We start from the raw sequence: 57,671 nt of genomic DNA, 5'->3' as shown, positions 1-57,671 counted from the left end.
ATGGCGTTTCGTAAAGTGTATAACGTAAAAGCTTCGATGAATGGGATAAAAGCTATATTTCTATCTTTACTGAAAAAAAAGATGCTTGGAGGGCACATACTCTTTGTCAGTTTAAAATATTACGACAGTTTTTACCTTTGAAAAGGAGGATAAAAGCTATTTTTTCTCTCTTCACGTGTTTTTATTTATACGCTCATCCTGCTTATAATGTGCAAGCGAATAGTTTTGATTGATTCAATATCAACAGATTTGAAATGAGAAAAGATATTTTGGTTTCTCATTATGTATGAATAATAAATTATTATTATAAATTAATAATTCTATACTTAGGGAAGCGTTTTTTTAAGGAGTTTTTTTGTTCGTTTTTAAGAATGTGCGTGTTTTAGATAAAAAACTGTATCAACGCAGTTATTGTTAGAATTAAAGTTTTTATGAGAAAAATGAGCATTGTGGAATGATAAGCTTTTGATATAAAGCGTTTTAGAATTTTGCACAACTTAACGATAACTTATTTATTTTATCATTTCTTATGATTGCTATAAGCGATGCAAAGTTGGAATATGGTTTGAGAAAGCAGATGACACAAGTATTATCTTTCGGTAAGTAGTTTTGAAATAAAAGACAGCTTTAAATGATAAATAAAGATAGGTGCACCATGAATGAACTTACCCATATTGAGACTATTATAACGCATTATGATGCTGTTTTTTGTGATGTGTGGGGTGTTGTGCATAACGGTGTACATGCATTTGAACCAGCGTTGAAAGCATTGTATAAAATTCGACAAATGGGAAAAAGTGTTATTTTATTAACCAATTCTCCTCGGCTACGGGAAGATGTTGCTGCTCAATTACAAAGCATGAATGTTCATCGTGACTATTATGATGCCATTATCACTTCAGGGGATGTAACGCGCGATCTCATTCGGACTGCTCCGCGTAAAGTTTTTTTTATTGGTTCACAACGTGATTTGGTGCTGTTTGAAGGGTTAGAGTGTGAATTTGTTGAAGAATGGGAGGCTTCTGTTGTCGTCTGTAGCGGTTTTCTTGAAGATTTTGACGAAGAACCCTCTGCTTATGAGGAGATGTTTCTTCGCATGCGGGCGCGGAATTTACCTTTTATTTGTGCTAATCCTGATGTGATTGTCCATTATGGAAATAAAGAATTTTGGTGCGCTGGTGCATTGGCGCGTCTTTATCAACAATTAGGGGGGGAAGTACGCATTGCTGGAAAACCTCACGCGCCTATTTATGAGTGTGCCTTTGAAAAACTTCAAAACATTCGTGGAATTGTGGAAAAAAGTCAAGTTTTAGCTATCGGTGATGGTCTTTTGACAGATATTAAGGGGGCAGCTCATTTTGGTCTTGATGCCCTTTATATTATGGGGGGGATTCATCATTATGATTATGCGCAAAATGGTGTGGTGGATAAGCAAGCTTTGCATTCTTTTCTTGAACGTCATGGTTATAAACCACAAGCAATCATGTGGGCACTTCAGTAATGGCTAATTTTTTGCGTTTTCAGGGGACTCACATGTTTCCCTCGGCTTGGCGGGGAGCCGTGTTGGCACTTGGAAATTTTGATGGTGTTCATTGCGGACATCAGATGGTGTTGCAAAAAGCGCTTGATTTCGCGCAGATAAAAAAGAAACCAGCAGTTGTTTTAACCTTTGAACCACATCCAAGAAGTTTTTTTCAACGTTCAGCTCCTGTCTATCGTTTGACAGAGGCAGCTGAAAAAGCTGAAATTTTTAAAGTCCTTGGCTTTAATGGCGTGATTGAACAGCCCTTTGATGCGCACTTTGCCACGCTTTCAGCGGATGAATTTATCAAATCGATTTTAAAACAGGTTTTTGATGTTTCAGTTGTGGTGACAGGGGAAAATTTTCAATTTGGTCATCAGAAAAGTGGAAATTCACATCTTCTTTGCCAAAGGGGAAAAAAATATGGATTTGAGGTTGTGCAAGTTCCTTGTGTTTCTCGTCTTCAAGATTCAAAACAGTTGATTATTTCCTCTAGTTTTATTCGACAGCTTCTCTCACAAGGGAACGTAGAAAAAGCGGCTCATTTGTTAGGGTATCACTATCGGGTATGCTCCAATATTATTCAAGGCGATAAACTTGGACGTCTTTTGGGATTTCCTACCGCTAATCAAATGTTGCCTTCCCAAGTTCGCTTGGCTCATGGTGTTTATGCGGTGCGTTTACGTCGTGCGAACGGTGTTTTGTATGATGGTGTTGCAAGCTTTGGTTGTCGTCCAACGGTTGTTAAAGATGGCGCGCCACTTTTGGAAACCTATTTGTTTGACTTTAATGACGACCTTTATGGGGAAAGCTGTACCGTTTCTTTTTTGCAGTTTTTGCGAGGACAAGAAAAATTTGATGGGCTTGAACCCTTGATTGCACAAATGCACCGTGATGAAAAAAAAGCAAAAGAAATTCTAAAGACAGCACAACCATTATCAAAGTTGGATAGGCTGCTTACTTTTAAAAATATGCCCTAAACTTATCTGAAAAAGAGAGAAGAGCCGTAAAAATAGCACTTAAAGTGATTATAATCACAAAGATATATTCCAAAACATCGTGGAATATATGTTTTTTCCGTTGTTGAGAGGAAGAATCGAATATCTGAATATCTGATTTTGGCATTATCTTTTTCAAAATTCATTTTATGGCTTTTCTTGTCATTCAAAAGTTTACTGCTTGTTTCTTTCTGATCGGTTAAAACCCATCATAAAAGATGCAGTAAAGAATAAGCCCCAGCCTATTTGGCAATAATAGACGTGAAGAGGGAGAAAGGCTGTTTTTTAAATTTCTTGCGATTTTAAGCTTATAGTTTGATAAAATTTAATCGATGACTCTTTTATAATGATATTGGGCTTATCTAAAACCTTACGTATGTGATGTTTGATATCATATGATGAATATTTAAAAAAGTTCGTTTGTTGAGTCTTGTGAAGTAGAGCGGTGGACAGCAGCTGTTTTGTGCTAACCAATTACGTAAATGAGAATGAAGCTGATGTAAAATGCTTTAAGTCTTGTTTCTCTCGTATGTTGTGACAGGAAATTCACATTAAGGAGACTACGATTGATTGCAGATAAAAAGAAATCATTGCGAGAAAGCAGGTGTACTTGTTTCAAAATTTCTAATGCTTTTGATGATAAAGGTACAACTTTGTTGTCCTAATACGTAAATGTTTCAAATTCTCAAGCAACGAATTGTCCATATATCTCCTTTGTCTTTCACAAATATAACACCTATAATGTAGCGGGAAGGCAGTCTTGTAAGGATATGAAAACGCAACGCCAATAATGTATTGTTGTTTTTTGAATAGGATCAAGCCCCATAGGTAAAATAAAATGCTGGAATATACTTGTTTTGCTAATTTACGCGCTTGTTTTAAAGAAATATCTCTCAACGCTTCCATATCCATTTTCACGATGGCACTCATGAATGGTATCTTGCAAGCGCCGTTGAGCGCTATCATCTTTATGCCTAATAAAATAGCAATCCGGTATCATCCGTTAATTGACAAGCCTTCAGTGTTGTACAGCCTTGGCTATTTGAAAGCGTTTATGAGAGGGATTTTTTCTTAACTCGTTTTATTTCACACGAACTCTTCCTGCTTGTGACATACAAGAAATACGCTTTTGATTGATTCACTATAAATAGACTTAAAATGAGATAATCTTACGGTATTAGGGTTTCTCACTCAACGTGAAAAATAATTAATTGTTATAAATCAATGTGTTGAAATTAACCATAGATTATAGCTTACAGCTTTTTTATAAAATATTCTGCATGCCTTTTATACGGAATATGGGGGTTTTCTTAGTGGTTTTACTGTTGTTTTAGGTGTCTGTGGCGTACGAATGAGCTCGTACTGGTAAAGGAAGAGACAAAGAAGGTGAAGCAGTGATAAAAGGTGAGGTGAAAATAAATTTCCTTGATCATCATATGAATTTTCATGCATTTTTGTGGCTTCAGGTGTGCATGCTTGTTGTATATTTAATAGCAAAGTTTGCTTGTAGAGCTTTATGAAGTGGGAATCCTGAGTGGAAAGTGCAAGACAAAGATTATTGACAGATTATTTTTACAGATCGATGTGTATTTAAGATTCTTCATCTTTTAAGGCGATGAGGAAGTGTATGAAACCTATGTTTAAAGACGTGCCAAACGATAAAGATGCAGCGAGCGTGCTCCGTGATGGCAATAGGCAAGAAGAGGGAGGGGGGCTGTTTTTAAAATTGTTTGCATGGCTTCAACAGCTGACTTTTCTATAGTTGGAGGAGAAATGGGAATGTGATAGGCTTTTATGCCATATTCATTTGCGACCGTTTTAATGCTAGAAAAGTCAGTTTGATGAAGTTCCTCGTGATCGGGGCGGTTACAGATAATTGTTTTAAAACCAGCTTGTGCCAATGTTTTGATATTTTCTATGCTAATTTGGGCGCTGATAAAAATATCAGGTTCAATTTGTTGTAAATTCATTTTTTATTCTCAATTGCACGATCTTCACGATACCCTCTGGTCTGGTATATAAAAGAACATAATGAAGGTAAGTTTTTCAATGGCATCTTAACAAAAATATTCTTTTTGTCGAGAAAATCTATTTGGGGAAAATGAGTTGTAAGATGCAACATATCTCACTTCGCAACATGTTCGTTATTCAACCTTATGCAAGACGGCTGTTTGGTTTTTATGGATGATCCATTGTGTTTACCCAGCATAGACATTCCATTGTGTTGCTTGTTCACACGCTTGCTATAGAGGTATCTTTATTTCTCTTAAGCCCATTTTACCCTGTTGAGCGTAAAGAGTATAAAATTCATGGATCACCACCCTCTTTACGCTTATGAAGAAGTAAGCTGGCACCATTTTTATATTTGCCAGCCCCCAATGTTATACTAAAGTCCTTGGCTATTGAGACGGTTCATAAGAAGCATTTTAAATCCTTTCTTGTATAGTTTTTACTCACACGCCAGCCCTGCTTGTAACGTACAAGAAATATGATGTTGATTGATTTAATATAAGAGGGCATGGAATGAGAGAATCTTCCTGATTTCGGCTCTCTCATTCAACGTGCAAGACAACGAATGCTCCTTATAGTTTGTTGTATATTCAGAGTGGAGTTCATTTGTAGCGTTGCATTAAGTGGACTGCATGAAGGGAGAAGCTCAAAAGGCAGGCGCGAGATAATAAGCTGGATCATTTACAGAGCATTGTTTACAGATTGATATGGATTTAAGAATCTTCGTTTTAGGGTGGGGGAAGAAGAGCGTGTCTCTTGTTTAAATTTATTTTTATTATTCTCAAGAGCATCATCTTCATAATGTTTTTGCTCATGCTAAAAGAATATTATAAAGACAAAATTGCGGGCTGTCATTTTATCCTAAAAATAGGAGAAATGGTTATTTTTCACGTATTGGATGCTTGCTTCTTTTATTACTTTCTGTATAATCGTAAAAACGATAATGCTGAAAGGCGTAATAAATGATCATTGGATTTTTGAATCAAAAGGGAGGCGTAGGAAAAACTACGTTGAGTGTTAATCTTGCGGCCAGTTTTGCGCGTACCGGTGCACGGGTATTGCTTATTGACGTTGATCCACAGGGGAGCGCATTGGATTGGGCTGCTGCGCGTGAAGATGCACCTTTGTTTTCGGTTATTGGTTTACCACGTGCAACGGTTCACAAAGAGATTACACAGATTGGTCATGGTTATGATCATATTATTATCGATGGTCCTCCGCGTGTGACTGATCTTGCTCGTAGTGCTCTTATGGCTTCGGATTTGGTGCTTATACCTGTTTTGCCTAGTCCCTATGATATTTGGGCAGCAGATGGAATTGTAAAGCTGATTGACGAAGCACGTGTTTATAAAGAAAATCTTAAATCTGCTTTTGTTATCAATCGTAAAATAGTCAATACAGCGATAGGGCGTGATGTGAACGAAGCTCTTGGCATATACCCCGTGCATGTTCTTTCTTCTAGCGTTGCGCAGCGCGTGATTTTTGCAGAAGCAGCAGCACAGGGGAAGGCGGTTTATGAAGTTGATAAGCAAGGACCAGCAACAGCAGAGATTGAAGCTGTTGCAGCGGAAATCAAGGAGTTAGCGCGATGAATAAAAAAATTAAAATCGGCACGAAACCAACGAATAAATCAATTCCTTTAACGGCGGATGCATGGGTAGGAAGCCCCAAAGGGAGCATGAGTGGAGGTATGAAGCGCCTCACGATTGATATACCAGAAAGTTTGCATCGATTGATTAAGGTAAGTTGTGCAAGTCGTGGAACTAAAATAGCCGATGAGGTGCGCGAATTGCTTTCACAAAAATACGGAAAAGTGTAAAAAATGATATATGATAATAAGTTTTCGTTGGTTTGAATGCTTTTTCTAGAGATGATATCGGTTGTTTTTATACGAAGTTAATAATATAAGCGCCTTTCTTTTTTCACGAGGGCTGCTTCATTTAAGTTGTTTTTCATAAGGTTCTGTATCATCTCATGAAAGAGCGATGCGTTTGCGAAAAAATCTCCGTTTCAAAATTTTCCCTATAAATGTGATAATCATCATACTTCTTGTGATCTTATCTGTTAGATGAATAGATAAGTGTACTCTTCTAAAAAGATTGTCTTGATAATGATTTTAAACGTCAGATTATTTTTTTGTTTATTTTACTTAATACATGCGTAAATAATGTAATTAAGAGTAGCGTTGATTATTTTTTTTTGTTATGCAGCGATTCATTTTATTAAATTATATTCATGTTTATAAAGGGGGATAAAAAAATACATAAAATTTACTGATATTGGCGCGCTATAATTTATTCCTAATAAACACAAGAAGTCATTGAGCATATTATAGACAGTATTTCTTACATTTATATGATTTTATAGTCTTAAATAGTTAATGCCAGTCGTAATGGTACGCAAGGAAATAGGCTTTTTTGCTTCAATTGATAATGTATAAGATCGCTTTTTTAGCATTTCTATTGGCATTTAAAAAGTGCAGGGGGACTTAAAGTTTTCTTTCTTTTCCGGTGGTCTAAGAAATGATAAGAGCGCAATCAGTTGGTTAAAAGGTGTATTCTTTCGTTTGCAGGGAATTTGCAATGGATATAGGCATTACGAATTTTTGATAAGATTTTGTGCGACTTCTCATGATGAAGTGGTTTTTGAAAAATGCCAAGATATCAAAATTACTGCTGAAGTTTAAATACTTCAAATACAAAGAGCAGCCGTGCAGATAATGCTACAAATGCAAGCCTGATAAATAAAAGCAGTTTTCATGATTTAACATGTTTGCGTTGCAAGTGTGCGTATTTGCAAAGGAAAGTTAGACGCAAGGTCACAATATAGGAGGGGATGTGAATCCAAAGATATTGTTAATAAAATATAAAACAAAGAGAGGGGTTAAATCATGAACAAGATCATTATAACAGCGCTGTTGCTTTGCACGGGGCTTGTTACTGTTGGTTCACGAAAAAAACTACAGTGTTGAGGAATTTAAGAAAGATAAAAAATTGATGCAAGAATGGGGAAAGAAATGCGATAAAATGGGAGGATCTGCTTTTGCAACCAAGAGTTGTCAAAATGTCATGCAAGCCGATATGGAACTTTTTCAAGAGCATTATAGAAATCTTGCAAAGCAACTTCGTGAAAGTGGCAAAAAGGGGAATGAAACTGAAAAAAAGCAGGACAACAATTAAATCATAAAAATATATTGATAGCGGTGTTTTTCTTTGTACGCGATTTATCATCATAGGTTGGAAAAAATTGCGTACAGAAGTTGATTTTAAAATTTTTGAAAATGCACAATGAACTGCATGTCAAATTTAATGGGTCCCTAAATTGTGTCCTAAACTTTGTAAATTTGAAAAAAGGGGAATTTATTGATGAATAAAGCCATTATTACAACAGTGCTGCTTTGTGCTGGACTTGCTGTTGCTGGATGCGAGAAAAACTATAGCGTAGCAGATTTTAAGAAAGATCCTAAATTACTCAATCAGTGGTTAGAGAAATGTTTTATTGCAGGGAGTTTTGATTCTCAAAATTGTAAAAACGCAGAAAAAGCTGAATTAGAAACTCGTAAAAAATGGGGAGTTTTCGGCTCTGGAAAGGACGACCAAGAAAAAACTGAAGATAAAAAGGAAGGGAATTAAATCATGAATAAAGTCATTATTACAGCAGTGCTGCTTTGTACTGGACTTGCTGTTACTGGTTGTGAAAAAACTTATAGCGTAAAAGAATTCAAAACAAATGAAAAATTATACGAGGAATGGGCAAAGAAATGCGAGAAGGACGATTCACCGCTCAAAACCTCTCAAAATTGTAAAAACCTTCGACAAGCATATATAGAACTTTTTTTGAGACCCTAATTTGTGTCCAAATTTTATCAATCTAAAAGAAGGGGAATTTATTGATGAATAAAGCGATTATTGTAGCATTGCTGGTTTGGATTGGATTTGTCGTTGCTGGTTGTGAAAAAACTTATAGCGTAGCAGAGTTTAAGAAAGATCCTAAATTACTCGAGCAATGGGCAATGAAATGTATGATATCAGGGAGTTTAGATTCTCAAAATTGTAAGAACGCAGATAAAGCGTATCGTGAAGTTCATGCCCGTGATTAGCCTGGTGCGAGCTTTGTACACGATGACGAGAAAAAAACTGAAGATAAAAAGGAGGGAAATTAAATCATGAATAAAATTATTATCACAGCATTGCTGGTTTGTACTGGACTTGTCGTTGCTGGTTGCGAAAAAAATTACAGCGTAGCGGAATTCAAGAAAGATAATACATTACTCGAAGAGTGGGCAAAAAAATGTGAAAAGATGGATCGATCGTCTATAGAGAAATCTAAAAATTGTCAACATGCCAGACAAGCCTATATGGAACTTATGTTTGGCATTAATTAAAAACTTAAAATTCAATAAATTACTCTATCAATAAGGAATTTGCTAGTTATTGATTCTATTTTGTTTTTTAGATTCTCTCTAACTTTTAGAGAGTCTTTTTATGGCTTCAAGAATTAGTCGTTTACGATCTGTACTCTTTATGTAAACGGATGCTATACTGTCATTTGTCTAGCCAAAAAGTGCTTTTAATTGTGATAGTATTGCATCCGAATGAGTTGCTACGTGTTACTGCTAATTTTTCAAATTATGCGCTGATTGTTTAATGTCTTGGTTGCATGTATTTAAAACATGAGATTAAATTTACCTTTGGGGTGTTTTGCTGACTTTATCACAAATAAATGTTTCATCACACTAAGACCGGCTTTAAGCGTTGCGGCTAATTTCGAAAAAAATTGGGAGGAAACATCTGTTTTGAATTTACTTTTCTCTATTTTAATAAAGAGAAAAACATTCTGAATGGAATTATTATCGTTTTATATTCAAATGTTTTTCTCAAACTATTTTTAAAAAATTGCTTTTGATTTGAGAATATTATAACATTAGTTAAGACGTGAGGCAGTTTTTCTAGGACGGTTTTGCTGGATGTGTGAGGAATTGAGCGCTCTTCCCACCGTTTCATTTTTTCCCTCTCTTTTCTGAGTTTGCAAGGTTTTCCCTTGTTATTTTTTTATCTTAATTGTGTTGTAATATTATCATGTTGAGCGGTGGAGCTTATGTAAAACTTTATGTATGAGTTTTTTTTGTTCTCGAGTGTGTGATGAATGTTTTTTGAATAATACTTTGATTTATAAAAATAATTTAATTATTTTATGTTGAATAAGGATCTCGTCAAAATCTGTTCTAGGTTGAATCAATTAAAATCATCTACTTGCACGTTACAAGCATGGAGGGTCCGTGTGGATAAAAACTGTTGAAGAAAGAAGTAAAAATGATTTTTTGAACTATCTCAAGTACTAAAGGTTTTGTTTGCAACATTTGGTGCTGGAAAAGTGTGTGATGGTGCTGGTTTATTCCCTCGCAAGTGTATGATGATGGTGTTCAATGGATTTATCAAAAGTTTCTTGAAATATTCCTTTAGAATTGTGATATGCCCTGAAGGGAAGAAGCAAGAGGAACTTACTCAATGAGGAGACAAATTATTTACAGATCGGATTTGGTAGAAAATTTAGTTCTTTAAGGCGGGAATGAAGTTGAGATTCAAGTAGCATGAAAAGACGGAAACTGATGGTTAAAAATGCATACAAAAAGCAGAGTTAACATTTAAATAGTTGCAAGCGATGTTTGAAATTGGGTGTGTGATTTATCTGTAGAATTAAAATTTTGCTTTGATCTTATGTAAAATTAAGATGATCGTTTGAGCAAATTATAAAAAGCCAAGAGAATATGCTTAGTATATTTCTATTACGAGAACTAAAATAACAACAAAAGCATTCATGGTGATAATCAAGGTTAAATAAAGCACAGCGGCTTTTACGAGATCAGCCATAAAAACCTCTTTCTGTTCTTTTTGAGGTGATTTTATGAATAACAATATGTTATAATCTGTAGTATATGTTGATATAAGTAGTATATGTTGATATAATATATTAGGCAAGCTTAGAATCTTTCCTTTTTTATAAAGGCTTGAGGAATTGGAGCACTGTAAATCCTAAAAAAGAAAGTTTTAAAGAGAATATTAATTGATTTCGTAGGTTTATTTATTGAGCCTTTCGTTTAAGTGAATCACATGAGTGGAAAGTCAAGAGAAGATCGCTTGACAAAAATTCAGACTGCGTACAGAGCAGATTGAGTTAAGATCTTGGTGCTTTAAGGTGCGCGGAAGAAGACAAAAATGTTTTCTGATCGTTTATTTCATAGCAAGATTGGTTAATGTTGCTCTAATGGGCATGTTTTGCACAAAAGAAAAGAACGTTCCAAACAAAATATACTTATGTTGTATATTAATATATTTGTATTGTACATTTATGTACGTGTAAAAAAATATCTCTCAATGCACACGACAAATATTTTACGATGACACTCGTAGATGGTATAACAGTAAAGTTCTCGTGAAATAATATAAAATCTATAGAATGCTCCCATCTTTACACTTATGAAAGAGCAAGTCACTGTCATCTCGTACGCTTGCTTTCAATGTTTACTATAGCCCTTGGCATTTGAGAAGGTTCATAAGACGCATTTTTCTTTTAGTGTATTTTATCAACACATCAGGGTGTTTTTTGTGATGTGCAAGCAAGTGATTTTAATTTATTCAACATGGAATAGATTTGAGATGGGATGATTATGAAAGAGAAGAGCCGCATTTAGAAGATTGAAAATGAGAGAAAGTTCGTAACAAAAATTGTACCTTTATTATAAAATGATTGTTTCTATGTTTTTATACCAGTAGCACATGTAAAGCCGCGATATTAAGAGAAAACTGTGTTATGGAGTGAAATAATCTATAGGAAGATGCTGTGGAAATTCTGAAAATATCAATGTGGGGAGCGTTAAGCATTATGCATTGGATAATATTTTGATAGATAATGATAATCTATCGTTATTCAATTTGAATTAGAGTCCTGAATACCGTAAATTTTTTCATTCCAAATCTGTTCGAGGTTTAATCAACCAAAACCATGTCTTTTGCAGTTACAAGTGGGGAGGGTCCATGCGGAGCGAAACTGTACAAGAAAGGCATGCTTTTTGAACCGCACTTAAATGTCAAGGATATCGCAACATGAGGGGCTAGCAAAATATGTGATGGGTGCTGGCTTGCTTCTTTTATTAAGCGTAAAGATGGACAGTGCTCAATGGATTTTATACACGTCATGGGGGATTTATCATTATATTATTCATGGGCCACGGCGCGAAATAGGCTTGGGTACACTTAAGAGATGTTTCTTTAAAACAAGCGCGTGAATATGCGATTGAAGACGTATCGAACTTGATTGGCTAAGAAACTCTTGAAAAGGTTCAAAAAATCTTATATAGTCGTTCATTGCAAAGAAAAGCGAATGATAATTAAAAAAAGGGAGATTGATGGCTGTTTAGCTATTCTAAGATGTCTTTTTTTATATTGCTGTATGGCTGATCTGTTCAAAAGAGCGTTCTTTTTGTTTTTTATGCGAAATACTGCATGTGTGCAGAAAGAGTACGGGGGGGGGTGTGTCTTTTTGAATGGGTGCAAACTAATTTTGTAGGGTGCCATCTTATGGGGTGCCGGAAGGTATGCAAGTTTAGGTGCAGAGAAAGCCATAAGGTTATGGAGGGTAAGATGCTGCTATCGTTAAAATGCTGAGATTTTTAATGAGCTTAAGTCTTTGATATGCTGCAAGATATGCTGTGGGTTTTTGTCGGCAGGTGGTCTTTTTATGGACAAAGTTCTCGTGAGAGCGTTGTTGTTTTCTGTTGAAGGCGTGCTGGTGACGAAATAGGCAAAGGAAATTGGCAAGGCGAAATAGACCAAAATAGACAGAGCAAATGTAGGATTTTCAATATTACTGCGTAAGGTTTAAGTTTATAGCGTTTTGGTGAATTAGTATAGCCGCAATGATGGTTTTGGAGCAAAGCAAGAAAAATACTTGAGAGAATGCGTTGAAAGTTGAAGTGGTATACGCTTTGAAGGATTGTCGTGCTGTTGTTTGAGCGATGTTCGCACCACGAGCTTTATTGAGTGTATCAGCATTGAAGAGAACCTGTTTAATCTCCCTCATTTGAAAGATTGAACAAGAGTGTTGAAGGGGAAGTAAAAATGTCTGTAGTGCAATATGGTGATGATAGTTTTGCATCAAAAGCAAAAGTTCTTGATAATAATCTTATTGATCGTGATTGGGCGATGACAAAATTTGTTGCTGCTGTTAAAGGATTAGCTCAAGTTGTTGATTATGAAAGCAATATGCTAGAGAGCAGTGGTGTTCCAGATTACGAAGAAATAAATTTATGTAAAATACGTGGTTTGCGTGATCTTAATAAATCCATGAGCGATGTGAAGCGCTACATGAATCAAGATATTGAGCATGAAGTTGAAAGTTTGTTGTCTGATTTACAAGAAAAATTACAGCGTAATAGTGAATTGCTTCAGACGCATTTAAATGCAGTTAATGATCTTTCTAGAGCTATGCAACTATCTGGACGCGTAAAAGAAACAGAGGAATGATTCAAATTTGATGAATATTGGCTGTTCTAAGTGATGACAATGATTAGGTAGATCATGTTTATTTGGATAAATAATGCGTTTAGTGAGTAGACTTGTTTTAAGCGCATTTGGGTATTTAAATTATTATCCTGTTGTATTGTAAAATGCTGTTCTTAAAACAGTGTCCTTTAAGGTGTAGTGATGTGAACCGCATGCTGTGGGAAGCTGGCTGAAAGAGGACTAAGAGAAGGCGGATTATTTACAGAGCATTGTTTGCAGACTGAGTTAATAGGGAGCTTCACTTTTTAGTTTAGGGCCCCCCCCCCGATCAAGAGAATATTTAGAACAGCCTGTGATGCCTTAAAAACAGCTTCCTTGGGGCTATGGTAATTAAGGTTTTATGCATTAGTCTTTTGAGAGTATGTGATGAACACTGCCTATAAGCCTTATAGAGTACTGTCCTTTGAAGTGTGGTGATACGAAGCGGTTAGTTGTTTAAATCTATATGTTTGAGACAAAAATTAAAGTGGTTTAATATTTTCTTCTGCTGTTTTTAGTTTTTGTATGTCAGATTGGAGAGAGCATCCAGATTTGAGTGAATATATTGCATATACCTTTGTTGGCGTAATATTTTAAATGGGGAGGCGATCTTATTGGGAAAGAATAAAGGGCTAGAAATCAGCTTTTCTCTGTACCACCATCCTTTAATTTAGCTTTATTTTTTTCAAAAGAATCTAAAGCACTATCTGTTAAATGATGAAGATTACGCATTATTTCACGCTTCTGTTTCTCTCGTTCTTTAATGGGGGCACGTCCCTCATGTAAAACAGAACGTCATTGTGTTGCCAATTCACGTGCTTTTTTAAAGAAATATTTCTTAAGGCACCTAATCCCATTTCACGGTGATGTTCGTGAATGGTATAGTGGTAGATTCATTGAGCACCACGATCTTTATGCTTAATAAAAAGAGTGCGCTGGCACGATTACACACTTTACCAGCCCCCCCTGTATGGGGACCAAAGCCCTTGGTATTTGAAACGGTTCATTATAGGCATTTTGAGTTTTTTTGTACGGTTTCACACCACACACTAATCTCGCTCATAACATGCAAGAGAACAGTTTTGATTGATTCAACATAAACAAATTTCAAATGAGAGAATCTTACGATATTCGAGATTCTCATCTAACATGAAAAATAATGAACTATCTTTATAAATCAGTATCTTGGATATGAATAGTATAATGTAAGTTTCCCATGAATGGTATAAAATCTATAGAGTATTAGCATCTTTATTTATAGAGGGAGAAAAGCAGCACTATCATCCTTTTTTTTAATAGTTTAATGCCAATCTTGCTCGTGATGAGCAAGCGAACGATTTTGACTGATTCAATATAAGAAGAAAAATAAGAGAATTTTACGAAAACCTCTTATTCAATATGCAAAAAATAAATTATAAATTAAAATCTTATGGAAATCGTTAAAATGATATTTAATCTGATAATTTCTTTTACGTTTTTTCATCGATAGTATTTGTATTTTCCAGTTTGCTTTGTCTGTCGAAAGAAATAAAAGTAAGAGGAGTTAGATTATTTTTTACAGCGTTTATGTTGTAGGGGGGAGCGTTATTAAGAGGGACTTCCTTTATTGAACTTTTACAACAACTCCTAAAATGATAAGCTTTCATCCAATAAAGCTATTTATTTTTTCCAAAAAGATATCAAGGATAATTTTTATATTAAATCCAAAAGTGGAAAAATATTGGGTGTTTTTTATGTCCTTAATAATGGTTTTATTGAAAGCTTGGAGGTACTGGATAGTTGGAAAAGCTTTCAGCACAATTCCATAATTTAAGAAAAAAGTATCTTTATCAAAGGGGGGCTAAGGCTGTAGATAATGGTTAATAATAAAATAATTTTTTAGAGATGGTCTGTAAAATTAAATATTTGTTGCTCCTAGACGGATTTTAATAGGCACATTACCAGTTTGGCTAGCAACGCGTAAATGAATGCGTACAGGAGGCATTATGAGACGACGGTTGCGTATTGTTTGGCAAATGAGAAGGTTAACAAGAGATTGTGTATCTAATGCAGTCGAATTATATTTTAAACCAGTAAGTTTTGCGGCAGCATCGTGAAGAGAACGCAATGAAAGGAGGGATGATTGCTTCAATAAAATTTCTTTTTTATGGAATGAAGCAAAAGCATTATCTGTCATAATACTATCCTTAACGCAGAATTCAAAAATTTTTAGTAGGCTACAGTATAGCAGTTAAAATTTGCTTTCTTTAATGTAGAGCAAGCATCAAATGCAGCTTTTTTTGATTGAAACCCTGTAAAGCGCGCTCGATAATAACGCTGCCCACTTTTTTCAAACAGTTGCATGTGCGAAGATGCGTGCTTTAAAGTAGAAAAAGCTATATTTTTTGCTTTTAAAAGTAAAGTTTTTGCTTGTTCTTCACTAGGAAGAGAACCAATTTGGATAGCCCATCCGGCATTTGTGGACAAAGAGGCTGTTACAATTTTATGAGTCTCAACCGGTATAGTTTTTTGAGGGTTTGGTATTGGTATAATTACTTTATTTACAGCCGTTATTGCGATATTGGAGTTTTTAGGTTGTTCTGCAAATGCTGTCAACATAGTCGAAATTTCATCGTCAAAATTACTTGAATCAGCTTTAATGGTCGGTATAGGAGTATTGGCACCAGTCGGTAAGTGATAGCGTACAGAAGCCATTAAACGTTCACCACTTTTCATTTGGCTTGCTTTGGGCAAATATTGATTCAATAGGCTAGCCATATGCTCGTCACGTGCAGTAGATGATTTACCTCCCATAACAACAGCGACAACAGAGCGCCCCTCAAGACGCATTGAAGTTGCTAAATTAGAACCTGACATTTGTGTGTATCCTGTTTTAATCCCATCAACACCCTTCATTATTTTAACGAGTTTATTGTGGCTGTTAATTGTATGTCCACGGAAATTAAAACTTTTTGTTTTGAACAATTTATATTGTTTTGGAAAATGTTTACGTAAAGCTAATGACAAAGTCGCTATATCTCGTGCTGTAGAATAATTGTGCACATCCGGAAGCCCTGAAGCATTCGCGAAATGTGTATGTTTCATGCCAAGTTTACGAGCTTTTACTGTCATCATTTGAGCGAATTTTTTTTCACTACCTCCAAGATATTCTGCAATGGCAGCAGCAACATCATTTGCGGATCTTGTAATGAGTGCTTTAGCTGCTGATTCTGCAGAAATTGTTTGGCCTGCTTTAAAGCCAATTTTTGTCGGTGGACGCATTGCTGCATAATGTGAAACAGGAATTGGTGTATTTGGTGTCACACGACGCATCTGCATAGCTTCAAAGAGTAAGTACAATGTCATCATCTTTGTTAAAGAAGCAGGATAACGTTTCAGTGTTGCATTGGCTTGAAATAGAGTTTTTCCCGTAGTAGCATCTATAACAATAGCCGCATACTTATCAGGATAGGCTCCTTGAGGTGTGGCTGATGCCCAACAGTAAGAAAAAGCTAACACAACAAAAGAAATTGCTATTGTTTTACAGTAGCGCATAATTTTTTGATAATTAATATACACTTGCAGTATCCTATTTCTCCATTTATCCTAAAAAACTTCTATAAAGCTTCCTTTTCTGTAATTTGTTGATGCAGTTTAGACGAATGGTATTACTAATTTGTTTACAGAAGTTATTTTATAAGTGAGTGATTGAAGTCTAACCATAGAGGGAATCTTTTTCTAACACATACAGGTATTGCAATAATTATGAAAGAATTTAAAATTGATAAAAATGTGCTGCATGGAAAACGATAATGGGACAGATGCTTATAATAAACTCTACAGCTCATATTATGCATAATGAAAAGGGCAAGAATTGGGATGAAATTAGGCATGGTGCGGTTATAACGCTTAAGGCTAGAGCAAAACTCGAAAAACCTAAATTATGTCGAGTTTTTTTGCTTAATGATGATTACACACCTATGGATTTTGTTGTTTTCGTTTTGAAGAGCTTTTTTAAAAAAAGTTTCGAAGAGGCAACGCGAATAATGTTAAATGTTCATCACAGTGGGATAGGAGAATGTGGAACTTATACTTATGAAGTCGCTGAAATGAAAATATTACAAGTGAGGGAATGTGCGCGTCAAAATGAACATCCGTTACAATGTGTAATGGAATGGAAGTGAGGAATTATGCCATCTTTTACACCTAGTCTTGAAGAGGTTTTGCATCGTGCATTAACAATTGCTACTCAGGCACAGCATGAATACGCAACATTAGAGCATCTTCTACTTGCGCTGTTAGATGATGCTGATGCAAATTCCGTTATTCAGGCTTGCCAAGTAGATGTGGAGGAATTACGAGAGCGCTTAACCAATTATCTTCGCTCAGAGTTAGATGAACATATTAGAGCTGATGAGGATACTAAGCCTACAGCTTTTTTCCAGCGTGTTATCCAACGTGCGGTGATTCATGCACAATCAGCTGGAAAAGATGAAGTATCGGGGGCAAATGTTCTTGTTGCAATTTTTTCTGAACGTGAAAGCCATGCAGCATATTTTCTTCAAGAAATGGGCATGACACGCTATGATGCTGTACGTTTTATTTCGCATGGTATCACGCGTGATGATGGGTTATCCATGTTACTTGAAGGACTTGAAGAGCAATTAGATCAGCAGATTTCGGATAATGATGAAAGAGGAACAAGTGCTTTAACGAATTATTGTGTTGATCTCAATTGTAAAGCACTTAATGGAAAAATTGATTTATTAATTGGCCGTGAAATAGAAATTTCACGCATGATTCAGATTTTATGTCGAAGGTCAAAAAACAATCCGCTTTTGGTTGGTGATCCTGGAGTGGGGAAAACCGCTATAATTGAGGGATTGGCAAAGCGCATTGTTGATGCGCAAGTGCCTGAAGTTTTATCAAATGCAACAATATTTTCTCTTGATATGGGGGGGCTTGTTGCTGGTACACGTTATCGCGGTGATTTTGAAGAACGCTTAAAGCAAGTTATTAAAGAGTTTGAGCTGTATCCAGATGCTATTTTATTTATTGATGAAATTCATACCTTAATTGGAGCAGGAGCGACATTAGGGGGAAATATGGATGCAGCAAATCTTTTAAAACCTGTATTATCTTCTGGAACTATGCGATGTATTGGTTCGACGACTTACAGAGAATATCGCAAATTCTTTGAACAAGATCGTGCTTTAGAGCGTCGTTTTCAGAAGATTGATATTAATGAACCTTCTGTTACAGATGCGATTAAGATTTTGCAGGGGATGAAGCCTTACTTTGAAGATTTTCATCAGATTAAATATACAGATCAGGCGATGAAGGCATCTGTAGAATTATCTTCACGTTATATAATTGACCGTAGGTTACCTGACAAAGCAATTGATATTATTGATGAAAGTGGCGCAGCGCAAAAGCTTTTGCCACAAAAACAACGCAAGAAGAGTATAGGTGTTAAAGAAATTGAGGCTACTGTTGCTACAATTGCAAGAATTCCACCAAAAACAGTTTCTCGGAATGATCAGAAGATATTGAGTAAGCTTGAAAGAGAACTCAAACATGTTGTTTATGGGCAAGATCAGGCAATTTCCGTCTTAGTTTCATCCATAAAATTGGCGCGAGCAGGTTTACGCGAACCGGATAAACCAATAGGAAGTTATTTATTTTCAGGACCAACAGGTGTAGGAAAAACTGAAGTTGCAAAACAGCTTGCATCATCTTTAGGCATTGAATTATTGCGTTTTGATATGTCAGAATATATGGAACGGCATACGGTAGCACGTTTAATCGGAGCTCCTCCAGGTTATATAGGGTTTGATCAAGGAGGTCTTCTTACAGATGCTGTTGATCAGAAGCCTCACGCAGTCCTATTGCTAGATGAGATTGAGAAAGCACATCCAGAGTTATTTAATATTTTATTGCAGGTAATGGATTATGGTAGATTAACAGATCATAATGGTAAGAAAATTGATTTCCGCAATGTTATTTTGATTATGACAACCAATGCTGGTGCTTCAGATATGGCAAAATCAGCTATTGGATTTGGGAAGGTACATCGTGATGGTGAGGATATAGAAGCAATCAATCGGTTATTTACACCAGAGTTTCGTAATCGGTTAGATGCAATTATTCCGTTTGCCCCTTTATCTCATTTAATCATCAATCAGATAGTGCAAAAATTTATTTTTCAGCTTGAAGCACAATTAGCTGATCGGGGAATTTGTTTTGAATTAAGCCCTTCTGCAACTTTATGGCTTTCCAATCAAGGATATGATTCTCAGATGGGAGCACGCCCATTAGGGCGTGTTATACAAGAATATATTAAAAAGCCATTAGCTGATGAAATTTTATTTGGAAAGTTACGCAACGGTGGCATTGTTCGCGTATTGACACAAAAATCAAATTGCAAAAAAGAAAGCTTACAGTTGGAAATTTCATCTTCCGATATATCTGCAAGTTCAAAGAAAAGTAAAATGGAAAATTTTACAAAAAAACGTGTAGGAAAAAAAAGCACAACAACTTAAGAGTGTGTTATAAGGCTGCACGGATTTTTTTTGCATTCTCTTCAAGTATTTCTGTAGGCGTTATCATATTATTATGAGGGGTAAGTTCTATTCCCTCCATACGTGGTATAATATGAAAATGGAGGTGATAAACGGTTTGTTGACTAGCTGCTTCATTAAATTGCATGACAGTTATGCCATCTGCTTGAAAGGCTTTTTTGACGGCATTTGCAATTTTTTGAACAGCTTTAATAACGGGAAATAATGTTTCAGTATCCGCATCAAGTAAGTTTCTAGAGCCTTTTTTAGGAATGACCAGCGTATGACCTGGTGCTTGTGGCATGATATCCATAAATCCAATAACATCATCATCTTCGTAGACACGAACAGAAGGGATTTCATTGCGAATCAATTTAGCAAAAATATTGTTATTGTCATAAGCTTGTTTCATACAAATATTTCCTTTTATTATAAGTTTAAGATTTTAATTAAAAACGAAAAAATGTAAAGTTTATCAGAGTGTAAGACAAAGAAGTATTTTGACTTTAGTTATATTTAGGATGGGGCTCTGTCTTAATGAAGGCTTAGATTTCTATGATGGCTTCAACTTCTACAGGAACATCCATAGGAAGAGAGGCAACACCAATAGCAGAACGGGCGTGTTTTCCAATGTCACCAAGAATATTGACGAATAAATTAGAAGCTCCATTGGCAACAAAAGGAATATCGGTAAAATGAGAATCTACAGCCACAAAAACAGTAATTTTTACCACACGTTTTATTTTATTTAAGTCACCTAGAGTTGCCTTGAGTTGAGCGAGAATATTGAGAGCGCAAGCTTCGGATGCTTTTTGGGCTTGTTCGGTATTCACAGTTGCACCAACTTTACCGATGGCGATTGGTTTTCCATTAATAAGAGGGAGTTGTCCAGAAATAAAGAGCTGATTACCACTTTGTGAAGTGGTGATGTAATTGGCAAGGGGGGAGATTACTTCAGGAAGAGTGATTCCGAATTCCTCTAAGTTTTTTTCAATCATATTGGTCATAATTTAAACTCCATAGCTGCTCTATAATACATTCATTGTATAATCTATTTTTTGATTTAAGGAAATGTGTGGTTAATTGAGAAATTAGCCTTTTTTGCCTTATTGTATGATGTTATGCAACGGGGATAAAGTTTGGAATTTGGGAATGATTAGATCATTATTTATAATAATTTTATATATTGTTTTTTTATGTACAGCGAGAGCTGAAGAGCCTATTTTTATTGTGCCTCATCGAGCAATTTATGATTTTCATCTCGATAGCGTTTCTCATGACATGACAATTTCTGCGATGTCAGGGCGAATGGTTTACGAGCTTACTGGTTCGGCATGCCAAGGCTATAGCACACGTTTTCGTTTTATTAGTCGTGTTCACATTGAAGATATGCCGGTACGTTTAACGGATCAACAGACGACGAGTTATGAAACAGGAGACAGCCGTACATTTCGTTTTAATATTACAGATCAAGAGGGAGAAGAGGTTGCGCATCGTGCTGAGGGGGTCGCGGAGCGTACTCAAGATGGTATTACAGTTACCTTAAAAAAGCCAAAGGAAAAAGAGTATAAGCTTGCAATGGCTGAATTTCCAATGATGCAACTAAAAAATATTATCCGCCATGCAAAAGCAGGGCATCATTTTTACAATGTTACTGTATTTGATGGGACAAATAAAGCAGATAAAGTTATAAAAGAAAGTATCGTCATAGGGGAAAAGAAGGCGCTTTTATCTGATAGCGAAACGGAAAAAGTGAGAAAATTGGATGAAGACGAATATTGGCCTGTTACAATTTCTTATTTTGATGATGGAGAAAATAAAGATGGTTTGCCGGTTTATCGTAGCAGTTTTCTCTTACATGAGAATGGTATCATGCGTGATCTTCATATAGATTATGGAACTTTTTCAGTGCGTGCAAAATTGAACAGTCTCGAATTCTTGGAACTTGGAAAAGATCTTAATCAATGTGAAAATGCAAATATTAAATGATTAAAGAAAATGACTTGAAAAAGAATCAAATATTAGTATGTTTGCACTATTCCACACGCGGAGTTTGGGTGTTTGCAAATAATTTGTGAGAAAATTCTAGCAAGCATCCGCCGGTAGTAGGTTTTCCTGCTTTTTCCGCGGAGGTTGAACCGGAAAGGATAAGATTTATGGCACTACCCGATTTTACTATGCACCAGCTTTTAGAAGCAGGTGTGCATTTTGGTCACCAGACTCATCGTTGGAATCCCAAAATGACTCCCTATATCTATGGTCAGCGTAATAATATCCATATTATTGACCTTGCTCAGACCGTTCCGCTTTTACACCAAGCGCTTAAACTTGTTTCAGATACTGTTGCGCGTGGTGGTCGTATTCTCTTTGTTGGTACGAAAAGGCAAGCATCTGACATTATCGCTGATGCGGCGAATCGTTCTGCCCAGTATTACGTTAATGCACGTTGGCTTGGTGGCATGCTCACAAACTGGAAAACGATTTCCAATTCGATACATCGTTTGCGAAAGCTTGACAAAATTCTTGCTGCTGAGGCGCAAGGTTTTACCAAAAAAGAACGTTTAAATCTTGAACGTGATCGTGAAAAGCTTAATCGTGCGCTTGGTGGTATTAAAGATATGGGATCTGTTCCAGATCTTATATTTGTCATCGATACGAATAAAGAAAATATTGCCCTTCAAGAAGCAAAACGTTTAGGTATTCCAGTGATTGCTATTATTGATACCAATTGCGATCCTGATGACGTAACGCATCCGATACCAGGTAATGATGATGCTTCGCGTGCAATTTCTCTTTATTGCGATCTTTTTGCTCGTGCTGCCCTTGATGGTATTGCACGCCAGCAAGGAGCAATGGGTATTGATTTGGGAGCTCAAGTTGATGCGCCTGTGGAGCCTATTTTGAAAGAAAATGCGGTTTCAGAAGTTTCTGAATAATATAAAACGCCTAATTAAGGTACTTTTATTGTCTAAAGAAGAAGTTATAGGCGTGCAGAGGGGGGGTGCACGCTTTCACTATTACAAAATAAAGAGGCAAATATGAGCATTACTGCTGCACAAGTAAAAGAACTTCGAGAACTATCTGGCGCTGGTATGATGGACTGTAAAGCCGCTCTAGCTGAAACCAGTGGTGATATGGAAGCTGCTGTTGATTGGCTTCGTAAAAAAGGAATAGCTAAAGCAGATAAAAAGGCTGGTCGTACAGCGGCTGAAGGATTAATCGGAGTCGTATCAAAAGATTTAAATGCGGTTTTGGTTGAGGTTAATTCTGAAACAGATTTTGTTGCACGCAATGCCGGATTCCAAGACATCGTGCGCAATATAGCAATTGCTGCTTTGGATACGCCAGGTGATGTTGAATCTGTTTCTGTTTCTCTTTATCCCGGTTCTGAGAAAACTGTAGAGCTTACGATTAAAGATGCAATTGGTACAATTGGCGAAAATATGACATTTCGTCGTTCCGCTAAATTGTCTGTTGAGAATGGTGTTGTTGCGACTTATATACACAATAGTGTAGCTGATGGTCTTGGTAAGCTTGGTGTTTTGGTTGCGATTGAAACAACAGGAAATAAAGAGGCTGCTCTTGCTTTTGGTCGGCAAGTTGCAATGCATATTGCGGCAACCAATCCCTTAGCACTTACAGCACAAGATGTTGATGCTGCTGCTGTTGAGCGTGAAAAAGCAATTTTTTCAGATCAAGCACGTCAGTCTGGAAAGCCTGAAAATATCATTGAAAAAATGGTAGAAGGACGTATGCGTAAGTTTTTTGAAGAGGTTGTTTTGCTTTCTCAAGCTTTCGTTATGAATCCTGATATGACTGTTGAGGCAGCTTTAAAGGATGCTGAGAAATCAATTGGTGCACCAGCAAAAATTACAGGCTTTATTCGTTTTGCATTGGGTGAAGGTGTGGAAAAAGAGGAGTCTGATTTTGCTGCAGAGGTTGCTGCTGCTGTAAAAGGCTAGTTATTGCAAACTCTTGATTAGAGATTTAAAATCATATCGTTGGTTGTAGAATCTCTGGTGTGGGCAATGTAATTGTTGAGAGGGCGTCACGTGAAAAAAAGTGGTGCCCTTCGTGATGTCAAAAGCAAAAAGTAAATGTGCTTTTGGGGAGATTATTAATGGCATTAGCACTTCCGTATAAACGTATTCTTTTAAAAGCTTCTGGTGAAGCTCTTATGGGGGGGCAAAGTTTTGGCATTGATGTTTCTGTTGTAGATCGTATTGCCGCTGATATTGCAGAAGTGCGCACAATGGGGATAGAAGTTGCAGTTGTTATCGGTGGGGGAAATATTTTTCGTGGCGTTGCTGTTGCTTCACATGGTGGAGACCGAGTGACAGGGGATCATATGGGAATGCTTGCAACTGCTATCAACTCTTTAGCATTGCGAACATCTTTGACAAAATTAGGGGTTGAAACTGTTGTACTCTCTGCGATTGCTATGCCACAAATTTGTGAAAGTTTTTCGCAACGTAAAGCAATAGCTTATATGAATCAGGGAAAAGTTGTTATTTTTGCGGGCGGTACAGGAAATCCATTTTTTACCACTGATTCTGCTGCTACTTTGCGTGCAGCTGAGATTGGTGCGGATGTCCTTCTTAAAGGAACACAAGTTGATGGTATTTATTCAGCAGATCCAAAGATAGACCCTACGGCTAAACGTTTTGACCAATTAACACATGTTGAAGTGTTACAATGGGGATTATCTGTTATGGATTCAACGGCGGTTACTTTAGCACGTGAGAACAATGTACCGATTATTGTGTATTCCATTCATGAAAAGGGCGGTTTGGCTAAGGTCTTGAATGGAACAGGACGCTTTACAATAGTATCGGAATAAGGGTAAGCTTCAAAGGACAATTGAAGGAGACAGAAATATGAATGTTACATCAATTATGGATGATCTGAAACGTCGCATGGATGGTGCTATTACGGCTTTTAAACATGAATTAGGTGGTTTGCGGACTGGACGTGCATCGGCCAGTTTATTAGAGCCGTTAACCGTTGAATCTTATGGTTCTGTTGTGCACATAAATCAGGTTGCTAATATTTCTGTTCCCGAACCTCGGATGCTTTCTGTTTCTGTATGGGATAAAACGATGGTAGGAGCTGTAGAGCGCGCTATTCGCGATTCTGGTCTTGGTTTAAATCCCATAACTGATGGTACGAATTTACGTATTCCTTTGCCTGAGTTGAATGAAGAGCGCCGTAAAGAACTTGTAAAAATTGCACATCACTATGCAGAGCAAGCGCGTGTTGCTACACGTCATGTTCGTCGGGATGGTATGGACAATTTGAAAAAGTTAGAAAAAGATGGTGAAATTGGACAAGATGAAGCCCATAGTTTGTCTGAAAAAGTTCAAAAACTCACAGATGAAACGATTGCTGATATTGATAAAATTTTAGCCGTAAAAGAATCTGAAATTATGCACGTTTAAGACGATTTTGTTGTTAGAAAAGGATGTTTACTCCCAGCCTGTAAATTGTTTCTATAGATAAGGGAAGTGGTGTGCTCTGTGATAGCGAGGTGTGATGCAGGAAGGTATTTTATCATTTTGATATGGGAGAGATTGATTCGAAAGGGCAGATGTTTTAATTTTTTAATCTGCGTGGTAAATCATGTCCTTTGCTGGAAGACGCTATTGAGCAGCATGGTGAGGGCTTTCAGTTTAGCATGTCTTTGTTAAACAGCATAATGAAAGCATTCTTAGAAATTATTTAAATATTCTAAGATGAGGGTTGGGGAAAGAATATAACACAAAAAAACAAGCCTAACCTTTCCTTATTTTCCATTATAAAACATCTGAGTATAATCGATGAAGCAGATGCTATATGGTGTAATTCGTTTTTTTACGACGAATATTTGATAGAGAAGTGTTTTTATATGAAACCTATATTAGTTAATTTATATGGGGATAGGTAGCTGCTTTTTCATTTTATATTTGAAAAAATATTAAAAAAATACTTTAGGATCAATCTTGACGGAGATTTTCGAAGCTGTTTTCATTGATTATTTGTCTTATAAGCGCTATCTTGGTAAACTGAATTGTTTATGATAAATTATAAGGGAAATTTATACAAGTATGAAATAAAAATATTGCGTAGGGAGGTTTTTCTTACGTCAATTTTAGAGCTTGTATTTTCTATTTTTATTGTTTGGATGTTGTTTTGTCTAATTTGGTTTATCGTGTTCTGACAGCTTTTGTGTTTGGTTTTATTGCATTGTATCTAACATGGTTGGGAGGGATCTCCTTTTTTTTATTTGTATGGTGTATTGGCGGTTTTGTTCTTTATGAGTGGATGAGTATTACTAAAGAGAAATGGTGTATTTTACAAAAAATATTAGCAAGTAGCTTTTATTTGATCTTTGGCTTTTTTTTAGTGTTGAGTGTATCTGCTTCATTGATTTTTTGTGTTTTAATCGTTTTGGCTGCGGTGTTGGCTATTATATCTATAAAAAAGAGTGGTTGGGTTTTTTGTGGTTTTTTATATGCATCTTTTCCTGTTGTTGCTTTATGCTTTCTACGGGATCATGAAATGTTGGGGTTCCAAGTTGTTATTTTCTTATTTACGATAGTGTGGGGAACAGATATTGGCGGGTATTTTATCGGACGTGCATTAGGGGGACCTAAATTAGCACCACAATTTTCTCCTAATAAAACATGGTCAGGAGCACTTGGTGGTACATTTGTCGGAGTTTTCGGTGGTATATGGGTTGCTTTTGGATTTTTTGATATAAATTTAGCAAGTTTTTTTGTGCCTCTCCTTACACTTGTTTTGTCAATTGTTTCACAATTGAGTGATTTAGGGCAATCATGGCTCAAAAGACGGTTTTCTGTTAAAGATTCTAGTTCTTTATTGCCTGGACATGGTGGTTTTATGGATCGTATAGATGGATTGGTAGGGGCAGCTTTTCTTCTTTATTTAATTGGTTCATTTATGTCTGATATGGATGCACCTTTTAATCTTTTTAGTATGATCTAATTGGGAGAAGGTAGTTTGGGACTTTTAAATTATATCGTCACTATGGGTGATTTTCTTTTAAGAAGTTTGAGTATTCTTTTCATCATTATGATTATCATTTTTGTGCACGAATTTGGGCATTATCTCATTGGTCGGTGGTGTGGTATTAAGGCGTTAGTTTTTTCGCTTGGATTTGGGCCAGAAATAGCGAGTTATACAGATAAGCATGGCACGAAGTGGCGTTTAGCGCTTATCCCCGTAGGAGGGTATGTAAAGTTTGTTGGGGATGAGGAAAAAAATGATACGGTATCATCCCAATCATCTCTGATTGTTGACGGTTCATTTGCTAGTGCGCATGCTTGGAAAAAAGCAGCAACTGTTTTTGCCGGTCCTTTTTTCAATGCCCTTTTTACTGTTGTTATTCTAACATTTTTTTTCTTTATCTATGGTCGTGTAGCCATTGAGCCCGTTATTGGTTCTTTGGTAAAAGATAGCCCTGCTCTTCAGTCCGGTTTGGAATTAGGTGATCGTTTTGTTGAAATGGATGGACGACGGGTTGAAAGTTTTGAAGATTTGATGAATTATGTGGCTTTTCACGGAAGAGAACCCATAGAGTTTAAAATAGAACGCATGGGGCGATTCTTTACAACGGTGATTACTCCGAAAATCGTTGAGCGAGATGATGGATTTGGTAATCGAACACGAAGTGCTATGATAGGTGTAGGTGTTCCTATTGATTTAAATAATCCTGCACATTTAGATCCAACTTATATAAAACATATTCGCTATGGTTTTGTAACAGCCGTAAGAGAAGCGTCAGACCGTACTGTGTTTATCGTCACTCAAACCGTTCTTTTTATGAGTCGTTTAATAGGAGGAAAAGAGGACCGTTGTCGGCTAAGTGGACCTTCTAAAACCGTTAAAATTGCTTGGAAAGTGAGCGAGACAGGTTTTGTCTCTTTGTTGAATTTAGCGGCTTTTCTTTCAATAAGTGTTGGGCTTATTAACCTTTTTCCGATTCTACCGCTTGATGGTGGGCATCTTTTATTGCATGTCATTGAGGTCATTACTGGGAGGGAAATATCTGCTAAAATCCAGGGAATTATTTTTCGTTTAGGTTTTTCCATTCTTCTCCTTTTTATGATCTTTGTCTTTTTTAATGATTATTTTTGTTGGTTTAGCTAATTAAATTATGGAAAACGCTTTATAAATTGAGTAATAATAGCGAAAACAAATTGAAGGTTGTTTACCATGTCTGCAAAATGTTGTGGCGTCGTACATTATAATGAGTAATTAAGGAATGAAAAGTCTCGCTGTAAAGAGGTTGTTATGGCAGTTAGCTTTTTAAGGCATCATGTCCAAGGAACAAGAGTAAGGTAAAAAAGCCAATGACTACAAATTCAAAGTTTTTAAATGCAGCATCTGTATTGGTGTTAAAAATGGGGATGATTGCCCCAGCAACGGTTTTTATGTCAATTGCTGCGGTTGGAGAAATACAAGCGTCTGTAGTCCGTTCTATTGAGGTTCGTGGGAATAAGTTTGTAAGTTCTCAGGCAATTCGAGACAATATCGGGATTAAGGCTGGACAAGGGGTTTCCAGTGCTGATGTTGATAATGCTGTGAAGAATCTTTTCGAATTGGGTTTATTTTATGATGTTAAAATAAATCCGGTAGGTGATAAATTGGTTGTATTCGTAAAAGAATATGAGGTTGTCAATCAGATATTGTTTCAGGGAAATAAATCTTTTAAAGACCCAGATCTTAAGCGGTTTATTTCTTTAAAACCGAATGAGCCTTTTAATTCTGCTAAGCTTTCTGCTGATATAAATACAATTCGTGAAGCTTATAAAACTCTTGGTCGTAATAATATCACTGTCAACGTTCAAACGATTAACCTTGGAAAAGGGCGGGTTAATGTGGTATTTAATGTTGTTGAAGGGCAAAAAACAAAGATTGGTGATATCACTTTTAAGGGAAATAGTGTCTTTGGAAGTCGCCGTTTGCGTGATGTGATTTCAACAAAAACTTCAGGAATTTTTTCGAAGTTGTTGGGAGGTGATGTTTACAGTGAAGAGCGTCTCGCTGCTGATGAAGAAGCTTTACGTCGCTTTTATTATAATCGTGGTTATGCAGATTTTCGTGTAGTCTCTTCTAAAGCGATTTTTGATGCAGCAAGCAATAGGTATAAAATTTCTTTCGTTCTTGATGAGGGTGTGCGCTATAAAATTAGTGATATTCAGGTTGAAAGTGATGTTGATGGAATTGACGTTCAATCTGTGAAAAGGGTGCTTAAAACCCAGCCAGGTGATGTCTATAGTGCAGAAGATATTGAACAGTCTGTTGCAATTATTAATAACAAGGTTGCTGATTCGGGATATGCTTTTGCTAAAGTTGAACCGCGAGGAAATCGTAATTTAGCAAATCATACAATTTCAATTTTATATAATATTGAACAGGGTACACGTGCTTATATTCAGCGTATTGATATACGTGGCAATGAGAAAACGCGTGATTACGTCATTCGCCGTGAGATTGATTTAAACGAAGGGGATGCTTACAATCAAACTTTATTACAGCGGGCAAAACGTCGTCTAGAAAGTTTAGGTTTCTTCAAAGCTGTTAATATTTCAATGGTTCCCACAGATCAATCTGACCAAGTTATTTTGGTAATAGATGTCGTTGAAGCTTCAACAGGAGATCTCTCTCTTTCTGGAGGATATACAACAGGGGGAACAAGTCCTGGTATGTCACTTGAAGTTTCTGTTACTGAACGTAATCTTGGGGGACGTGGTCAATATGTTCGTTTAGGGTTGGGTGCAGGGCAAGAAAAATCTCGTAATTATAATTTATCATTTGTTGATCCTTATTTCTTAGGGTATCGTTTATCTGCTGGTGTTGATGTTTTTCGTAGTACTTATCGTGCTGATAAAGCTTATGATGTACGACAGACAGGTGGATCGCTGCGGTTTTCGTTACCTATTAATAATCAATTATCTGCTAATTTAGCTTATTCTTACGTGCAGGAAGAATATGATTTTGGCGGAGAGTATGATTTTGACAAAGAGAGTGACGTAATAGCATTATATGGGAAATATTCTGGTGCGATTGTTCAAGCTGCAAAACAAAGCCCTTGGAAACGTTCATCAATTAGTTATGGTTTCACCTATAATACGATTGATGATATGAGATCCCCCCATGATGGGTGGTACGTGCATCTTCTTCAGGAATATGCAGGGCTTGGTGGAAGTGCAAAGTTCTTGAAGACCACGGGTAAGGCGATGATGTACAAGACTCTTTCTGACCAGAAGGATATTGTTGGTTTGCTTTCCTTTGGGGGTGGTTATATCCACGGAATGGGTCGAGATGGTGTTCGTATTTTCGATATGTTTAAAGCGAATACTGATATGATTCGAGGGTTCAAATATAATGGAATAGGTCCGCGTCAGGTTTCCAGTAAGGGTGAGGTTTATTTCTTGGGGGGAACAACATATATGAATGCGACTGCTGAAGTACAGTTTCCTATCCCTGTTGTGCCTGAAGGGTTCGGGTTGCGCGGTGCTTTATTTGCGGATATTGCCACGCTTTATGGCAATAATTATAAAGCCGTTTTTAAGGGTGAACCGTCTGTTACCAATACCAAAAGTGCTTGGCGTTCATCTGCAGGTGTGAGTTTGATGTGGGATTCTCCGTTTGGTCCTTTGCGTTTTGATTATGCTTGGCCAATAACGAAGCAGGAAGGTGATCGTTTGCAACAATTGAATTTTGGTATTTCTACAAAGTTCTGATTTGAGCGATTTTAAGAAGGAAAAACTTGAAGAGAATAGCTTAAGCTGGGAGAGAAAGTGTTTTGATGGCGGATACATTTTTTTTTACGCCGTCCCGGCAATTGACAGTTGCAAATGTTGCTGAGTTGACGGGTGCAAAGCTTCTTAATCCAGAGTTTTCTCATAAAGTTATCAATACTCTTTCTTCACTTGAGAGTGCTGTGGAGGGTTCTCTTGTTTTTGTAGAGCATCGGAAGTTTTCTGATGCTTTACTGGACAGTTCCGCTGTTGCTGTTTTTTGTACGAATGAGATTGTTTTTAAAGTTCCCGAAACTATGGCAATTTTAGTAACATCCACACCACAGCGTGACTTTGCTCAGATTGGTCGTATTTTGTTTCCAGATTCTGTCAAGCCAATGCCTTGGTTGGGACCCAAGGGGATTTCATCGCATGCGCATATTCATCCAACGGCTAAGTTGGCACATGATGTGTGTATTGAAGCGGGAGCTGTTATTGGTAGAAATGTTGAGATTGGTGCAGGAACTCTTATTTCATCCACAGCTGTTATCGGTGAAAATTGCCGTATTGGATGTGACTGCTATATTGCTCCTAAGGTAACAGTTCAGTGTTCTATAATAGGTGATAAGGTTCAGCTTTATCCTGGTGTTTGCATTGGGCAAGATGGTTTTGGTTATATTGGGGGCGTTTCTGGAATCGAGAAAATTCCACAGCTTGGTCGCGTTATTATTGAGGATGGTGTAGAAGTTGGTGCGAACACGACAATTGATCGTGGGACATTTCAAGATACTGTTATTGGTGAAGGAAGCAAGATTGATAATCTTGTCCAAATTGCCCACAATGTAAAAATTGGCCGCTATTGTCTTATTGCCGCTCAATGTGGCATTGCGGGAAGTACATCGATAGGGGATATGTCTCAGCTTGGCGGAGGTGTCGGAGTAGCCGATCACATCATAATAGGTAAATGTGTTCAGATTGCTGCTCGTAGTGGTGTTATGAATGACATTCCGGATGGCGAAAAATGGGGAGGTAGTCCAGCACGACCATTTAAACAATGGTTTCGTGAAGTAGCGACGTTGCGCAGTATGGGAAAAGTTAAAAAGGAGAAACGCTGATATGATCAGCAGTGAAAAGACTAAAAACTTAGAGGCTGTCGATATTGAAAAACTATTATCAATATTACCGCACCGTTATCCATTTTTATTAATTGATCGTATCGTTGATATTGATGGTGAACAAGGAGCTATTGGTATTAAAAATATAACGATTAATGAGCCGCATTTTACGGGACATTTTCCCGCGAAGCCTGTTATGCCTGGAGTTTTGATTTTAGAAGCTATGGCACAAACGGCAGGAGCAATAGCACTTTTAAATTTAGGCAATAAGCAAACAAATTTAGTTTACCTTATGACGGTTGATAATGCGAAATTTCGTAAGCCGGTTATGCCTGGTGATCAGCTCAAGATTCATGTTCAGCTCTTGAAAAAAAGATCTGGTATGAGACGTTTTTCGTGCGTTGCAAAAGTAGAAGATGTCCGCGTCGCTGAAGCAGAAATTGCTGCGATGATTGTCGAACAAGAATAAAAGATATTTGATGGGAATTTAAAAATGTCCGGTACGAAAATCCATCCAACTGCTCTTGTGGAGAATGGAGCGCAGCTTGGTGAGAATGTACAAGTTGGACCGTTTTGTCATATTAGTTCAGATGCTGTTATTGGTGATGGATGCAGTTTGATGAGTCATGTTGTGATAATGGGGAAGACAACGTTAGGAGCCAAGAGTAAAGTATTTTCTCATGCAGTTTTGGGAGCAGATCCGCAAAATAATAAACATAAGGGAGGGGCTACGACTCTTTCGATTGGTGAAAACTGCACGATTCGTGAAGGCGTAACAATGCATAGGGGTTCCGATTCGAGTGTAGGAATGACAGTTGTTGGTGATAATTGCCAATTTTTTTGTTATGCGCATATTGCTCATGATTGCCATGTAGGGAATCATGTAACATTCGCAAATAATGTGATGATAGCTGGTCATGTTATTATTGGTGATTATGTGATTATTGGTGGGGGTGCTGCTGTGCATCAATTTGTTCGTGTTGGGCATCATGCATTTATTGGTGGTGTATCGGCATTGGTTGGTGATCTCATTCCCTATGGAACAGCTGTTGGGGTACAGGCAAAACTTGCTGGCCTCAATATTATTGGCATGAAGCGTGCGGGACTTGAGCGTCAAGATATTCATGCACTCCGTCATGCGGTTGCTATGCTTTTTGATCATAGCAAACCATTTAAAGAGCGTGTCAGTGATGTTGCTTCTTTCTATTCTTCTTCTCAGTCTGTTCTTGATATAGTTAATTTTATTAAGGAAGAAGGAAAACGTTTTTATTGTACACCAAAATTTGAAGGTGATAGAATAAAAGAACATAAGGATTAAAAATGCCTATTTGGGGAGCCAGAAGTTTTCTTTCCGGCCGTACTGCTATTATAGCAGGAAATGGTGTTCTACCGATTACTGTTGCGCAGGCTCTTGAGAAGAATGGAGAGAATCCTTTTCTTGTGCTTTTGCGTGGTGAGGCGGATTCTGTTCTTTATCGCTATGAGCATTGCGAGCTATCAATTGTGGAGTTAGCGCGACTCGTTAAAATCTTAAAAGAGGCTGGAGTTTATAATGTTGTTTTGGCAGGTGGTGTGAAAAAGCGCCCACTTCTTAAACAATTGCGACTGGACTGGACAACATTTTTAGCTCTCCCTAAGTTAATCGGAGCTTTGAAGAGAGGGGATGATGCGTTATTAAAAGCTTTTATACGGATTATTGAAACGTATGGTTTTCGTGTTGTTGGTGCTCACGAGATAGTCGCAGATCTTTTAGCTCCCATAGAGTTTGATTTAACAGTGCGGCGTGCTACGCGAAAAGAGAAAAAAGATATTTTTTTAGCAGCAGAAGCAGCAAAGCTTTTAGGTCAATTAGATATCGGGCAAGCCGTTGTTGTTGTCCAAGGAAGGGTGGTTGCACTGGAGGGCGCTGAGGGAACTGATAATATGTTGTGGCGTGTTTGTGAAATGCGAGAAAGAGGGCAAATTCCCCTTAAAGGTGGCGTTCTTGTAAAATGTGCAAAACCACAACAGGATAATCGCGTTGATTTACCATCAATTGGGCCCGCGACAATAATGAATATTGCAAAGAGTGGTTTATCTGGTGTTGCGGTGGAGGCAAATAGAAGTCTAATATTATCGGTGAAAACAACAATAGAAAAAGCCAACAAATATTCTCTATTTATAGAGACATTTGAAAAGTTTGGTCATGAATAATTGTTTTTTAAAGATTGCTGTGGTTTCAGGGGAGGAATCTGGTGATTTACTTGCGTCCGATTTAATTTCTTGTTTATCACAACAAACAGGATGCAATATTCATTTGATTGGTGTTGGGGGGAGGCATTTAAAGGCATTAGGTTTAAAAAGCTTTTTTGATTCCCATGATATTGCTTTAATAGGTTTAAAGGAGGTGTTGAAAAAACTACCATTATTGTTGCTACATATTCGCAATTTATCCAAATTTATTGCACAAGAACAACCTGATTGCCTCATTATTATTGATAGTCCTGATTTCACGCATCGTGTTGCAAAAAAGGTGCGCGTTTTAGCGCCTTCTATTCCTATCATTAAATATGTTGCACCAACCGTTTGGGCATGGCGTCCAGAGCGCGCTAAAGCTATGCGCAAGTTTGTTGACCATGTTTTAGCGGTTTTTCCTTTTGAAGAAAAGATTATGCAAGATTTGGGTGGTCCTCCCACGACTTATGTTGGACATCGTCTTTTGACATATCCTTCCCTTTTGATAGTTCAGTCAGAAAAAAAATGCCAATTAGAACAAAGAAATTTGATCGATACACAAACATCATCGCCTACATTAGTTATTTTACCAGGATCACGCAATTTAGAAATTCGTTCTTTGATGCCTATTTTTCGAGAAACAGTAGAGATTCTTGTAAAACGTATTCCTCATTTACGTATTATTTTACCAACCTTACCACGTTTAGCGGATAAAATTCGTGATTTTGTACAAGGCTGGAAAAGCAAAGTAGAAATTGTAGTTGGTGAAGATGCAAAATGGCGTGCTTTTGCACAAGCAGATGTTGCACTTGCAGCATCTGGAACGGTTTCGCTTGAATTAGCATTAGCTAAAATTCCAACGGTCCTTTGCTATAAACTTGATCGTTTTTCTAAATTCTTTTTTTTCCCTAAAATAATTTTATGGAGTGCAGCTCTTCCCAATATTATTTCTGATAAGCCTATTGTACCGGAATATTTTGATGAATTTCTACGCCCAGGCATGTTAGCAAGACAAGTAGAACAACTTTTGTTTAATCCTTTAATACGACAGGCACAACTCGATGCCTTTGAGATGGTAGAACAGAAAATGAAAACTGAAGTACCATCGGGGGTTGTTGGCGCACAAACAATTATCACTCTTTTAAAAAGCAGGAATAAAATTGTATAAATAAAGCAATATGTTAATAATTAATATTTAATTTTAGCAAGAAAATTACAAGCACGTTGGCTTTTAGGATTAGTAAAAAATTCTTCAGAGGCTGTATCTTCAATAATTTTTCCATTTTCTAGAAAGAGTATTCTTTCTGAGACTTTACGTGCGAAGCCCATTTCATGGGTAACACAAAGCATTGTGATCCCTGTATCGGCCAATCGAGCCATCACGTCTAAAACTTCTCCCACACTTTCTGGATCAAGAGCAGAGGTTGGTTCATCAAAAAGCATGACTTCAGGTTCCATACAAAGTGCACGGGCAATCGCAACACGTTGCTGTTGCCCACCAGAAAGTTGTAAAGGATATTTTTCACAGTGTTTTTCAATACCAACATGCGTTAAGTAGCGAATTGCCCGTTCTTGTGCTTGTTGTTTGGAAAGTCCTTGAACTGTCATAGGTGCTAAAATACAATTTTGTATAACACTCATGTGGGGAAATAAATTAAAGTTCTGAAAGACCATTCCTATCTTACGAAGAACATTTTTTTGCTGTTGTATAGGAGCGGTATGGATATCAACATTATGGATACAGATTGAACCTTTTTGTGCTTGTTCTAATTGATTAATACAACGGATTAATGTTGATTTTCCTGATCCCGATGGTCCACAAATAACGATATGTTCACCAGCTTGAACATTAAAGTTGATATCATGTAGGACCTGAAAGTTTCCATACCATTTATTTAGATTTCGAATAGAGATCACAGGGTTTTTACAGGGAGAGATCGATTTATTACTTTTCAAATTCATCTTATTTTATTCTTTCATTGATGAATAACTTGATTAATTCAACATTTTTGTTTGTGAAGTTTTTTATGATCATTTTTATTTACCGTAAATATCGAGTGAGGCGTTGTTCGATAAAAACAATAAAACGATGAATGAGTTCAACGATAAAGAGATAGATAAGAGCAGCCCAAACGTAAACTTGAAAATCGAAAGTCCGTGAATAAGTGAGTTTAGCAACCCCCATTAAATCATAAACAGTAATAAGTGAGGCAAGAGCACTGGATTTAATCATTAAAATCAACTCATTTCCTAGGGGGCGTAATGCTACAATCATTGCTTGTGGAAGAATAACTCTAAAAAATGTGACAGAGTTACTTAGACCTAAAGCTTTTGATGCTTCACGTTGCCCAGTTGTTACGGATAGAAAACTTCCTTTAAAGATCTCAGATTGATAGGCAGCAGAATTGAGAGTAAAAATAAAAAGACAACAATACCACGCGTTTTGAAAAAACCACCACAAACCAACTTGCTGCCAGAAGTCGTTCATTGAACCAAGTCCATAATAAAAAAGGAAGAGTTGAGCTAATAAAGGAGAGCCACGGAAAAAATAGACATAAGCGTTTGCACAATACTGTAAAAATGTATTTTTTGATAGACGTGCAAAAGCAATAAGCATACCAAGAAAAAAACCAAGAGAACAAGAAATAGAAACAAGCTCAACAGTAACAATAAAGCCATTAATAAATTTTGGTCCATAATGGCTTAAAAGATCAGGATTGAAAAGGAAATACAGCCACTCAGGAATCATTGACGTAGCACCTTTTTATCGCCTATTTGAGTGTATGTTTCCAAATGGCGTAAGATTGCAGTAAAAACCGCTGAAAATAACAAATAGAGTAAGCATGCTACAAGATAAAATAGCATGGGTTTATTGGTAGCAGCGACAGCTAAGTTCGTTTGTCGCATGAGGTCAACAAGTGCGATGGTTGAAACAAGGGATGTATCTTTCAGTAAAGTAAGCCAATTATTAGAAAGTCCTGGCAAGGCATTTCGGATGAGCTGAGGAAAGACAATACGAAAAAATGTGGTTGACCGTGAAAGGCCTAAAGCTTTAGCCGCTTCATATTGGCCTTTATCAAAAATATTAAATGCTCCAAGCCAAACCTCACAAGAAAAAGCTGCAAGAACCATACTAAGCGCAAGAACACCAGCAACAAAAGCATTGATACTGAACATGATTTCAAAATTAAAATAGTCAAAGACATTTTGAATAAGGCTTTGTAACCCGTAGTAAACTAAAAACAAAGTTAAAAGCTCTGGTAGTCCACGAAATACCGTTGAAAAGAGGCGTGCCATCGCTTTGGCCATCTTAATATTGGATCGAATCATCACTGCATTTAGAAGACCTAGAGGAAGTCCTAGAAGTCCACAACATAATGCCAATGACAATGTCATTCCTGCACTAGAAAGTATAACCGCTCCCCATCCACCATTGCTAAATGATAGCAATGCTAAATTTTCAATCATTCTTGTGTTCCTCATGAAAGAGTTAGATAATATTTTTTAGAAATAACTAGCGGGTTTCATTTAAACATCATATTGATATTTAATAGATATCACTTGTAAAATATTTTCTCATAATTTTCTCATAAGTTCCATCTAAACGGATTTCTTTTAGCGCCTTATTGAACTTATTTTTAAGATCATTATTATTTTGACGCAGTGCAATTGCAACAGGAAATTTTGTTTCTTCTAGAGTTCCAAGGAGGAGACAGCAATCTTTTCCTTCATTTTTAAGCCAATTTAATGCTTGTAATTTATCAACAATAATCACATCAAGTCGATGATTTAAAAGGTCACGATTCACTTCTATTGTGGAAGGGTAGAGTTTAATTTTCACCTCTTCAGAAGCATAATGATCTTCTGCATAGAAAGCTTGTGTTGTATTTGATTGTACACCAAGATTTTTACCTCTAAAGTCTTGTGTTGAGATTTCTTTAATTCCCGAAGCTTTGGTAACAATAACAGCCAGTGCTGTATCGTAGTAAGGATCTGTGAAGTCAATTTTTTGTAAGCGCTCTTGTGTGAGAGAGAGGGAGGCAATGATAGCATCATATTTTTTTGCAATAAGTCCAGGGATCATTCCCTCGAAGTCTTGTGTGACAACAGTACACTCAACATTCATTTTTTTACAAAGTGCATAAGATATATCAATATCAAGTCCCTGCAATTTATTATTTGAGTCAATATAACTAAAGGGAGGGTATGTGCCTTCACTCGCAATTTTTAATGTTTTCGCATCAGCCAATTGGGTGAATAGTGCGGCGCTTATTATAAGAGCTCTTGCTAATAGTTTCATGATGTTCTCCTATTGGATAAGCGGGAAAATATGAAATCACTATGTTTTTATAATCTGTAAGCTTTTTTGGAGCAATTCAAAAATTTATTGATGTTTATTTTAGATCATTATGTTGGACATTATTATCAAAAAAATTATCTTTTTTATTGATAAAAAAAGAATAAATATCTTATTGCTTGTATGATAGCTTAATTTTCATGAAATGATTGATTTGAATCATTTCATGAGTAAAAACTGAGGATTTTTCTTGAAAATAAAGCTATTCAATTTGAACATAAAGAAAAAATTAGATTTTGATACCATAAAAATACAATCTTATTGTTGTCATTATATTCTATAAAACGTTTAGATATCGAGCAACAATTAAAATTATTTTGATAAATGTAAATTTTCTTATAAAAATGCCGAATTCCCAATTACATTTGCATGCCCAATAAAGAGTTTAAAATATTCCTTAAATATAAAGACTGAATTTTAACTCATAGTGATATCTAATCAATATTGAAAGTAAAATATTTTTTCATAATTTTTTCATAGGTTCCATCAGCACGGATTTCTTCTATTGCTTTATTAAAACTGTTTTTAAGATCGTTATTATTTTGACGGAGTGCAATTGCAACAGGAAAATTTGTTTCTTCTAGAGTTCCTAGGAGGATACAGCAATCTTTTCCTTCATTTTCAAGCCAATTTAATGCTTTTAATTTATCAAAGATAATGATATCAAGCCGATGGCTTAAAAGATCACGATTAGCTTCTATTGCTGTAGGATAAAGTTTGATATTCACTCCTTCAGAGGCATAATAATCTTCCGCATATGCAGCTTGTGTTGTATTCGATTGTACTCCAAGATTTTTACCTCTAAAGTTTTGTGTTGAGATTTCTTTAATCCCCGAATTTTTGGTAACGATAACAGCGAGTACAGTACTGTAGTAAGGATCTGTAAAATCAATTTTTTGTAAGCGCTCTTTTGTAGGAGAAAGGGAAGAAACGATAGCATCGTATTTTTTTGCAAGAAGACCAGGAATCATCCCCTCGAAGTCTTGTGTGACAATAGTACATTCAACATTCATTTTTTTACAAAGCGCATAAGATATATCAATATCAAACCCTTGAAGTTCGTTATTTGAGTCAATATAACTAAATGGCGGATAAGAGGCATCGCTTGCAATTTTCAGCGTTTGAGAATTGGCCGATAGGGTAAACAGTGTTGCGCTTATTATAAGAGCTCCTGCTAATAATTTCATTATGTTCTCCTATTAGATAAGCTGGCAAATATGAAACCATCATGCATTTTTATAATCTGTAAGCTCTTTTGGAGCAATGTAAAAAATTTATCTGTGTTCATTTTGCTATCATTATGCTGGATATCATTATCAAAAAAATGATTTATTTTTATCAAGTATGGGAATAAAAAATACAGGAAAAAAGTACACCTCTTGTTGATTATATAATGATTTTTAATAATTTTACTTAAAAAATCAACAAGTTAGATTTAAAAGGAAAACTATTAACTTAAATACGAAGAAAATTTCAGCTCTTAACAGGACAAAATGTAAAGTATTTTTATTCTAATCTACTTGAAGAGAGATAAGAAGTTTTGGCATTTTAAAGAAGCACTTAATGTAAGCCTTTTGCAATTTTATCTGGAGAAGATAGAAAGTAAAATTGTTACATTGCTAGATTTTAATATGCAATAAGGTTTTTAAACACGAGGGAATGACAGGAAATACACTTCCATTAAAGATAATGAGAATTATAAGGTAAAATTTTCAATTTCTTTTTGCTAAATGTTTGGCTAACTTGCAGAAGAGTATTCTCAATTTAAAACTTAGAATTTTAATTTTTATGATGATGTTACCTCTGTAGAAAGAGTTTTAAAATCACGTTTTATAAAAATTCTCAAAGGATATTTTTGGATTATTTTCAATAAAGCTTCAGTAAACTAAAGCTTTATTGATTTCTTTTTTTAATTTGCACGTTCATCTATAGGAACATAGTCACGCATAGCATAGCCTGTGTAGAGTTGTCGAGGACGACCAATTTTTTGTGCAGGGTCTTCAATCATTTCTTTCCATTGAGCCACCCACCCGACACTGCGTGCCAATGCAAAAAGAACAGTAAACATTTCAGTTGGAAAGCCTAGAGCTTTTAATGTAATGCCGGAATAGAAATCAACATTGGGATAAAGCTTTTTCTCAATAAAATATTCATCACTTAAGGCAATTTTTTCAAGTTCTATTGCAATATCAAGAAGCGGGTCATCTTGAATGTTGAGTTCTTTTAAAACTTCATGACAGGTTTTTTGCATGATTTTTGCACGTGGGTCATAATTTTTATAGACACGGTGCCCAAAGCCCATAAGGCGGAAAGGATCATTTTTATCTTTTGCACGTGCAATAAATTCAGGAATTCTTTCAATAGAACCTATTTCTTGTAGCATTTTTAAACATGCTTCATTGGCACCACCATGTGCTGGTCCCCAAAGGCATGCAACACCTGCTGCAATACAGGCAAACGGATTAGCACCCGAGGATCCAGCAAGACGTACCGTAGATGTAGAAGCATTTTGTTCATGATCTGCATGAAGGATAAAGATTTGATCCATCGCCCGAGCAAGCACAGGGTTTGTTTTATATTCCTCACAAGGAACAGCAAAGCACATACGGAGGAAATTTGCAGCATAACTAAGATCATTACGTGGATAAACAAATGCTTGTCCGATACTGTATTTATAGGCCATAGCAGCAAGCGTTGGAACTTTTGAGATAAGACGAACAGAAGCAATCATTCTCTGGTGAGGATCTGTAATATCAATAGAGTCGTGATAGAACGCAGACATAGCGCCAAGGCAGGCAACCATGACGGCCATAGGATGAGAATCACGGCGGAAGCCATGGAAGAAGCGTGCAAACTGTTCGTGTACCATGGTATGCTGCATAATACATCGATCAAATTCATTTTTTTCTTGCTGTGTTGGAAGTTCACCATAAAGTAAAAGATAACAACTTTCGAGAAAGTCTCCTTTCTCAGCCAATTGATCAATAGGATAACCACGATAAAGCAATATGCCTTTATCACCGTCGATATAAGTAATTTTTGATTCACAAGAAGCTGTTGAAGTAAAACCAGGATCATAAGTAAAAATATCGGTTTTTTTGTAGAGAGAAGCAATTTCAATGACCTCAGGTCCAATCGTACCTTTACGCAAGGGAAGCTCTACTTTTCTATCATTCACAATAATATATGCGTTACTCTCAGACATTCGGTATTCCTTTCAGATCCTTCACTTCTAAAAATTAAGACTCTGCTTCATCAGAGTGGGGGATGTATAACTGAAGCTTTTCTTACTTATATTAAGGGTAGATTGCCTCCAAAAGTGAGTACATGCAATCTAAAAATATTCCCTCATTGATCATTATTACTCAATAAAAAATGTATTTCAATGATATAACATAAAAAACTCTTTTAGGGCGCGTTGAGATATCTCTATAGATCCCTATTTGAGGAAATATACTCAGTACACATCATGGGCATATTGGTGTGATAAGTTGGTCCTTGATGCGATGAAGAGCTTCATCGCGTCCTAATAAAATAAGAACATCCAAAACACTTGGTGATGTTGCACATCCTGTAAGAGCTGCGCGAAGTGGTTGGGCGATAGATCCAAACTTGAGATTCTGCGTTTGTACACAAGAGCGAAGTGTTTCATCTAGGTTTTTTGTATCCCAAGAGGGGCAAGCTTTCAGGGCAAGATAAAGATCGTTTAAAATGGTTCGTCCATTTTTATCCAAGAGCATTTGTGCTTTTTCATCAAGTTGTAAAGGTCGTTGTGTAAAAATGAAGGAGGCATTGTCAATCAGTTCGCACAGTGTTTTTGAACGTTCTTTCAAATGCGGGATTGCTTTTAAAAATTGAACACGGCGTTTTTCATCAAGTCTTTCAATAATTTGTGCTCCCCTATCGGTTTCTGGTAGAATATTAAGAGCGGCATCAAAAAGTTCTTGATCATTACTCATGCGCATATAGTGTCCGTTGATGGAATCGAGCTTTTTGAGATCAAAACGAGCAGCACCTTTGTTAATATCCTCAATGTCAAACCAAGAAATCATATCTTTAAGCGACATCAGTTCGTCATCACCATGACTCCAACCTAAACGGACAAGGTAATTGCGCAAAGCAGCAGGAAGATATCCCATTGTTCGGTAGGTATCAACACCGAGTGCACCATGCCGCTTTGATAATTTTGCACCGTTTTCACCATGGATAAGAGGAATATGGGCCATAACAGGAATGTCCCACCCCATTGCATTGAAGATAATTGTTTGGCGTGCTGCATTTGTAAGATGATCATCACCGCGTATAATATGTGTTACACCCATATCATGATCATCAACGACAACAGCATGCATATAGGTAGGCGAACCATCAGAACGCAAAATAATGAAGTCATCGAGATCTTTATTAGGAAAACGGACATCACCTTGAACACGATCATGTACAATCGTTTCTCCATCTTGAGGGGCTTTGATGCGAATAACAGGCTTAACACCTTTAGGAGCTTCAGAACTATCACGGTCCCGCCAACGTCCATCATAACGTGGTGGGCGCCCTTCTGCACGGGCTTTTTCACGCATTTCAGCTAACTCCTCAGGTGAAGCATAGCAATAGTAAGCTTTGCCGTTTTTGACCAACTGTTCGGCGATTTGGCGGTGACGTTCAGCACGTTCAAATTGCGAAATAGGGGCGCCATCATAATTAAGCCCCATCCAGTGCAAGCCATCTATAATAGCTTTTACAGCTGCTTCTGTTGAGCGCTCTCGGTCTGTATCTTCAATTCGTAAAAGCATTTTTCCACCGGTATGTTTTGCATAAAGCCAATTAAAAAGAGCAGTACGAGCACCACCAATATGAAGGAAGCCAGTGGGTGAAGGGGCAAAACGAGTAATAACAGACACGAATATTTTCCTTTAAACTAAGATATTTCTTATGGAACTTTATAGAAAAGTCATGTTAGCATAAGTGATGGGGTGTGCAATAGCCGTATTGCGAGTTAAAGTGGGGGACTGATGTTTTATAAAAGTAAAGAGGGTTTATCCGAAAAATCTGTTACAGAAAGAAAAAAGCCATGCAAAATAGGGCAGAGTGTTTTTTCTAGATATGATGATGCAAAGAACGGTAGCTATAACCAACAAAAACTTTTTTTATTGAAACTCTCAAAAGAAGTAATCATTTTTTTTCGCAAATGGTTAGAAGATTGTATTAGTAAAGAAGTTTCTTTTGGTATCCTTTTTTCGCTGATTTTAGTCTTTTTTGCCCTAGGAATCATTTTGTATTTTCATTTAGAGTGGGAACCAAGTTGGGGACAATTGGGGGCGTTGGTCAGTATTTTTCTGGGAATATTCTATGTTGCACGTTTTTATCGAAAAATATGGATTCCCGTGGGATTTCTGTTTTGTATTATATTGGGTGCTTTAGCGGCAAAAATAGAAACGTGGCGTATTGCAACACCCATGTTAAGCAGTGACATTGTCACTACATTGACGGGAAGAATTGTTTCTATTGAGTCAGGCGCCAAAGGAGGATTTCGTTTAGTTTTGGATATTTTGAGTACAGAAAAGCCCATATTACGCCATAGTCTTCATCGTATTCGTTTATCGGCAAGATATTTGCCATCCGGCTTAGCGATTGGTGATGGACTGCATGGAAAAGTTAAGATTCGTGCATTCTCTGGGCCGGTGCGTCCAGGAGGCTACGATTTTAGTTTTCATAATTATTTTAAAAGAATTGGGGCTCAAGGCGTTTATTTAGGAAAACCAAGAAAAATATCCGTTTCGCAGCCTGATGGAATATTTGCTATCGTTCTACAGAAAATTGAAAATTTACGCACGAAGATGACACAAAGAATCCGTATGGCCCTTGAAGGAGAAAAGGGGAGTGTTGCTGCTGCTCTCATAACAGGGCAGCGTGCTGGCATTTCAAATGAGACAAATGAAGCATTACGGACGGCTGGATTAGCCCATATTTTATCAATATCAGGTTTACATATGGCGTTGTTAAGCGGCATAGTTCTTTTGAGTATCCGTAGTTTTTTAGCATTTTTTCCAGTTTTTTCTTCCTATTATTCCAGTAAAAAATTTGCTGCTATCGTTGCGTTTATGATAACAGCTTTTTATTTGTTATTGTCGGGCTTAGCAATATCAGCGCAAAGAAGTTTTGTGATGATTGCTGTTATGTTGGTTGCTATATTGTGTAATCGCTCTGCTATAACAATGCGTAATTTTTCTATTGCAGGGTTGATAACTCTGGCGATTACACCCCATGAAATATTAGGTCCTAGCTTTCAAATGTCCTTTTCTGCGACTGCTGCTTTGATCGCTTTTTTTGATTGGTGGAGTGGAAGATCATTTTTTCGTAAAAGAAAAACAACCCCCTCTTATGTTGGAGGAGGAGTGATAAATTTTGCTTTCTTATCGATACTTTCAACATGTGCTTCTTCCCTTGTTGCAGGGAGTGCAAGTGGAATTTATGCTGCTTATCATTTTTCTAATACGGCATCTTTGAGCGTTATCAGTAATGCTTTTGCTTTGCCTGTCATCTCAATTTTCGTCATTCCTTTTGGATTAATTGCAGTTCTCGCAATGTTAGGAGGATTCGAATGGCTCCCCCTTCAAATTATGGGGTTTGGTGTTGATCTTGTGATAAAGATTGCGCTTGCGATCAAGGCTATTTCTCCTGATTTGAATCCTGGTTTTATGCCGTTATCAGCGTTAGTTTTATTGAGTATAGGCTTGGTTGGACTGACTTTTTGCAAAACACCCATCCGGCTCTTTTTTAGTTTGTTTATTTTGGCAGGTATTTCTATTTGTGTAATGCATTCACCTATACAACTGATTATAGCAGATAATATGCGTCTCGTGGGCGTTATCCATGATAAAAAATTATATATTGATCGTTACCATATTTCTAAGTTCACGACATCCATATGGAAAAAGTCATTTCGTGTGAATGAAACGATTAAACCAACAAAATATGGTCCTTCGTTGCACGGACAATTTATTTGTGATTATCATGTATGTACGTCATTATTAGAGAATGGATTAAAAGTAGTTGTTTTACAAAGAGAAACAGATCAATGTGTAGAGGCAGATATTCTCATTCAGACATTTGTGATGCATAATCCAACTTGTTACAAGAAGGCAAAAATAATATTTATGCCTCAACAATTGTTATCACGAGGAAGTGTTATGATGACCAAAGGTGGAGATATTATTTGGTCTTCTCTAGGGTTTCATAGACCATGGAATATGCACAGACAGCATTCATAAAAAAATATAATCTATCATATTTTGCTTCACATTTGGATAATGACAAAACAAAAAATAATAGAAGACTTTTCTGATAAAATTTTGCGGTATTTAAATTAGTAAGTTTATCAAAGTCATTAAAACGGGATAATAATCTAGAGTTTTCTAGAAACAGATGATTTTTATATCTAATCATTTTAAATTTTTCAAAAAAAATTAAGATGCACATCTTTGTGCATCCTATTGATAGCACAAGATAAATCAAAAATTCTTATTGAATGAGAAAAATGCTAACAAATTTTCTCAAAGAAATAAAAAAGATAATTGTTGATTATTCTATTTTATTCTTATCATATATTTCTATAACGAGTAACATCTCTTCAAGCAAGAGATGATGGTAAATTTAAATAGATTGCGTCAAGAGGTTATCTTTTATTATCATTATTATCGATGGTAATAGGGGTGATAAATGTTGCTTATACGGATAAAAGGCAAAGTCATTCATGGATGTTCAGCAGTTAAAAAAAATGGCAGCTATAAAAGCGCTTGAGTTTGTTGAAGATGGTATGCGGCTTGGTATCGGATCTGGTTCGACAGTCAATGAGTTTATTCGTCTTCTAGGCGAGCGTGTTGCGGATGGTTTGCATGTGACTGGTGTTGCTACTTCAAGATATTCTGAACAACTCTGTCGTAAATTTGGAGTACCTGTTAGCACTTTAGAACAAATACCTGAGCTGGATCTTGATATTGACGGAGCAGATGAAATTGGTCCTGAGATGATGCTCATTAAAGGGGGAGGGGGAGCATTGTTGTATGAAAAAATTGTAGCATCGGCATCTCGTGCAATGCTTGTCATTGCTGATGAAACAAAGGTGGTAAAAAGACTTGGTGCTTTTGCACTACCAATTGAAGTTAATCCATTTGGTATCCACACAACATGCAGAACCATTGAAAAAGTCGCTGATGATTTAGGGCTTTCTGGAGAAATTGCATTGCGAATGAATGGAAAAAATCCTTTTGAAACAGATGGTGGTCATTTTATTCTTGATGCATTTTGGGGCTGCATTTTGCAACCAAAACCATTATCGGACGCACTTCTTTCCATTCCTGGTGTTGTTGAGCATGGCCTTTTTTTGGGATTGGCTTCACGTGCAATTGTAGCTATGGCTGATGGTCAAACAAAAATTTTAGAATCTTTTGATTTTTAGAGAAGACAGTTTCATGACGATATGTTAGCACAGTAAAAAAAGATCTTAAAGATTTTAGATAGAAAACGAATTAAAATTATAATTAGCGATCGGGGTAATCATTAAATGAGAATAATATTTTCTTTTCAGCGTTTTGTCGTATATTTTGGTGCAATTGCTATTTTTATTGTGAATATTGGAATGGCTTATGCACAAGGTGTGAGCGATCAACATTTAGCTTCAGCTAGAAAGGCTATAAGTGCCATTCACGCAACGGATCAGTTTGATAGTTTTTTACCAAATGCGGTAGACGATCTTAAAACTGCACTGATGAGGGATGATCCAAATTTGGCAGAGGCAATTTCTGATATTGTTGATAAGCAGGCGCTTGCTTTAATTAAAAGGCGCTCTGATCTAGAAAAAGAGATTGCTCATGTATATGCAAAATATTTTACTCAAAAAGAGCTTGATGCAATAACAGCATTCTACAGTTCTGATACCGGTAAAAAGTTTTTGACAGAAGTCCCCAATATCGCACGTGATTCTTATTCAGCATTTGATGTATGGCGTTCTGCGCTTATGCGGGATCTTGTAGAAAATGTGAAAAAAGAGATGTCTGAAATACTTAATTTGAATAAGTCTACTATGCCTACAAATATGCCTATAAAATCAGAATCTTCAGAAAATAAAAAATAGCTTGATTAATATCATGACAACCACTGGGCAATTTCTGATTTTTTAAATAGCGGCGGTTTTCCCGCCGTTTTTAATATTTTAATGAGAGTAGGTCTTTTTAGAATACGGCTTTATAAAAAATGCTTCTTCAAAAGAAAAAAAGACTTTCATTTGATAATAAATGATCTTAGCCTATTCTTGCAGATACATAAGAAGGAATAATTCGTGGGCTCTTTTGACTTTGATTTATTTGTTATTGGAAGTGGTTCTGGTGGAGTGCGTGCAGCACGGCTTGCTGGAGGACTCGGTAAGCGTGTTGCTATAGCAGAGGAATATCGGATAGGGGGCACTTGTGTTATTCGTGGTTGTGTTCCCAAAAAACTTTATGTTTATGCATCACAATATGTAAAAGAATTTAAGAAAAGTATTGGTTTTGGGTGGGAATATGCGGATCCAATTTTTAGTTGGGAAAAGTTGGTTGCGGCTAAAAATAAAGAAATATCAAGGTTAGAAGGGCTGTATCGTAAGGGATTAGAGAATAACAATGTGCATATTTATGAAAGTCGTGCTACTTTTGTAGATGATCACACATTAGAGCTTTCTGCCACGGGTGAGCGGGTAAGTGCAGAAAAAATTTTGATTGCAACAGGGGCAAAAGTTGCACCAAATACTTCCATAGAAGGCGGTGGATTTTGCCTCACTTCTAATGAGATTTTTGACCTTGATCAACTCCCAAAATCAATAGTCATTGTTGGTGGAGGGTATATTGGTGTTGAATTTACTAATATTTTTCATGAATTAGGTGTAAAAACAACGCTGCTCCATCGTGGTGATTTAATCCTTCGTGGTTTTGATCATGATTTGCGGCAATTGCTTAATGATGCAATGATTGAAAAAGGGATTTCTATTCTCTATGGCGTAACAATTTCTAAAGTGCAGGCTGCAGAAAATTGTTATGAAGTTATTTTATCAAATGGGCAAACGATTAGTGCTGATCAGATTATGTTGGCTACGGGGCGTGTACCAAATACAACGGGTTTAAGACTTGAGCGGGCAGGTGTTCAAGTGGATGAATTTGGTGCAGTTGTTGTTGATGAAAGAATGACAACAAATATACCCCATATTTGGGCTGTTGGTGATGTAACAGGCCATATTCAATTAACACCTGTAGCGATTCATGATGCAATGTGTTTCGTGAAGACTGCGTTTGAGAATATTCCCACGACACCTGATTATGATTTAATTACGACGGCAGTTTTTTCTCAGCCAGAGATTGGAACAGTTGGTCTTTCAGAAGAAGATGCGGTACGTTGTTATAAGCGTCTTGAAATTTATCGTACAGTTTTTCGTCCTATGCGTAATGTTCTTTCTGGGAGTTCAGAGAAAATGCTTATGAAACTCATTGTTGATGGTGAAAGCCGTATTGTTGTGGGTGCTCATATTTTAGGGGAAAACGCTGGTGAGATGGCACAGCTTATAGGGATAGCTCTCAAAGGAAAGCTGACGAAGGATATCTTTGATGAAACGATGGCCGTGCATCCAACGATGGCAGAAGAATTGGTAACGATGTATAAACCAAGTTATATATATGAAAATGGGAAGAAAATAGAAAGTTAAACAGCATATATTGCGGTAAAAAGCTTTTGATATGCCAATCTTTAAGATTAATCTTTAGCGAGAGTGTAATGATAAAAGAATGGGCGCCTGACTCCTGGAGAACAAGGCCAATTAAACAAGTTCCGACTTATCCGGATAAGTCTATGTTAGAAGATGTTGAACGAAAACTGAGAAGCTATCCTCCTTTAGTTTTTGCCGGTGAAGCACGTGATTTAAAAAATGAATTAGCAGCCGTTGCAAAAGGACAAGCTTTTTTATTGCAAGGTGGTGATTGTGCCGAAAGCTTTGCAGAACATGAAGCTGATAATATCCGTGATTTTTTTCGTGTATTTTTGCAAATGGCGATTGTTTTAACCTTTGGTAGTTCTAAACCAGTTGTTAAAATTGGTCGTATTGCTGGTCAATTTGCAAAGCCTCGCTCTTCTGATATCGAAAGCAAAGAGGGAGTTGAATTTCCTGCTTATCGTGGGGATATTATTAATGGCATTGAATTTGAAGCCGGTTCTCGTATTCCAGATCCGCAACGGATGTCTATGGCTTATCGCCAATCTGCGGCAACACTTAATCTATTGCGTGCTTTCTCACAAGGTGGCTATGCTAATTTAGAAAATGTTCACACATGGATGTTGAGTTTTGTTTCTAACAGTCCGCAGGGGGAACGTTATGAATTATTGGCAGAGCGTATTTCTGAATCAATTGATTTTATGCGTTCTATAGGGATTACATCCAAAACACATTCTTCATTGCGTGAAACATCTTTTTATACCAGTCATGAAGCACTTTTGCTTGGTTATGAAGAGGCTTTGACTCGGATTGATTCAACTTCAGGAAATTGGTATGCAACATCCGGTCATATGTTATGGATTGGTGACCGTACACGTCAGATTGACCATGCTCACGTTGAATATTGTCGCGGCATTAAAAATCCTATAGGATTAAAATGTGGTCCTTCCATTGAACCTGATGAGGTTTTAAAATTAATTGATATTTTAAATCCTGAAAACGAACTGGGGCGGCTTACTCTCATTACGCGCTTTGGTTATGATAAAGTTGAAAGTTATCTGCCTAAACTCATCCGTGCCGTTGAACGTGAGAAGCGTGCGGTTATATGGTCATGTGATCCAATGCATGGCAATACAATTACTGCCAATGGTTATAAGACGCGTCCCTTTGATTATGTTTTAAAAGAAGTAGAGAATTTTTTTGCAGTGCATCGTGGAGAGGGAACTTATCCAGGAGGTATTCATATTGAGATGACAGGTCGTGATGTTACTGAATGTACAGGAGGGGCGCATGCTATTTCTGTAGACGATTTATCTGATCGTTATCATACGCAATGTGATCCACGGTTAAATGCAGATCAAGCGTTAGAATTGGCTTTTCTTGTTGCTGAACTCCTTAAAAAAAATCGTGCGAATGATTCGTTAGGAATTGCTGCTGGTGGGTAGGAAAAATTTGCCTAATATACTTTTAGGTCATTATGGCAGAAGAGAATTTTTAAAAAAGTGATATTTCCTGATGATGAAGAATAAAGTTGTGGTTGCTAAACTGATGAAATGATACAAAGGCTTATGAAAAATGATTTTCGGGTATCAATTGCCCAATTAAATCCTATTGTTGGTGATATTGAGGGGAATTTTTCTTTAGCTGCCATGGCACATCAAAAGGCCAAAGAAGAGGGGGCTGATCTTGTTTTATTCACGGAACTTTTTATAAGCGCTTATCCGCCGGAAGATCTTGTTCTAAAACCTGCTTTTACAAAAACATGTGAAGAGACTGTTAAGAAATTAGCAAAGATAACCGTAGGTGGACCAGGAATTGTCATTGGTCTTCCATTAAGACGCAATGGCAATATTTACAACGGTGTCATGCTTCTTGATGAAGGGCGAGTCATTGCCGAAAATTTGAAGTTTGATCTACCTAATTATGCTGAATTTGATGAAAAGCGTTTATTTTCTTCAGGCCCACGAGCTGAGCCTCTTATCTATCGTGGGGTAGGACTAGGAATAGTGATTTGTGAAGATATTTGGAATGATTCTTCACTTTGTGCGGAGCTTGGTAATAAAGGAGCGGAAATTATTCTTGTCCTTAACGGATCTCCCTACTATCGTAATAAAACCTTAAAACGTATAGATGTTGTTCATACGCAAGCTCTACGATCTGGGGTACCAATTATTTATGCTAATCAAGTTGGTGGTCAAGATGAGCTCGTTTTTGATGGCGGGTCTTTTGCCTTGAATGGAGAAGGAAAAAAGATATTTCAAATGAAGCACTTTGATAGCCATATTGCTTTGAGCCATTGGCAAAAAATAACGACGGGATGGCACTGTATTTCAGGTCCTAATGAAAGTCTTCTCAATGGATTAGCGGCCGATTATCAAGCTTGTGTTTTAGGGTTGAGAGATTACGTTAATAAAAATCGCTTTAAGGATGTTATTCTTGGTCTTTCAGGAGGAATTGATTCAGCCCTGTGTACGGCAATGGCGGTGGATGCTCTTGGCTCTGAGAGAGTTCGCACCATTATGATGCCCTATCATTATACTTCACAAGAATCGTTAAAAGATGCTAAAGAGTGTGCACAACTTCTAGGATGTCATTATGAAATAATACCGATTGAGCAACCTGTTGAAGCTTTTTTGAACGCAATGGCGCCAGTTTTTTTAGGGTTGCCGTCTGATGTGACAGAAGAAAATCTTCAAAGCCGTGTACGTGGGACTATTTTAATGGCACTTTCCAATAAATTTGGCTCAATGGTAGTGACAACAGGCAATAAGTCGGAAATGGCTGTGGGATATGCAACACTGTATGGTGATATGAATGGCGGGTTTAATCCTATTAAGGATATTTATAAAATGCAGGTTTATGCATTAGCTGAGTGGCGCAATAAAAATCACTTGCACAATTTGAAAGGACCAGAAGGAATTGTCATTCCATCCAATATTATAGAAAAAACGCCTTCTGCAGAGCTGCGGGAAAATCAAAAAGATGAAGATTCTCTTCCGCCTTATCCTATTCTAGATGATATCTTGCAATCTCTTATAGAAAATGACATGAGTATTTGTGATATTATTAAACGTGGGTATTCACGGGAAACTGTTGAGAAAGTTGAACAGCTTCTTTATGGTGCCGAATATAAAAGACGACAATCTGCACCCGGTGTAAAAATCAGTTACAAGAATTTCGGACGCGATCGTCGCTATCCCATAGTCAATCATTTTCGCGATAAAAATTGAGTATTATTTTATGGTTAAAGTTCGTTTTGCTCCCTCTCCAACAGGTTATATTCATATTGGCAATATCCGTATTGCGCTTTTCAATTGGCTTTATGCGCAAGCGCATAAAGGAGCATTTATCTTGCGCTATGATGATACAGATGTTGAACGTTCTAAACAAGAATATATCGATGCTATTGCTGTTGACCTTGAATGGCTTGGTATTCAACCAGATTCAATTTATTACCAATCTAAGCGATTTAATCGATATGATGAAGTTGCGGAAATTCTCAAACAACGCGGGCTTCTTTATCCCTGTTATGAGACTGCAGAAGAATTAGAGCGACGTCGTAAAATCCAGCTTTCACGCAAATTGCCTCCTATTTATAACCGTGCAGCATTAAAATTGACAGCAGAAGAGAAAAAAAACTTTGAATCTCAAGGTCGTAAACCCCATTGGCGTTTTCTTCTTCCTAATTTTGAAAGTGATCCTTTACAAACAAAGCGAACAGAAGTTTGCTGGAATGATGCAATAAAGGGAAAGCAGACGATTGATTTGGCTTCTCTTTCAGATCCTGTTCTTATTCGTGAAGATGGAAGCTATCTTTATACATTGCCCTCTATTGTTGATGATGTAGATATGGCTATTACGCATATTATTCGTGGGGATGATCATATTACAAATACAGGCGCTCAAATTGCTATTTTTAAAGCTCTTAATGCAGAATTACCGGTTTTTGCTCATACCAATTTATTGGCGACAGTTTTAGGAAAAGGATTTTCAAAACGTAATAATGATCTTTCTATTCGTTCTCTAAGGGAAGAAGGATTTGAATCTATAGCTGTTCAATGCCTTGCCGTTTTGATTGGGACATCGCAAAATGTGCATCCCTATCCTAATCAAGCAGCGCTTTTAGAGCATTTTAATCTCCAAGATACGTCAAGATCCGTTGCAAAATTTGATATTGCTGATCTTCTTGCTTTGAATAGTCATCTTGTCCATGAGTTAACCTATGAAGAAGTAAAAATGCGCCTTAAAAAACTTTCTATTGAGGGAGATAAGGCGGAATATTTCTGGAACGCGATAAGAAACAATATTAATAAAGTCAATGATGCTGTTTTGTGGTGGAAAATCATTCATGATGAACAGAATTTTGATACAGTGGCACTAGAGGATCGTGTATTTGTGCGTCAATCACTCGATTTCTTACCTGAAGGTGCTTTGAATGAGGAAAGTTGGAAAATTTGGACAACAGCATTAAAAGAAAAAACAGGTCGAAAAGGAAAAGCTTTATTTATGCCATTACGTCAGGCACTTACAGGCATGGATCATGGACCTGAAATGGGAAAAATTTTGCAGCTTTTAGGGCGTGAAAAGGTAGCAGAAAGACTCTCTAGGAAATAAGAGCGGCTTTTTTTTAAGCATTTCGTTCATTTCACTCTTAAAGAGAGTAAAGAGCGAATTTATTTACACGTTTTTATAAGCATGAAAGCAGGAATATCATCACCAAATCCAAGGGGCGTGTAATTCTTATTTTTTCGTGGGCGTTGTTGCTCAGATGGCTTCTCTTTATCATTTGCATTTTTGATACATTCTGTTTCATTCTCTTCTACAGATTTTTTAGTGTGAGCAACAGGCTCTTTTGGAGCAGTTTTCTTTGGTGATTTTGAAGATTTTTTCTTTACAACAATACCTTCTGTTTGATCATCGGCTATTAAAGTTGAAAGATCTCCATTGAGCCATTCAATTTTTTCATTACTCATTTCCTCAATGGCATTGATATATTTTTGATCAGCTTTTGTGACAATTGTAAAAGCTTTTCCGCTACGATTTGCACGCCCTGTACGACCAATTCGATGAATATAGTCTTCAGCATGTGTGGGAACGTCATAATTGAAGACATGGCTTACGGCGGGGATATCAAGTCCACGGGCGGCAACATCAGATGCAACAAGAAGTGTGAGTTTATTGTCTTTAAAATCAGCTAATGTGCTCATGCGTGAGTATTGGTCCATATCTCCATGAAGCGCACCTACACTAAAATTATGTCTGATGAGAGATCTAAAAAGTTCAGAGATATCTCTTTTCCGATTACAGAAAATAATAGCGTTTTGAAGTTCTGCACCTTCATTATGAATAAGTTCTCGCAAAACAGCTCTTTTATCCCATGACTTACTTCCCGATTTGACGAGCCGCTGTGTAATTGTGGTTGCGGTTGAGGATGCTTTTGTAACTTCAACAGAAACAGGAGAATGTAAAAATTGCTTTGTTATTTTTGCAATTTCTGGCGCCATTGTTGCAGAAAAGAACAAAGTTTGACGTGTAAAAGGAGTTAGCTTACAGATGCGTTCAATATCAGGAATAAAGCCCATATCCAACATGCGATCAGCTTCATCAATAACAAGGATTTCAACGCCCATCAGGAGCAGTTTACCGCGCTCGCAATGATCGAGAAGGCGCCCTGGTGTTGCTATAAGAACATCAGCTCCCCGTTCAAGTTTGCGATCTTGGAGTTCAAAAGAAACTCCACCAATCAAAAGAGCAACATTTAAACGATGATTTATTCCGTATTTGTCGAAATTTTCTTCAACTTGAGCTGCAATTTCCCGTGTTGGTTCTAAGATGAGCGTACGGGGCATTCGTGCTCTTGCACGACCTTTTTCAAGGAGAGTGAGCATAGGCAATACGAAAGAAGCGGTTTTACCTGTTCCCGTTTGGGCGATTCCTAAAACGTCTTTTCTTTGAAGGACATGTGGAATTGTTTCACTTTGAATAGGTGTTGGAGCTGTATATCCCGCTGATTCCACCGCATTAATAACTTTTGCGGAAAGACCTAAATCAGCAAAACTGTTTAAAGATGGTATCATTTTTTTATCAATTGCTCTGTGATTTTAACTGCGCTATCTAAATGATAATTATAACCAATATTCTATACTCTTAAGAGTGTTAAGATGTTTTCACAAAAAAACTAACTATAACAATCATATACACATAAAAAGCATAATACAATCATTAATAGCGAAATTGTTCTGATAAAATGCGCTCATCCCATGAATGATTTGAGTCAAAAAGGATTGAAGCTGTTACTTCTGTTGCCATTGAAATAGTAACTGAATGGACAGATTTAACTTCAATATTATCTGCAGCAGCGTTGACAGGGCGTTTGTCAGGTTCAAGCATATCAAAGCGCACTATTACTGTATTGGGAAGCAAAGCTCCATGCCAACGCCGAGGGCGAAAAGGGCTAACGGGAGTGAGGGCCATAAGGGGGGCCATAAGAGGTAAAATAGGTCCTTGTGCTGATAAATTATAGGCGGTCGATCCAGCTGGTGTAGCGACGAGGACACCATCACAACTTAATTGTTCCATGCGTACTTTGTTATCAATAGTGATGCGAATTTTTGCGGCTTGATAAGATTGCCGAAAGAGGGATACTTCATTAATTGCAAGCGCCTCGATAGAATCTTGACATTCAGATTTTGCAATCATGCGCAGGGGATGAATTTCTTTTTTATGTGCGACAGCAATACGATTGGGCAATTTTTTTTCATGAAATTCATTCATAAGAAATCCTACAGAACCTTGATTCATGCCATAAATAGGTTTGCCTGTGTTCATGACGTCTCGTACGGTTTGTAACATTGTCCCATCACCACCGATTGCAACAACAATATCAGTTTCTTCCAGAGAAGAATGACCATAAACGGAAATTAATTTATGGGTAGCTTTGATAGCGTCCTCAGTTTCTGCGGAAATAAAATGAAAGCGACTTGGTAATGTAGTCATTTAAAAATTATCCTGATACTTATAATGTATGTTGTAATTTATTTTTGAGAGTTTTGAAGTTGTAACAAAAGCTCTTTTTATAATAAAAAGAGCATTGAATAAAGAGAAGTTATTTCAAGGTAAAGTATCATTGAAAAGTAAGAGGAGTGCATCGTTAGATAAGTTACAAACAAGTAATTTTTTTATTAGAATGATAATTTAGCATTGAAGCTAAGAGTATGATTAGTTAAAAGACCATAACTGATTTTAATAATCAGTTTGAAGCACCCGTAGCTCAGCTGGATAGAGCGCTGCCCTCCGAAGGCAGAGGTCACAGATTCGAATTCTGTCGGGTGCACCAAATTCTTCAACTGCATATCATTCTAAATAACAATATTACCAAAAAAGAAGCTAATTTCCTCTTTCATGAAAATGGTCCATTTGAGTTGTTTATTAAGTTTTATAGCGAAGAAGAAAATGATTTTAAGAGAAGTAAGATTTACGGTTGTGTACATAACTTCTCGGTTAGTCATTTTGAATATCGAGATAAAAAAGCAAGATTATCTAAATATGCTTTCAATTTAACTATAAAACATTTATAACATAAAAATACATAATTAATTCAATATGTTATTGTATAATTGATCTGGCATTTTTGACAGTAGATCGCTAAATATGTTGTTTTGAGCATTAAAATAGATAGCTAAATTTTCTTTTATTCTATTTTTCGAGCTAAAGGCTTTTATGGTGAGATGGAACGCGGATGAGGAATATCACCAGTTAAAGGAATAATAATGGGGATAAAAATAATCGTCAAAATTTGAATTGTTTCAAAACGCTGTATTCGGTATGGTTATTATGGTTTTGAGAATGGGTATCGGGTGATTTCTCTATACACCAATATTGCCAGTTATGTTGGATGAGGGATTGTTTACCTTTAATCAACTTTTTTATATAGCTAGCGCTAATTACGGTGGTTATTTAGTTGGGAGTATGTTCTTTACGTTTGGCAGAATTCGGAATATATCTCTTGCTCCTCACATGCTATCTTGTGCAGCTATAGTAATGAGTGCACTTATTATTTCCATGGCGTTAACACTTGATCCGTTTTGCTTCTCGTGTTGCGAGTGCAGCAATGGTGGTTTTGGGTTCTATTATGGTCATGCAGCATAGCCATAATGGGTGGATTATTGCTTCGCTTTATGCAGGTGCAGGAGTTGGTATTCTATTAGGTAATGAATATGTTATTATTAGTTTGAACAGGGCGCGTGATGCGACAAACATTTGGTTTGAAGTATGCTATTCTTTAAGCGCATGCAATTTATGTTATCGATAATTTCAAACGATTACGTTTTTAACAATGCGATTTGTGTGTGATAAAAACCTATCATAAAGTTTATGAACTGTTATGAATGATAGCTGCTTTTCACTTTATTTGAATGTTTACATGCCTTATAACATTTGCATCATAATTTGCTTTTTATAGTCTATTCATACATGGCAATTGTTTATAAAAAATGGTCAATTGAATCACGTATAAAGTGTGAATTCTAAATGGAATTCATATGAAATAATTTCACACAAACTATTGACTTTGTTGTGTGTTTTTTATGATAAGATTCTTCTCTTATACGGCGTTATCAATTTTATTTGCAAAAATCTGCTTCGCTTTTGACTTTTGATATGGATACAACCTCTTTTGAGGTAGAGCAAAGAATTTTTTAGCCATGGAGAGTGCAACAGTGTTCTTCAAAAATCTTGATTGGTCTGTTGAAGAAATTAAAGAGGTAGATAATTATTCAGCACGTTATCAACTACCAGATTGTGAAGTACAAATTCTTTATAATGACGCAATTATCAAAGGTTATCCGTAATTTGATGTTGGAGTTTCGATTAGTACTGGTATTTTAGCTACTGCCTGCATGGT

The 57,671-nt window shown here is 36.7% G+C and carries 48 protein-coding genes, 1 tRNA gene and 2 pseudogenes; 36 read left to right on the top strand and 15 right to left on the bottom strand.

Translation table 11 applies throughout. The features are described 5' to 3' along the window. Positions 1-655: 655 nt before the first annotated feature. The 3 genes from ACFIKJ_RS06155 to ACFIKJ_RS06145 all read left to right on the top strand — a co-directional run bounded on the left by ACFIKJ_RS06155 (position 656) and on the right by ACFIKJ_RS06145 (position 3,595). A complete protein-coding gene (locus ACFIKJ_RS06155; protein WP_273788305.1) occupies positions 656-1,501 on the top strand; it encodes a TIGR01459 family HAD-type hydrolase in 846 nt (281 codons plus the stop codon). Further along, positions 1,501-2,502, top strand: coding sequence for a bifunctional riboflavin kinase/FAD synthetase (locus ACFIKJ_RS06150; RefSeq protein WP_375627156.1), 1,002 nt, complete (start codon positions 1,501-1,503; stop codon positions 2,500-2,502). Before ACFIKJ_RS06155 ends, ACFIKJ_RS06150 begins: the two co-directional genes overlap by 1 nt. An 856-nt stretch (positions 2,503-3,358) precedes the next feature. Next, positions 3,359-3,595 carry a hypothetical protein gene (locus ACFIKJ_RS06145; RefSeq protein ID WP_375651905.1) on the top strand — a complete coding sequence of 79 codons (237 nt, stop codon included), beginning with the start codon at positions 3,359-3,361 and terminating at the stop codon, positions 3,593-3,595. Between the two features lie 565 nt (positions 3,596-4,160). Here ACFIKJ_RS06145 and ACFIKJ_RS06140 read toward each other — a convergent pair. Then, positions 4,161-4,490: a TIGR01244 family sulfur transferase gene (locus ACFIKJ_RS06140; RefSeq protein ID WP_375627158.1), complete on the bottom strand. Its 330-nt coding sequence runs from the start codon at positions 4,488-4,490 to the stop codon at positions 4,161-4,163. Positions 4,491-5,492: 1,002 nt separating this feature from the next. Here ACFIKJ_RS06140 and parA point away from each other — a divergent pair. The 8 genes from parA to ACFIKJ_RS06100 all read left to right on the top strand — a co-directional run bounded on the left by parA (position 5,493) and on the right by ACFIKJ_RS06100 (position 13,052). Beyond that, positions 5,493-6,122: a ParA family partition ATPase gene (parA, locus tag ACFIKJ_RS06135; RefSeq protein WP_375670350.1), complete on the top strand. Its 630-nt coding sequence runs from the start codon at positions 5,493-5,495 to the stop codon at positions 6,120-6,122. Next, positions 6,119-6,349 (top strand): plasmid partition protein ParG, encoded by a 231-nt coding sequence (locus tag ACFIKJ_RS06130; protein WP_015856697.1) that lies wholly within the window; start codon positions 6,119-6,121, stop codon positions 6,347-6,349. The genes parA and ACFIKJ_RS06130 overlap by 4 nt, the downstream gene beginning before the upstream one ends. A gap of 1,123 nt (positions 6,350-7,472) precedes the next feature. Then, complete coding sequence (locus ACFIKJ_RS06125) at positions 7,473-7,709, top strand: EexN family lipoprotein (RefSeq protein WP_375653841.1); 237 nt, start codon at positions 7,473-7,475, stop codon at positions 7,707-7,709. A 186-nt stretch (positions 7,710-7,895) separates the two neighbouring features. After that, positions 7,896-8,162, top strand: coding sequence for an EexN family lipoprotein (locus tag ACFIKJ_RS06120; RefSeq protein WP_375644940.1), 267 nt, complete (start codon positions 7,896-7,898; stop codon positions 8,160-8,162). A 3-nt stretch (positions 8,163-8,165) separates the two neighbouring features. Then, on the top strand, positions 8,166-8,378 hold the full coding sequence (locus ACFIKJ_RS06115) for an EexN family lipoprotein (RefSeq protein WP_375627165.1): 213 nt from the start codon (positions 8,166-8,168) through the stop codon (positions 8,376-8,378). A 44-nt stretch (positions 8,379-8,422) separates the two neighbouring features. Beyond that, on the top strand, positions 8,423-8,629 hold the full coding sequence (locus ACFIKJ_RS06110) for an EexN family lipoprotein (RefSeq protein WP_375670349.1): 207 nt from the start codon (positions 8,423-8,425) through the stop codon (positions 8,627-8,629). A gap of 66 nt (positions 8,630-8,695) precedes the next feature. Then, complete coding sequence (locus ACFIKJ_RS06105) at positions 8,696-8,914, top strand: EexN family lipoprotein (protein WP_375627169.1); 219 nt, start codon at positions 8,696-8,698, stop codon at positions 8,912-8,914. A gap of 3,733 nt (positions 8,915-12,647) precedes the next feature. Continuing rightward, positions 12,648-13,052, top strand: a complete 405-nt coding sequence (locus ACFIKJ_RS06100; RefSeq protein ID WP_273788300.1) for a flagellar protein FlgN — start codon at positions 12,648-12,650, stop codon at positions 13,050-13,052. A gap of 672 nt (positions 13,053-13,724) precedes the next feature. On the opposite strand, the pseudogene ACFIKJ_RS09770 reads toward ACFIKJ_RS06100, so the two are convergent. The 3 genes and pseudogenes from ACFIKJ_RS09770 to ACFIKJ_RS06085 form a co-directional block, all read right to left on the bottom strand. Further along, positions 13,725-13,927 (bottom strand): annotated as a pseudogene (locus tag ACFIKJ_RS09770) (integrase); the annotation flags it as partial. A gap of 1,040 nt (positions 13,928-14,967) precedes the next feature. Next, positions 14,968-15,246 (bottom strand): hypothetical protein, encoded by a 279-nt coding sequence (locus ACFIKJ_RS06090; RefSeq protein ID WP_375626277.1) that lies wholly within the window; start codon positions 15,244-15,246, stop codon positions 14,968-14,970. Positions 15,247-15,278: 32 nt separating this feature from the next. Next, on the bottom strand, positions 15,279-16,628 hold the full coding sequence (locus ACFIKJ_RS06085; protein WP_375648352.1) for a D-alanyl-D-alanine carboxypeptidase: 1,350 nt from the start codon (positions 16,626-16,628) through the stop codon (positions 15,279-15,281). 233 nt (positions 16,629-16,861) lie between these two features. On the opposite strand from ACFIKJ_RS06085, the gene clpS reads away from it, so the two are divergent. Together clpS and clpA are read left to right on the top strand one after the other, a co-directional pair. Next, positions 16,862-17,233, top strand: a complete 372-nt coding sequence (gene clpS, locus ACFIKJ_RS06080; protein WP_375627172.1) for an ATP-dependent Clp protease adapter ClpS — start codon at positions 16,862-16,864, stop codon at positions 17,231-17,233. Between the two features lie 6 nt (positions 17,234-17,239). Then, positions 17,240-19,591 (top strand): ATP-dependent Clp protease ATP-binding subunit ClpA, encoded by a 2,352-nt coding sequence (gene clpA, locus ACFIKJ_RS06075; protein ID WP_375627174.1) that lies wholly within the window; start codon positions 17,240-17,242, stop codon positions 19,589-19,591. 7 nt (positions 19,592-19,598) lie between these two features. Here the strand turns inward: clpA and ACFIKJ_RS06070 are convergent, their stop codons facing one another. Both ACFIKJ_RS06070 and ACFIKJ_RS06065 read right to left on the bottom strand, forming a co-directional pair. Next, positions 19,599-20,021, bottom strand: a complete 423-nt coding sequence (locus ACFIKJ_RS06070) for an HIT family protein (RefSeq protein WP_375648350.1) — start codon at positions 20,019-20,021, stop codon at positions 19,599-19,601. Positions 20,022-20,154: 133 nt separating this feature from the next. Beyond that, positions 20,155-20,616, bottom strand: coding sequence for a RidA family protein (locus tag ACFIKJ_RS06065; RefSeq protein WP_375626268.1), 462 nt, complete (start codon positions 20,614-20,616; stop codon positions 20,155-20,157). A gap of 145 nt (positions 20,617-20,761) precedes the next feature. Between ACFIKJ_RS06065 and ACFIKJ_RS06060 the strand changes: the two genes are divergently transcribed. The 13 genes from ACFIKJ_RS06060 (at position 20,762) to lpxB (ending at position 34,851) form a co-directional block, all read left to right on the top strand. Further along, positions 20,762-21,598: a cell envelope integrity EipB family protein gene (locus ACFIKJ_RS06060; RefSeq protein ID WP_273788136.1), complete on the top strand. Its 837-nt coding sequence runs from the start codon at positions 20,762-20,764 to the stop codon at positions 21,596-21,598. Positions 21,599-21,765: 167 nt separating this feature from the next. After that, positions 21,766-22,545 carry a 30S ribosomal protein S2 gene (gene rpsB, locus ACFIKJ_RS06055; protein ID WP_375626266.1) on the top strand — a complete coding sequence of 260 codons (780 nt, stop codon included), beginning with the start codon at positions 21,766-21,768 and terminating at the stop codon, positions 22,543-22,545. Positions 22,546-22,647: 102 nt separating this feature from the next. Then, positions 22,648-23,571, top strand: a complete 924-nt coding sequence (gene tsf / locus ACFIKJ_RS06050; protein WP_375627177.1) for a translation elongation factor Ts — start codon at positions 22,648-22,650, stop codon at positions 23,569-23,571. Between the two features lie 158 nt (positions 23,572-23,729). Then, positions 23,730-24,449, top strand: a complete 720-nt coding sequence (pyrH, locus tag ACFIKJ_RS06045; protein ID WP_012755043.1) for a UMP kinase — start codon at positions 23,730-23,732, stop codon at positions 24,447-24,449. Between the two features lie 37 nt (positions 24,450-24,486). Then, positions 24,487-25,047 carry a ribosome recycling factor gene (frr, locus tag ACFIKJ_RS06040; RefSeq protein WP_012755044.1) on the top strand — a complete coding sequence of 187 codons (561 nt, stop codon included), beginning with the start codon at positions 24,487-24,489 and terminating at the stop codon, positions 25,045-25,047. Between the two features lie 730 nt (positions 25,048-25,777). Then, positions 25,778-26,593, top strand: a complete 816-nt coding sequence (locus ACFIKJ_RS06035) for a phosphatidate cytidylyltransferase (RefSeq protein ID WP_375626262.1) — start codon at positions 25,778-25,780, stop codon at positions 26,591-26,593. A gap of 15 nt (positions 26,594-26,608) precedes the next feature. Then, positions 26,609-27,757: an RIP metalloprotease gene (locus ACFIKJ_RS06030; RefSeq protein WP_375627179.1), complete on the top strand. Its 1,149-nt coding sequence runs from the start codon at positions 26,609-26,611 to the stop codon at positions 27,755-27,757. Between the two features lie 203 nt (positions 27,758-27,960). Continuing rightward, on the top strand, positions 27,961-30,357 hold the full coding sequence (gene bamA / locus ACFIKJ_RS06025; protein ID WP_375670348.1) for an outer membrane protein assembly factor BamA: 2,397 nt from the start codon (positions 27,961-27,963) through the stop codon (positions 30,355-30,357). A gap of 65 nt (positions 30,358-30,422) precedes the next feature. Next, the gene (gene lpxD / locus ACFIKJ_RS06020) at positions 30,423-31,469 is read left to right on the top strand and encodes a UDP-3-O-(3-hydroxymyristoyl)glucosamine N-acyltransferase (protein WP_375626258.1); all 1,047 of its coding nucleotides are present in this window, start codon (positions 30,423-30,425) and stop codon (positions 31,467-31,469) included. Position 31,470: 1 nt separating this feature from the next. Beyond that, positions 31,471-31,938 carry a 3-hydroxyacyl-ACP dehydratase FabZ gene (fabZ, locus tag ACFIKJ_RS06015; protein WP_375627185.1) on the top strand — a complete coding sequence of 156 codons (468 nt, stop codon included), beginning with the start codon at positions 31,471-31,473 and terminating at the stop codon, positions 31,936-31,938. 24 nt (positions 31,939-31,962) lie between these two features. After that, entirely contained in the window at positions 31,963-32,787 is an 825-nt protein-coding gene (gene lpxA / locus ACFIKJ_RS06010) for an acyl-ACP--UDP-N-acetylglucosamine O-acyltransferase (RefSeq protein WP_375653846.1), read from the top strand. Between the two features lie 2 nt (positions 32,788-32,789). Continuing rightward, entirely contained in the window at positions 32,790-33,662 is an 873-nt protein-coding gene (locus ACFIKJ_RS06005; protein WP_375648411.1) for an LpxI family protein, read from the top strand. Further along, on the top strand, positions 33,655-34,851 hold the full coding sequence (lpxB, locus tag ACFIKJ_RS06000; RefSeq protein ID WP_375648410.1) for a lipid-A-disaccharide synthase: 1,197 nt from the start codon (positions 33,655-33,657) through the stop codon (positions 34,849-34,851). The genes ACFIKJ_RS06005 and lpxB overlap by 8 nt, the downstream gene beginning before the upstream one ends. Positions 34,852-34,871: 20 nt before the next feature. Here the strand turns inward: lpxB and ACFIKJ_RS05995 are convergent, their stop codons facing one another. The 7 genes from ACFIKJ_RS05995 to gltX (ACFIKJ_RS05965) all read right to left on the bottom strand — a co-directional run bounded on the left by ACFIKJ_RS05995 (position 34,872) and on the right by gltX (ACFIKJ_RS05965) (position 42,938). Further along, on the bottom strand, positions 34,872-35,645 hold the full coding sequence (locus tag ACFIKJ_RS05995) for an amino acid ABC transporter ATP-binding protein (RefSeq protein ID WP_375627193.1): 774 nt from the start codon (positions 35,643-35,645) through the stop codon (positions 34,872-34,874). Positions 35,646-35,724: 79 nt separating this feature from the next. Continuing rightward, positions 35,725-36,432, bottom strand: coding sequence for an ABC transporter permease (locus ACFIKJ_RS05990; protein WP_375620077.1), 708 nt, complete (start codon positions 36,430-36,432; stop codon positions 35,725-35,727). Further along, the gene (locus tag ACFIKJ_RS05985) at positions 36,429-37,151 is read right to left on the bottom strand and encodes an ABC transporter permease (RefSeq protein WP_012755055.1); all 723 of its coding nucleotides are present in this window, start codon (positions 37,149-37,151) and stop codon (positions 36,429-36,431) included. The genes ACFIKJ_RS05990 and ACFIKJ_RS05985 overlap by 4 nt, the downstream gene beginning before the upstream one ends. Before the next feature lie 79 nt (positions 37,152-37,230). Next, positions 37,231-37,983, bottom strand: coding sequence for a transporter substrate-binding domain-containing protein (locus ACFIKJ_RS05980; protein ID WP_375648409.1), 753 nt, complete (start codon positions 37,981-37,983; stop codon positions 37,231-37,233). A gap of 491 nt (positions 37,984-38,474) precedes the next feature. After that, positions 38,475-39,227, bottom strand: a complete 753-nt coding sequence (locus ACFIKJ_RS05975; protein ID WP_375626242.1) for a transporter substrate-binding domain-containing protein — start codon at positions 39,225-39,227, stop codon at positions 38,475-38,477. Positions 39,228-39,949: 722 nt separating this feature from the next. Further along, a complete protein-coding gene (gene gltA / locus ACFIKJ_RS05970; RefSeq protein ID WP_375627199.1) occupies positions 39,950-41,245 on the bottom strand; it encodes a citrate synthase in 1,296 nt (431 codons plus the stop codon). Between the two features lie 262 nt (positions 41,246-41,507). After that, on the bottom strand, positions 41,508-42,938 hold the full coding sequence (gltX, locus tag ACFIKJ_RS05965; RefSeq protein WP_375651898.1) for a glutamate--tRNA ligase: 1,431 nt from the start codon (positions 42,936-42,938) through the stop codon (positions 41,508-41,510). A 111-nt stretch (positions 42,939-43,049) separates the two neighbouring features. Here gltX (ACFIKJ_RS05965) and ACFIKJ_RS05960 point away from each other — a divergent pair, with 111 nt between their 5' ends. The 7 genes from ACFIKJ_RS05960 to gltX (ACFIKJ_RS05930) all read left to right on the top strand — a co-directional run bounded on the left by ACFIKJ_RS05960 (position 43,050) and on the right by gltX (ACFIKJ_RS05930) (position 53,383). Continuing rightward, positions 43,050-45,308, top strand: coding sequence for a ComEC/Rec2 family competence protein (locus ACFIKJ_RS05960; RefSeq protein WP_375651897.1), 2,259 nt, complete (start codon positions 43,050-43,052; stop codon positions 45,306-45,308). A 482-nt stretch (positions 45,309-45,790) separates the two neighbouring features. Then, positions 45,791-46,495 carry a ribose-5-phosphate isomerase RpiA gene (gene rpiA, locus ACFIKJ_RS05955; RefSeq protein ID WP_375651896.1) on the top strand — a complete coding sequence of 235 codons (705 nt, stop codon included), beginning with the start codon at positions 45,791-45,793 and terminating at the stop codon, positions 46,493-46,495. A 105-nt stretch (positions 46,496-46,600) separates the two neighbouring features. Further along, on the top strand, positions 46,601-47,170 hold the full coding sequence (locus ACFIKJ_RS05950) for a DUF2059 domain-containing protein (RefSeq protein WP_375626233.1): 570 nt from the start codon (positions 46,601-46,603) through the stop codon (positions 47,168-47,170). Positions 47,171-47,374: 204 nt separating this feature from the next. After that, a complete protein-coding gene (gene gor, locus ACFIKJ_RS05945; protein WP_375626232.1) occupies positions 47,375-48,766 on the top strand; it encodes a glutathione-disulfide reductase in 1,392 nt (463 codons plus the stop codon). A gap of 68 nt (positions 48,767-48,834) precedes the next feature. Next, positions 48,835-50,214, top strand: a complete 1,380-nt coding sequence (locus tag ACFIKJ_RS05940) for a class II 3-deoxy-7-phosphoheptulonate synthase (RefSeq protein WP_375627207.1) — start codon at positions 48,835-48,837, stop codon at positions 50,212-50,214. Positions 50,215-50,337: 123 nt separating this feature from the next. Next, the gene (locus tag ACFIKJ_RS05935; RefSeq protein ID WP_375670346.1) at positions 50,338-51,999 is read left to right on the top strand and encodes an NAD+ synthase; all 1,662 of its coding nucleotides are present in this window, start codon (positions 50,338-50,340) and stop codon (positions 51,997-51,999) included. A gap of 10 nt (positions 52,000-52,009) precedes the next feature. Next, positions 52,010-53,383, top strand: a complete 1,374-nt coding sequence (gltX, locus tag ACFIKJ_RS05930) for a glutamate--tRNA ligase (protein WP_375627210.1) — start codon at positions 52,010-52,012, stop codon at positions 53,381-53,383. A 59-nt stretch (positions 53,384-53,442) separates the two neighbouring features. On the opposite strand, the gene ACFIKJ_RS05925 is transcribed toward gltX (ACFIKJ_RS05930), so the two are convergent. Further along, positions 53,443-54,846 carry a DEAD/DEAH box helicase gene (locus tag ACFIKJ_RS05925; RefSeq protein WP_375648402.1) on the bottom strand — a complete coding sequence of 468 codons (1,404 nt, stop codon included), beginning with the start codon at positions 54,844-54,846 and terminating at the stop codon, positions 53,443-53,445. 145 nt (positions 54,847-54,991) lie between these two features. Then, a complete protein-coding gene (locus ACFIKJ_RS05920; RefSeq protein WP_375626223.1) occupies positions 54,992-55,765 on the bottom strand; it encodes an NAD kinase in 774 nt (257 codons plus the stop codon). A 263-nt stretch (positions 55,766-56,028) separates the two neighbouring features. Between ACFIKJ_RS05920 and ACFIKJ_RS05915 the strand changes: the two genes are divergently transcribed. The 3 genes and pseudogenes from ACFIKJ_RS05915 to ACFIKJ_RS05905 all read left to right on the top strand — a co-directional run bounded on the left by ACFIKJ_RS05915 (position 56,029) and on the right by ACFIKJ_RS05905 (position 57,618). After that, positions 56,029-56,105, top strand: a tRNA-Arg gene (locus tag ACFIKJ_RS05915). Positions 56,106-56,656: 551 nt separating this feature from the next. Then, positions 56,657-57,080: pseudogene (locus tag ACFIKJ_RS05910) on the top strand (YbfB/YjiJ family MFS transporter). 406 nt (positions 57,081-57,486) lie between these two features. Then, positions 57,487-57,618: a hypothetical protein gene (locus ACFIKJ_RS05905; RefSeq protein ID WP_375670345.1), complete on the top strand. Its 132-nt coding sequence runs from the start codon at positions 57,487-57,489 to the stop codon at positions 57,616-57,618. Positions 57,619-57,671 lie beyond the last annotated feature (53 nt).

This window comes from Bartonella sp. PS7NMGDW (assembly GCF_042193585.1).
Classification (GTDB): Bacteria; Pseudomonadota; Alphaproteobacteria; order Rhizobiales; family Rhizobiaceae; genus Bartonella; species Bartonella grahamii.
The sequence above is the reverse complement of the archived record's forward strand: the minus strand, read 5'-3'. Positions and strand labels throughout refer to the sequence as shown.

Bases quoted from the DNA above. Each gene is read 5' to 3' on its own strand.
- ACFIKJ_RS06150 (WP_375627156.1), top strand. From the start codon at position 1,501: ATGGCTAATTTTTTGCGTTTTCAGGGGACTCACATGTTTCCCTCGGCT.
- lpxA (WP_375653846.1), top strand. From the start codon at position 31,963: ATGTCCGGTACGAAAATCCATCCAACTGCTCTTGTGGAGAATGGAGCG.
- ACFIKJ_RS05920 (WP_375626223.1), bottom strand. From the start codon at position 55,765: ATGACTACATTACCAAGTCGCTTTCATTTTATTTCCGCAGAAACTGAG.
- rpiA (WP_375651896.1), top strand. From the start codon at position 45,791: ATGGATGTTCAGCAGTTAAAAAAAATGGCAGCTATAAAAGCGCTTGAG.
- gltX (WP_375627210.1), top strand. From the start codon at position 52,010: ATGGTTAAAGTTCGTTTTGCTCCCTCTCCAACAGGTTATATTCATATT.
- ACFIKJ_RS06070 (WP_375648350.1), bottom strand. From the start codon at position 20,021: ATGAAACAAGCTTATGACAATAACAATATTTTTGCTAAATTGATTCGC.
- fabZ (WP_375627185.1), top strand. From the start codon at position 31,471: ATGATCAGCAGTGAAAAGACTAAAAACTTAGAGGCTGTCGATATTGAA.
- ACFIKJ_RS05960 (WP_375651897.1), top strand. From the start codon at position 43,050: ATGTTTTATAAAAGTAAAGAGGGTTTATCCGAAAAATCTGTTACAGAA.
- ACFIKJ_RS06060 (WP_273788136.1), top strand. From the start codon at position 20,762: ATGATTAGATCATTATTTATAATAATTTTATATATTGTTTTTTTATGT.
- frr (WP_012755044.1), top strand. From the start codon at position 24,487: ATGAATGTTACATCAATTATGGATGATCTGAAACGTCGCATGGATGGT.
- ACFIKJ_RS06130 (WP_015856697.1), top strand. From the start codon at position 6,119: ATGAATAAAAAAATTAAAATCGGCACGAAACCAACGAATAAATCAATT.
- ACFIKJ_RS05935 (WP_375670346.1), top strand. From the start codon at position 50,338: ATGAAAAATGATTTTCGGGTATCAATTGCCCAATTAAATCCTATTGTT.
- ACFIKJ_RS06090 (WP_375626277.1), bottom strand. From the start codon at position 15,246: ATGACAGATAATGCTTTTGCTTCATTCCATAAAAAAGAAATTTTATTG.
- ACFIKJ_RS06145 (WP_375651905.1), top strand. From the start codon at position 3,359: ATGCTGGAATATACTTGTTTTGCTAATTTACGCGCTTGTTTTAAAGAA.
- ACFIKJ_RS06140 (WP_375627158.1), bottom strand. From the start codon at position 4,490: ATGAATTTACAACAAATTGAACCTGATATTTTTATCAGCGCCCAAATT.
- ACFIKJ_RS06105 (WP_375627169.1), top strand. From the start codon at position 8,696: ATGAATAAAATTATTATCACAGCATTGCTGGTTTGTACTGGACTTGTC.
- lpxD (WP_375626258.1), top strand. From the start codon at position 30,423: ATGGCGGATACATTTTTTTTTACGCCGTCCCGGCAATTGACAGTTGCA.
- rpsB (WP_375626266.1), top strand. From the start codon at position 21,766: ATGGCACTACCCGATTTTACTATGCACCAGCTTTTAGAAGCAGGTGTG.
- ACFIKJ_RS05940 (WP_375627207.1), top strand. From the start codon at position 48,835: ATGATAAAAGAATGGGCGCCTGACTCCTGGAGAACAAGGCCAATTAAA.
- clpS (WP_375627172.1), top strand. From the start codon at position 16,862: ATGGGACAGATGCTTATAATAAACTCTACAGCTCATATTATGCATAAT.
- clpA (WP_375627174.1), top strand. From the start codon at position 17,240: ATGCCATCTTTTACACCTAGTCTTGAAGAGGTTTTGCATCGTGCATTA.
- ACFIKJ_RS06065 (WP_375626268.1), bottom strand. From the start codon at position 20,616: ATGACCAATATGATTGAAAAAAACTTAGAGGAATTCGGAATCACTCTT.
- ACFIKJ_RS05990 (WP_375620077.1), bottom strand. From the start codon at position 36,432: ATGATTCCTGAGTGGCTGTATTTCCTTTTCAATCCTGATCTTTTAAGC.
- tsf (WP_375627177.1), top strand. From the start codon at position 22,648: ATGAGCATTACTGCTGCACAAGTAAAAGAACTTCGAGAACTATCTGGC.
- ACFIKJ_RS06005 (WP_375648411.1), top strand. From the start codon at position 32,790: ATGCCTATTTGGGGAGCCAGAAGTTTTCTTTCCGGCCGTACTGCTATT.
- ACFIKJ_RS05975 (WP_375626242.1), bottom strand. From the start codon at position 39,227: ATGAAATTATTAGCAGGAGCTCTTATAATAAGCGCAACACTGTTTACC.
- parA (WP_375670350.1), top strand. From the start codon at position 5,493: ATGATCATTGGATTTTTGAATCAAAAGGGAGGCGTAGGAAAAACTACG.
- ACFIKJ_RS05995 (WP_375627193.1), bottom strand. From the start codon at position 35,645: ATGAATTTGAAAAGTAATAAATCGATCTCTCCCTGTAAAAACCCTGTG.
- ACFIKJ_RS05980 (WP_375648409.1), bottom strand. From the start codon at position 37,983: ATGAAACTATTAGCAAGAGCTCTTATAATAAGCGCCGCACTATTCACC.
- ACFIKJ_RS06100 (WP_273788300.1), top strand. From the start codon at position 12,648: ATGTCTGTAGTGCAATATGGTGATGATAGTTTTGCATCAAAAGCAAAA.
- ACFIKJ_RS06155 (WP_273788305.1), top strand. From the start codon at position 656: ATGAATGAACTTACCCATATTGAGACTATTATAACGCATTATGATGCT.
- ACFIKJ_RS05985 (WP_012755055.1), bottom strand. From the start codon at position 37,151: ATGATTGAAAATTTAGCATTGCTATCATTTAGCAATGGTGGATGGGGA.
- bamA (WP_375670348.1), top strand. From the start codon at position 27,961: ATGACTACAAATTCAAAGTTTTTAAATGCAGCATCTGTATTGGTGTTA.
- ACFIKJ_RS06115 (WP_375627165.1), top strand. From the start codon at position 8,166: ATGAATAAAGTCATTATTACAGCAGTGCTGCTTTGTACTGGACTTGCT.
- ACFIKJ_RS06110 (WP_375670349.1), top strand. From the start codon at position 8,423: ATGAATAAAGCGATTATTGTAGCATTGCTGGTTTGGATTGGATTTGTC.
- ACFIKJ_RS05950 (WP_375626233.1), top strand. From the start codon at position 46,601: ATGAGAATAATATTTTCTTTTCAGCGTTTTGTCGTATATTTTGGTGCA.
- pyrH (WP_012755043.1), top strand. From the start codon at position 23,730: ATGGCATTAGCACTTCCGTATAAACGTATTCTTTTAAAAGCTTCTGGT.
- lpxB (WP_375648410.1), top strand. From the start codon at position 33,655: ATGAATAATTGTTTTTTAAAGATTGCTGTGGTTTCAGGGGAGGAATCT.
- ACFIKJ_RS05925 (WP_375648402.1), bottom strand. From the start codon at position 54,846: ATGATACCATCTTTAAACAGTTTTGCTGATTTAGGTCTTTCCGCAAAA.
- gltA (WP_375627199.1), bottom strand. From the start codon at position 41,245: ATGTCTGAGAGTAACGCATATATTATTGTGAATGATAGAAAAGTAGAG.
- ACFIKJ_RS06120 (WP_375644940.1), top strand. From the start codon at position 7,896: ATGAATAAAGCCATTATTACAACAGTGCTGCTTTGTGCTGGACTTGCT.